The organism is Bacillus sp. G16, from assembly GCF_021282335.1.
Lineage (GTDB): Bacteria > Bacillota > Bacilli > Bacillales > Bacillaceae > Bacillus > Bacillus inaquosorum.
This window is the reverse complement of record NZ_JAJSOZ010000011.1, coordinates 57,672-114,847: the sequence shown is the minus strand read 5'-3', so window position 1 is coordinate 114,847 and position 57,176 is coordinate 57,672. Positions and strand designations below refer to the sequence as shown.

Genomic DNA, 57,176 nt, shown 5'->3' with positions numbered 1-57,176 from the left:
GGCGTTCCGCCGGCAGTCAGCAAGTCATTTGTCGCGTTAATCCCCGGCTTTGCCGTCATCTTCCTGATTTGGGCAGCCCGTCTGATTGTTGAAGCGACACCGTTTGAAAGCCTTCATAATATTGTAAGCGTTTTACTGGGAACGCCGCTTTCCATTCTTGGCGGAAGCCTCGGAGGCAGCCTTGTCGCAGAAGCCGTCAAAATGCTTTTATGGGCCTGCGGCCTTCACGGCGCCAACATTGTCGGCGGCGTCATGGCACCGATTTGGTACGGCGCCATGGATGCCAATAGGATCGCGTTCCAAGCGGGTGAGGAGCTGCCTAAGATTTTCACCCAGCAGTTTTTTGATATCTGGATTAATATCGGCGGAAGCGGAGCCACTTTGGCACTGGTTGTCACGATGTTCCTGCGCGCCCGAAGCAAACAAATGAAGCAGCTCGGAAAGCTTGCGATCGGGCCGGCCATCTTCAATATTAACGAACCGATTATTTTCGGAATGCCGATCGTCATGAACCCGATGCTCTTACTTCCGTTTATCATCACGCCGCTAGTCACAGTGACACTCACATACATCGGAATGAGCACCGGACTTGTTGCCAAACCGGCGGGTATCGCAGTTCCATGGACCATGCCGCCGATCTTTTCAGGCTATCTGGCGACAGGGGGAAAAGTCTCAGGTGCGGTCATGCAAGCCATTAATATCGCCGTATCCTTTGTTGTCTACTACCCGTTCTTTAGAATGTGGGATAAACAGAAGCTGAAAGAAGAAAACGATCTGGAGCTCGTCCAAACGCCTGCAGCATCAGATGACAAAGAAGCGGCTCTGTAGAGAAAGGAAGTGAATCGCGTGAATGAGAATATGGAGCAAATCATTTTTCAAATTATCCTTCACGGAGGAAACGGAAGGAGCTCGGCAATGGAGGCCATTGCCGCTGCGAAAAGCGGTGACGCAGAAGAAGCGCGGAAAAAGCTTCAAGAGTCGGCAGAAGAATTAACAAAAGCCCATCATTATCAGACAGAGCTGATCCAAAATGAAGCGGGCGGAGAAAAAACGGAAATGACGCTTCTGATGGTGCATGCACAGGATCATTTAATGAATGCGATGACAGTGAAGGATCTGGCGGCGGAGTTCATTGAGTTATATGAAAAAATCACTGAGCAAAGGGGAGCAAGCATATGACAAAAGGATTGAAGATTGTAACGATTGGCGGAGGTTCAAGCTACACGCCAGAGCTCGTGGAAGGGTTCATTAAACGGTATGATGAGCTGCCTGTCCGTGAATTATGGCTCGTCGATATCCCTGAGGGCGAAGAAAAGCTGAATATTGTCGGCACGCTCGCCAAACGGATGGTTGAAAAAGCCGGCGTCCCGATCGACATTCACCTTACGCTCGACCGGAGAAAAGCGCTGAAAGACGCAGACTTTGTCACGACTCAATTCCGTGTCGGGCTTCTGCAGGCAAGAGCTAAGGATGAACGCATCCCATTAAAATATGACGTCATCGGCCAGGAAACGAACGGCCCGGGAGGCCTGTTTAAAGGGTTGCGAACGATTCCGGTCATCCTTGAGATCGCAAAGGATATCGAAGAGCTCTGCCCGAACGCATGGCTCGTCAATTTCACAAACCCTGCCGGCATGGTGACAGAGGCCTTGCTTCGCTACTCTAACCTGAAGAAAGTCGTCGGTCTCTGTAACGTTCCGATCGGCATCAAAATGGGTGTGGCCAAAGCGCTTGACGTAGATGTGAACCGCGTAGAAGTCCAATTCGCCGGATTAAATCACATGGTGTTCGGACTGGATGTTTTCTTGGACGGCGTAAGTGTGAAGGATCAAGTAATCGAAGCGATGGGTGATCCGAAAAACGCAATGACGATGAAAAACATCTCAGGAGCAGAGTGGGAGCCGGACTTTTTAAAAGCGCTCGATATCATCCCTTGCGGCTACCACCGTTACTATTTCAAAACAAAAGAGATGCTGGAGCATGAACTGGAAGCATCACAAACGGAAGGCACCCGCGCTGAAGTTGTGCAGAAGGTCGAAAAAGAGCTGTTCGAACTTTACAAAAATCCGAACCTTGCGATCAAACCGCCGCAGCTGGAAAAACGGGGCGGTGCTTACTACAGCGATGCAGCGTGTAACTTGATCAGCTCCATTTACAATGATAAACACGACATTCAGCCGGTGAACACGGTCAATAACGGCGCAATCGCCAGCATCCCAGACGATTCCGCGGTTGAAGTGAACTGCGTGATGACGAAAAACGGCCCTAAGCCAATAGCTGTCGGCGACTTGCCAGTGTCTGTCCGGGGCCTCGTTCAGCAAATCAAATCCTTTGAGCGTGTCGCGGCAGAAGCGGCGGTCACAGGCGACTATCAAACAGCACTCCTCGCCATGACGATTAACCCGCTCGTTCCATCCGATACTGTGGCTAAACAGATTTTAGACGAAATGCTGGAGGCGCACAAAGCGTACCTGCCGCAGTTCTTTAACAAAATTGAAGCGTAAAAAAGCCGGTCCTCAGTGGCCGGTTTTTTTCTTATTTGCTTTCAGTCAGCGCTGCAACTTCAGTCGTCCATCCGAATTCATCCGCGACAGTGCCTTTTTGAATGCCTGTAATCGTGTCATATAGTTTTTTTGCGATTTCTCCTGTTTCACCGTTGTTAATCGATAGTGTTTCATCCTGCCAGATCAGCTCACCGACCGGGGAAATAACAGCAGCTGTACCGGTTCCGAAGGCTTCTTCAAGGATGCCGTCTTTATGGGCTTGGATGACCTCATCGATCGCAATTTTCCGTTCTGAAACGGAAAGGCCCCAATGCTTAAGCAAGGCGATGACGGAATTGCGCGTAATGCCTTCCAGGATGCTTCCGTTCAACATTGGCGTTACAATTTCACCGTTGATTTTGAAGAAGATGTTCATGCTTCCGACTTCTTCGATGTATTTCTTTTCAATCCCGTCCAGCCAGAGTACTTGAGAAAATCCTTTCTCTTCGGCTACCTGCTGCGCTTTTAAGCTTGAAGCGTAGTTCCCTGCGGTTTTGGCATTTCCCGTTCCGCCTTTTACCGCACGGACAAATTCACTTTCAACAGCGATTTTGACCGGCTTGATGCCTTCTTTGTAATATGAGCCGACCGGAGAAAGAATGATAAAGAGCTTATACGTATGAGATGCCGCAACACCAAGGAAAGGCTCGGTGGCGATGATGAACGGACGGATATAAAGGGACGTGCCCTCCGTATTCGGAATCCAGTCTTTATCGATCGCAACAAGCTGTTTTAAGCCTTCGAGAACCTGTTCTTCATCGATTTGCGGGATGCAGAGGCGGTCGTTTGATTGATTCAGGCGCTCCATATTTTTTTCCGGTCTGAAAAGCAGGACATGGTCATCCTCTGATACGTAAGCCTTTAACCCTTCAAACACGGTTTGGCCGTAGTGATATACCATTGCCGCTGGGTCCATTGAAATAGATTGATAAGGAATGATTCTTGGGTCGTACCATCCTTTATCCGCCGCGTAGTCCATTACAAACATGTGGTCTGTAAACACTCTTCCGAACGAAAGCTGATTTGGATCTGGTTTCGGTTTTTTGGTTGATGTCAATTCAACACGAATCGTTTGTTTAGTCATGGTCAATCTCCCTGCTGTTAAATTGTTTATATTATCAAACTTATTTGAAAATAATTTATATTCTATTGTATACCTTCAACAAATATTCGCAATAGGTTTGCTCAAATTTGTAAGAAATTCATAAGAAAAAAGCAGGAGAAATTAATTCTCCTGCGTGTTCATTTGTTCGAACACCCTGTCATAATCGGCGCGAGTGGCATTCCGAAGACCTTCAACACGTTCATTTGTAATCTCTTGTTTGCCTTCTTTCAAGCCGTCCAAGAAATATTGAACATATTCTTCAGCTGAAATGCCGCGGTATGTCAGGCCTTGTTTATCGCGTGATTTTTGGTTTAATCCCGTGTCCACCATAGGAGGCGCCATTTCAATCACTTCCACGCTCGTATCGCGAAGCTGGTGTCTGAGCGTAAGCGAGAACGAGTGAAGCGCCGCTTTTGTTGCACAGTACACCGGATAAACAGCTAACGGGTTAAACGCAAGCCCCGACGTGACCTGAACAATTGCCGCGTCGGGCTGCTTCATCAAATGAGGTGTGAAAAGAGCTGATAAATGGACAGGCGCTTGGAAATTAAGTTCAATTTCATCTCCGTCCTCAAAAAGCTCCTCTGTGATGCCGGCGTTATTGACGAGAACATTCAGGTTCGGAAATTTCTTTAGAGCCCATTCAAACAATGCTTCCCGCTGCGAACGGTCTGCAACATCACATTGCTTTGTATGGATGTTTGGGAGCTGCTGCTTTGCTTCTGTAAGACGCGCTTCGCTGCGTCCGCAAATCACGACTTCATTACCGAGCTCCAGCAGCCGCTTGGCCAGTTCAAGCCCAATGCCTGCGGAACCCCCTGTAATTAAAACCGTATTGCCTGTCATCTTCATTGATGTACACCTCTTACTAGTTGGCTGTGATTCCTTTACTATTTCAAATCTTAGCGGGAAATATGCAGCAGCGTCCTACGAGATGCTCAGGATGAAGTGACTTTTCCGGTTTTATAAAATTCGTCAATTGCTTTATCGACGTAAACCCAGCCTTTCCAGCCGATGTGGATGGTATCTTTCATGAAATACGGGTCATATTCATGTCCTGAAAAATCAGCAACCTGGAAGCCCTTCGCTCTAATCTGTTTATTCACTTTTTTGTAATAGTCGGTGCGGCCTTTTTTCGGGAAGCCTGTGTAGTCGTACCATTTTCCGTTAACAGGGATGGTGACAAACATAGGCTCTGCACCCGCATCCTTCAGGATATCAAGCATCATTTCAAAGTCGCCGTATTCCGGTGACACCGCATACGATCTTCCTTTGTTTTTCCCTTTCAGCTTTGGCACTTTCGGCTTCAGCTTTTTATAAACTGGATTGTCGATATGAAAATCGTTAGATCCGGAGTGGCGTTTGCCTGATTGATCTGCGAGTTTATTTAATTCAGACCATGACTTATCCTTTACTGACTGCGAGATATAACGCTTTGGCCCGGATGATTCCGTCGCTGAATAATACATGTCTTTCTTTTCCAGCATGCTGTAATAGACTTTTGCCGCCGGCTTCAGCGCGTTTGCTTTCCATGTCTGGCCGTTTACCATTGCTTTGTACAGCTCGGAAAGAATCGCGTCGTTTTGCACGGCCTTAAAGCGCAGCATGCGTTTCATCATTTTCTTTTTCACATCAGGGTCGATCTGCTCGTTAAATGCCAAATCTAGCCCTTGCAGCGCAGAATAGTTCGGGGCGAAATGCTGTTCATCAGACCCGCGCTTAATAAACCATTGCGGAGACACGATGAATACGATTTTTTTGCCTTTCAGCTGATCCATATGGGCAGCGAAGTTTAAAGAATGAATCAATGACTGGGACCCGCCTTTGCCGACAAGGTATGGCGTGAACCCCTCATTGTTTACTTGAAAATAATTAGATGGGTGGAACTCGTCCAGCCGGGAAAGCTCAGAAGACCCGTAAATCGGAAGATATGTCGGATCTTTGAGCATTTGATCTTGTAAATAAAGCCCTTGAAACATACTTGGGTTCAAGGCTGTTGCTGACTCTTTCACCCGTTTATCGGTGATGAAGCCTGTCAGCCATGAAGATGGAATTGCGATGGCGCCTGCGAATAGAATAAACGCCAAAATAATTGGACCGAAAAAACGCTTTTTCATTATTTCAACTCAGACAGCTGATTTACAATGTTGTTAGGCGTATTCCAAACATCCCGGTCAAATTCAGTGATCGGCACTAAAATATCAAAACGGTTTTCAATCGCAAGCAACAATTCTACTGTTCCAAAAGAATCAAGCAAACCTTCTTCAAAAATTTCAATATCAGGATTTTCCTTTACGATGTCATCCTGGCAAACCTCTGCTAAAACGTCTAATACCTCTTGTTTAAAATCCATAGCTTTCTAATCTCCTTTAATGGTGGTGATGAAATAATTTTCCTGAGAAAATATAAAACCCGAAGCAAACGAAGTGGAACGTAATCACAATAGCGAGAACGGTTGTCCAGCGGTTGGACGGCAGCCATTTATATTTCTTATTCCACTTCTCGAAAAAGTTGTAACACGTCATCAGCACGGCGTGATAGAGGCCGTAGATGATATATTGCGGCGCAAGCCCGTGCCAAACCCCCATCAGCATAAACAGCAGGAAATACCCGATGTTTGAGACAGCCATACGGTTTTTGATCCACTTTTTCTTTGTCATCCAAAATACGAATCTCATAAACACATAATCTCTAAACCAAAATGACAGAGACATATGCCAGCGATTCCAGAAATCTTTAATATTTTTACTGATAAACGGTTTATTAAAGTTTTCCGGTGATTTAATGCCCATGATATAGCTGACCCCGACGGCAAACATCGTGTAGCCGGCGAAATCAAAGAATAAATACATGCTGTAGCCGTACATGTACAGCAGGTTCCCAAGAATCTTATTGTGCGTGATCGCGGGAAGATTCATGATGAAGTACGTATTGATTGCATAGCCGATAATAAACTTGTACAGGAAACCGATAAAGATCTTATGAATCCCTGTATACAATAGGTCGGCGTATTCTTCTTTCGTCCAAGCCTTCTGTTCATCCTTGACGAACCGGCGGTATCTGTCGATCGGACCGGAGGAAATCGTCGGGAAAAACAGGATGAAATACAGCAGGCGGTGCAGCGGCAGCTGTTCCTTCAGCAGACCGTCTCTTGCTTCCATAATCAGCTGAACGCCTTTAAAGGTTAAATACGAAATCCCTAAAAAGCTGATCAGGTTATGTGGCGGGTGATGCGGCTGCGGGTGTGAAAGAAACGGCCATATTTTTGACAAGAATAAAGGCAGAATCGCCGCGATAACAGCTCCGCAAAAGACAAAGCCGCTGTTCGCTTTCTGCCGGTACGCCAGATAGCCGCTGATCAGGAGCACCTGCCATATCGTAAACAGACACAGTGCGATGACCCCGTGTAAGTCGTGCGAAAAAATTAAAGCCAATATAATGATAGATATGAACATGTTGTATGCTTGAAATCTTTTTCCGTTCAGGCCGAGAATGATCGTCGGCAGAAGAAGAATGCCAAGCAGTATAAAGAATAAAAACGAGCTGTAAGGCGTCATACAAGAACCTCTTCGCCGATGCGCTTCCGGTCAATTTTGCCGTTGGCCGTCATTTGAATGTGATCCTGATAGATGAATTTTCTCGGGATCATATACGCCGGAAGGGAAGCGGCAAGCTCTTTTTTAATGGCGCTTGTCAGCTGGAATTCCTTCTGGAACTCATGCTCCTCAGGCACAACAGCAGCGATCAGGTACTCGACTGTTCCGTTTGGCTGATACGGAATCACAACAGCAGAACGAACGTACTGAGACTGTCTGACATGGAACTCGATTTCCTCAAGCTCCATTCGGTAGCCGTGAAGTTTAATTTGGAAATCCAAACGTCCTTGGCAGAAAATCTGACCATCTTGGATATAGCCAGCATCGCCAGTACGGTATGCCCACTGTCCTTCATAAGAGAAAAAAGCTTTTTCCGTCAGCTCTGGCTCACCAAGGTAGCCTCGGCTTACGCTCGGCCCTGCAATGACGATTTCTCCTTTTTCTCCTTCAGGAAGCGGCTGTCCCTGTTCATCCATAATGAAAATGTTCATATCTGGCTTGGCGAAGCCGACTGGAAGCGATTCGTTGCGGCTGATGACGTCACTTGTAATTTCAACGGATGTGACAGCCACTGTTGCTTCAGTCGGACCGTACGTATTAAAGATTTTCGCTTTCGGAAAACGCTCAAGCAGCGCATTTGCCACAGAAACCGGAAGAACCTCTCCGCAAAACATAAATGTGTCTGCATCTGGCAGCAGGTCTTGTGAAAAACCCGGGTCCATCAGGCACATCTGCACAAAGGAAGGCGTTGATGTCCACACATTCAGCCCGGACTTCTTCAGCTCTTCGAATAAGATTTTCGGCTTATTTACAGCATCCTTTGTCACGCAGTGTAAAGTCCCGCCTGATTGAAGGCATGGATAAAGATCCATGACAGATAAATCAAATGAAAACGGCGCTTGGTTTAAAAATGTTTTTCCTCCGTTGACTGGAAAGTCTGCACAAATCCAGTCTGTGAAGCTTTGAAGATTCGCCGCGGAAATCTGCACGCCTTTTGGATTTCCCGTGCTTCCGGAAGTGTAAATGATGTAAAATGTCTCATGTTCCTTGACCCATTGATCTTGGCTGACAGAGCCGCCTTCGTTTTCCAGCAGTTCTTCTGCTGAAACCGTCTGAATCTGCTGGCTGTCTGTATCAATTGAAAGTCCGGCTGCATGGATCAGCAATTCTGCTCCAGAGCTTTCGATAATTTTCGCAATCCGCTCGGACGGAATGGACAGATCAACCGGAATATAAGGGTGTCCCGCTTTGACGCTTCCTAAGAAGGAAACGATCATGCAGGGCTCCATATGGCCGTACACAAGGATAGGAGATTTCTTTTCCCCAGAAATGCGTTTTTGAATCGCGGCAGCCGCTCGGTCAGACTGCTCCCATAATTCCTGATACGTGAGCGACTGGCCTTGAGAGCGGAAGGCATCGGTTTGCGGATAAGATTCCGCATGTGTTTGAATAGCATGTAAAAGTTTCATAGTTATTCTCTCTCCAATTAGAAATCGTTATAAATATATGAACCGGTATTCGCGGTGTGAAAACCATACATAAAAAACAAAACAAGCAGTATCATCAAATAAAATCCTGTATGACATGTCCACTTGACAGCGGGCTTTTCATACAGCTGTTTCATCAATTGCAGCATATCAAAAATTCCCTTCCCGTTTTTTCGACAATCACATGAGTATTTGACGATTAGATGCTCAAAAAGTTTCATTTTTTCCCTAATCTCCCTCAAAATAATATATCGGCGTCTGCTTTTGAAAATGAAACTTTATACCTGCAAGGGCAAGAATGGAAAGTCTCGAGCTGATTTATAATAAAGGAAAACCTACATGGAGTCAAAAGATCTTTTTAACTTTTAAAAAGCGTAATGTACTTAAAAAAATTTTTCTGTACCTATTCGTTCGGGTAAAAGCAGAAACCTAATGAAATCGGGGCGGAAAGCGTATAATAAGAAAGAAAACGCCTTCTTGTGGTATCTTGTGAAATGAAGGAGAAGTCATTATGATAGATAAGGAAGCAAAAGGAGTTTTTATCAAGCTGCCGGCTGAAAAAAGTAAGCCTTTTAATAGAAAGGAAGAGGAAGATGAACCAAACAAATAAGGGTGAGGGTCAGACAGCGCCGGAAAAAGAAAGCATGGGGCAGATCCTTTGGCAGTTAACCCGTCCTCATACGTTAACCGCATCGTTTGTGCCTGTGCTGCTCGGAACGGTTTTGGCGATGTTTTATGTGAAGGTTGATCTGCTGCTGTTTCTGGCTATGCTGTTTTCTTGCTTATGGATTCAAATTGCGACGAACTTATTTAATGAATACTATGATTTTAAACGCGGGCTAGATACAGCAGAATCTGTCGGAATCGGAGGTGCGATTGTACGCCACGGAATGAAGCCTAAGACGATTTTGCAATTAGCCCTCGCATCATACGGGATTGCCATTCTGCTTGGTGTCTATATTTGCGCAAGCAGCAGCTGGTGGCTCGCTCTGATCGGCCTTGTCGGCATGGCCATCGGCTACCTGTATACTGGCGGGCCGCTGCCGATTGCATATACGCCGTTCGGTGAGTTATTCTCAGGCATTTGCATGGGTTCAGTGTTTGTGCTGATTTCGTTTTTCATTCAGACAGATATGATCAACACACAAAGCATTTTGATTTCGATCCCGATTGCGATTCTTGTCGGCGCGATTAACCTGTCGAACAACATCCGCGATATTGAAGAGGACAAAAAAGGCGGACGCAAAACATTGGCGATTTTGATGGGGCATAAGGGAGCTGTCACTCTCTTAGCTGCGTCGTTTGCTGTCGCTTATATTTGGGTTGTCGGCTTGGTCATTACCGGTGCCGCAAGCCCGTGGCTGTTTGTCGTCTTTTTGAGCGTGCCTAAGCCGGTTCAGGCAGTAAAGGGCTTCGTCCAAAAAGAATTGCCGATGAATATGATTGTCGCAATGAAATCAACAGCCCAAACGAATACATTTTTCGGATTCCTGCTATCGATCGGATTATTGATCAGCTACTTCCGATAAAACCGAAAGACCGCCCGTTTCGTGCGGTCTTTTTTTGTTACATTCGACAGTATTTTGTAAAAAAATTCATAGAACCTTGCAGCAGGCAGGCACGTCTAGTACATGGACAGCGGATAAAGATCCGTTAAAGGAGATGACGAAAATGGATTTATCTGTAACACATATGGACGATTTAAAAACGGTAATGGAAGATTGGAAAAATGAATTATTAGTTTATAAATTTGCGCTTGATGCGCTGGATACAAAGTTCTCAATTATCAGCCAGGAATATAATCTCATTCACGGACACAACCCGATTGAACATACGAAATCCCGTGTCAAAAGCTTTGAAAGCATCGTGAATAAATTAATGAGAAAGGGCTGTGAGATTACGACAAAGGAAATGAAGGAGCACATCAACGACATTGCCGGTGTGCGCATCATTTGTTCCTTTATTTCTGATATTTATAATGTCGTTAACGTCTTAAAGCAGCATGAAGATTTGAGAATCGTAAAGGTGAAGGATTATATTCAGACGCCAAAACCGAACGGCTACCGAAGCCTGCATTTAATTATTGAGATGCCTGTGAATTTAACGAACCGTGTGGAATACGTCAAAGCAGAAATTCAAATCAGGACGATCGCGATGGATTTCTGGGCGAGCCTTGAACATAAAATTTACTATAAATTGAACAATGACGTTCCTAAGCAATTAACAGATGAGCTGAAGGAAGCCGCGGAGATCGCCCATTATTTAGATGAGAAAATGCTTGGGATTAAGAAAGAAGTGGATTGATGAACGTTATATTTTACAAAAGCGAAGCCTGACAAGGTTTCGCTTTTTTGCTTTGCTAGTACTTTCTATACCAGTATAAACTCACTTCTGTTTCTATGATTGCACCTGCTTTATCATGCATGAAGAAAGGAGGCAAACATGAAACATTCCATTTCATTATCGAGAGGTTTGATCTTTCTGATGGCGGTGACTAGCGGGTTTACTGTCGCTAATGTCTATATCAATCAAACATTGCTTGTCAGCATGGCAGGCACGTTTCATGTGACCGCGGCACAAGCTGGGATGATTGCTACATTAGCGCAGATCGGCTATGCGGCGGGGAATCTGCTGCTTGTTCCATTAGGAGATCTATTTGAACGCCGCCGCTTCATTGTGAGCCTGCTGTTCTTAGTGGGGGTTTGCTCAGCCGCTTCAGCGTTAGCTGTAAGCTTTTCATGGCTGGCCGTCACAAATTTATTGCTGGGGTTCTTCACGATTATTCCTCAAATCCTTGTGCCGTTTGCGGCAGGTTTAGCAAATGACAAGAACAGAGGAAAAGTACTCGGAAACGTAGCTATCGGCTTGGTTTGCGGAATATTAGGTGCGAGAGTGGTCAGCGGGGCGATAGATGCCCAATATGGCTGGCGTGTGATGTATTGGATTGCCTGTGCAGCAGCCGTCATCATTATGCTGATCATTCGCTTCTGCTTTCCGAAAAGCAAAGGGACACATGCCGTTGGTTATGGAAAACTCATTTCTTCATTATTTCCGCTTTTGATCAAGGAGAAAGCATTAAGAAAAGCATGTGTAAACCAAGGCTTCATGTTCGGCGCCTTCAGTTTATTTTGGACGACGTTAGTGTTTATGGTGAGTGAACCGCCATTCTCGTTTGGCAGCCAGACTGCCGGAACAATCGGTTTGGTGGGGATTGGCGGGGCTTTTGCGACTCCTCTGATCGGCCGGATTATTGATCAAAAAGGAGCGGCTTTTGCCAACAAGCTTTGTATGTCTTTTACCTTATTGTCATTTGTATTGTTAATGGCGGGCCGGACCTCAATGCTTGTGATTGTGCTGGGCGCTTTATTCATCACTATGGGCATTCAGGCGAACCAGGTGGCATGTCAGGCGGAGATTTTCCAGTTGTCCGCTGATATGAGAAGCAGATTGAATGGCATCTTTATGGTCAGCACGTTTTTAGGCGGCGCCTTGGGGTCGTATGCAGGCGGTGCAGTCTGGATGCTGTTTCATTGGAACGGCGTTTGTATTCTGGGGATGATCATGATTGGTATTGCCTTCAGTTCAAGGATTACCATAAATCGAGCTGCTAAACAAAGCGATATCAGAAGGGAGATAGAAGCTGGTGCAAACAAGTGAACATTATAAAAAAGGGTTAGATATTCTAAAACAAATTGATGAGGAGAACTATGAAGCGATCGTAGACAGTTTTAAACAATCCATCGCTCTGGACCTTGGTGTGCTTGCTGTGGAGTTTAATTACGGACAGATTTTTTCAAGACCGGGCCTTGATCTGAAATCCAGATTATTAGCAACAGTTGCCGGATTGACTGCATTGGGCAATACGCAACAGTTAAAATTCTATATTAACGGAGCCCTGAATGTCGGATGGACACAAGAAGAACTCATAGAAGTGATGATGCAGATGATTATTTACTCAGGATTCCCGAATGCGCTGAATACCATTTTGCCTGTGGCTGCGGAAGTATTTGCAGAACGAAACAAATAATATAAAAACCTTCTCCTTTTTTATGTAGAATACAAATAGGAAATTCTATGCAGGAGGAGAGTGTGTATGTGGACGGTATGGCAGAAAAACGGAAAGAACTTGGTGAGTTTTTAAAATTAAAAAGGGCGCAGCTTTCTCCGCAAGAATTTGGATTGCCTTTAGGCACCAGAAGGAAAACGACAGGCTTGAGAAGAGAGGAAATGGCCCAGCTGTCCGGTATCGGTGTCACATGGTACACATGGCTGGAGCAGGGAAGGGATATTCGGGTATCGACACAGGTACTGGAAAGCATATCAAGAGTGCTCAAATTGAATTACGAGGAAAAACGCCATGTCTTTCTGTTGGCAGGACATCATGTTCTTTTAGATGATCAGGATGAGGAAAACAAGAGCCTTCCTCTGGCTGTGCGGCACTTTATTGATCATTTAACCAATTGCCCTGTTTATGTGACTGACGAAAAGTGGGACGTTATTGCTTGGAACACGGCGGCTTGTGCGGTGTTCGGCGATTTTGGCCAAATGGGCAGAAAGGAAAGGAACGCCATATGGCGATGTTTCACGTCGAAAGAGTACCGGAATCTGCTGGACGACTGGGAAAGCCACGCCAAAAAACTCATCGCACAATTTCGATCGACAGCCAGCCGGTTTCTCGGGGAAGCATGGATAAAAGAGCTGATTGATGAGTTAACTGAAGTAAGCCCAGAATTTAAAAAATGGTGGAACCACCACGAAGTGTTAGGCACACATGCAGGAGAAAAAGTGCTTCATCACCCGTCAGCGGGCACAATGGTGATGGAGCATATGACATTGCAAATTTATGACTCACCGGATTTGAAACTGACCATTTATCGGCCGTTAGAGAAAGAAAATACGGCAGATAAACTGAAAGCTTTACTTATAGACAGTTAAATAGCTCATTACCTTAAAAAGACGGCAGCAAGTGCCGTCTTTCTTATTTAATATCTTCATAAATGTCAGAGGCTTTGGCCTTCATTTGTGTCTTATTGGTTTTCGGTTTCTTCTCTTTTTTCACAGCTTGATAGACAGCGGCTGTCACAAGGTCGCCGGCCTGCTGGAGGCGTTCTTTGCTGATATGCTCGATCGAGTCTTCAGGGGTATGATACCACGGCTCAACTTCTTCAGTTTCAGGGTCTCCCCAAATAAAGTTGGCGGAATCAATGCCGGCTTCGTGGAACGGCACATGATCAGATGATCCTCCCTGTGTCAGAGACAGGCTGTCAAACCCAATTTTATCAGCGGCCGTATGGCTGGATTCCCAAACAGCGTTAGATTGGCCGTCCAATGTGTTGACATACAGCTCAGACGCATTCTCCCAGCTTGTGCCTACCATGTCTAAGTTAAAGTTCACTTCACTTCGTTTCAGCTCTTTTTCTGATAGATGATCTACATAATGAGAGGAGCCGAGCAGGCCGAGCTCTTCAGCGCCGAAAGCGATAAAGCGGATTTCTTTGTCAGAAGGAATGCTTTTTAAGACGCGCGCCATCTCCAGCATGACAGAGGTTCCTGAGCCGTTGTCATTTGCTCCGGGCGAAAAAGGCACACTGTCGTAATGGGCCGTCACGTACACAATGTCTGGATGTTTGATGTTCTTTGGTTTTTTGATACCAATGATGTTCTGGGAGGTTTGGTTTGCGAATGCGTTTAGTTTTAAGGTGGCTTCTTTTTGCTGGGCAAGGGCTTCACCATCTTCTTTCTTAATTCCAACGACAGGAATGCCGGTTTTATTTCCCGACAGGTTTGGCGTCACAGGCACGAGGCTTTCTTTGTTGTTATAAATGATGACAGCCTTCGCTCCGGCGTCTTCGGCGTTCTTGGCTTTCTCGTAAAATGTCAGATCTCCTCTGGAAATCAAGGCGATTTTGCCCTTGGCGTCAGCGGTGAAGTCCTTTGGATAGCCTAAGCCGGCATTGTAAAGCGGAGCCGTCAGCCCTTTTTCCTCAGTCGGGGCTGAGCCGGATGCCGCCCGGAGAAGAATGTCGCGTCCTTCTGAAGACAGCGTTCCCTCAAGCCGGTCAGGGATACCGAATCGTTGAACCTTCACATCAAGCTTTAATTTTCTCAAGGTTGAGGCGATCAATAAGGCACTCTTTTTTTCAGCGGCAGTTCCGGCTATTCTGGGGCCGATTGCTTCACTGAGCTGAGAAATGGTGGAATACGCACGCTTTCCTTTGAATGGGAGCTCTCGCTCGCTATCTGATATTTGAACAGCGCGGGCGGCAGGGGTGACACTCTGTGCCGGCAAGAGAACCGTTCCGGCAGTTAAAACAGCCATCGTCATTACAGTCAAAAGCTTTTTCATCGAAAATAAACCTCCCCTAATGTATGGATGAGGATTATTTCGGGATGCTAAAGGTATTTCCTGCAAAATGGAGAGCGTTTTTGAAAAGACAGTGCTTTATACCTGCAAAAAAACGCTTATGAATGAAGGGTCATAAGCGTTTCTGGATATTAGATTATTGAAGTTTAAAAAACTTGCGTTTGCCGACTTGGATGATCATATTTTCCTTTATCTCTGCATCAGCGTGGATATCTGTTATTTTCTCTCCGTTAATTCGGACACCGCCGTTTTGAATCATGCGGCGCGCTTCGCTCTTCGAAGAGAGAAGCTTCAATGTGACGAGCAGATCGACAACCGCTAGCGCTTTCTCGCCTTCCCATTTCACAGCCGGAATATCCTCAGGCAGGCTGTTTTCCTGAAAGACTGTTTTAAACGAGTGTTCGGCAGCTTCAGCGGCTTCTGCTCCGTGATACATTCGGACTATCGTTTTGGCTAAAAGCATTTTGGCATCCCTTGGATGAACGGCGCCGGTTTCTAAGTCTTTCACGAGCTGTTTTTTCTCTTCAAGCTCTAAGTCCGTTGCCAAATGAATGTATTTTTTCATGAGGCTGTCGGGCAGTGACATTGTTTTTCCGTACATGTCGTTTGGATGTTCGTCAATGCCGATGTAGTTGTGTTTTGACTTCGACATTTTTTCAACGCCGTCCAAGCCTTCCAAGAGCGGCATAAGGATGACAACTTGTTTTTCTTTGTCGTATCGTTCTTGGAAATGCCGTCCCATCAGCACATTGAAATGCTGATCTGTTCCGCCTAATTCAATATCGCTTTCGAGAACAACGGAATCGTATCCCTGCATCAGCGGGTAAAAGAATTCATGGAGTGAGATCGGTTTTTGCATGGCGATGCGTTCTTCAAAGTCGTCGCGCTCCATCAGGCGGGCTACCGTTATTTTGCCTGCCAATTCAATGACATCCTCCAGATTCAATGTTTTCAGCCATTTCGAGTTGTAGTGAAGCTCGACTTTTTCTTGATCAAGCACTTTTCCGAATTGCTGAAAGTATGTTTTGGCGTTTTGCTGAACTTCTTCATCAGTCAGCTGCTTTCTGGCTGCTGATTTTCCGGTCGGATCCCCGATTTTTCCTGTGAAATCCCCAATTAACAGCTGAACAATGTGGCCGTTTTCTTGAAATTGGCGAAGCTTGTTTAACACAACTGTATGGCCCAAATGCACATCTGGTGCAGACGGATCTAATCCGAGCTTAATTTTAAGCGGTGTGCCTGTGGAAACGGATTTGACTAGCTTGGCCTTTAATTCCTCCGGTGGTATGACCTCATGGGCGCCTGTCATGTATAGCTGAAGCTGTCTTTCGACTTCTTTTTGCTGTGCAGCTGTAAGCTGATCAAATGTTTTCATCGTTCATCCTCCTTTTTTAGAAACACAAAAAAGAGCCCATCCCAATAAGGGACGTGGCTCAATGCACGCGGTACCACCCTGGTTGAAGACATCGTCTTCCGCTCATTCGAATAACGGTTTCCCGTTCTTTGCTACTAAGGTTCACAAAGAAAGCTCGGGGAGGTAATTCACGTTTGCCTGTGTGCCGGCTCGCACCTTCCGCCGGCTCTCTGAAACAGGGAGACAAACCGCTACTGGATTCCCGTCAAAGCTTATGTGGTATGAAGATTGTCAGCTACCTTTCTAAGCAGCTCTGTCAGTGTTTTCTGTTCGTCCTTCGTCATTCCCGCAATGAGCTCTGCTTCCCCTTTGTGAAACTCCGGGTAGAGTTCTTCGATCGCTTGTTTGCCGGAATCGGTGATGGAGACAAACACGAGTCGTCGATCTCTTGTGTCGATGCTTTTACGGCAAAAACTCTTTTTTTCGAGCGTTTTGATCACGTTGCTTGCTGTAGCTGTTGAAATGCCTGACAGTTCAGCAATTTTTCTCGTTTCGAGCTTCCCCCATACCCATAGATCATAAAGAATGGAGAAAGCGGTCCAAGAAAGTTTATAAGAAGAAAGAACCTCATTCTCCATTTTGACACGGAGCTTTTGCGCAGACCGATACAGATTCGTCGCAATCGATATGGCTTCCAGGTTCAGTGACTCAACGGGCATTTGTTTAAGCTTAGAAAGTGTGTCGTGTTCTTCTTTCTGAAGCTGCTGATGTTGATAGGAACGTTCCATTTTTTAGGCCTGCCTTAAATTATCAGAATCATTAGCTATGAAATGAATTGTAACAGAGTTTGATTTGAACTTCAAGCCAATATATCGGTTGAATAAAAAATGCCGCAAGAACCCCAAAATAAAGAAAAGACCACAAACGGGGGTGCAATCTTGCAAAAATATGTTCAATCCGTCTATAAACATGATCCGTTTCACCTTTTTTCAGCAGAGCATGTGGTGACGTTAGCGATTATCGCTCTTTTGGCCATTCTGTTGTTTCTGTTCCGCAAGGCGGTCAAGCGGCCTAATGTCAGCCGGTTTCTGCGCTATTTGTTTGTATTTCTGTTGCTTGGTTCGCAAATCGGCTATCAAATATGGATGATTGCCACGGGCAGGTGGTCGGTGCGCACTTCATTGCCTCTCCAGCTTAGTGACCTGTCGGTGTATTTGTCAGCCATCATGCTGGTGACCAAAAGCAGGAGGCTGTTTGTATTTTTATATTTTGTCGGCATCGGCAGCTCGATTCAGGCTCTTTTGACACCTGACCTGGGTATGTTTTCATTTCCGCATGTGCGATATATCCTCTTTTTTATTTCGCATGGGTCTGTGTTTTTATCCTGCCTGCTGATGGCGGTGGTCGGCACTTACAGAATGGGCCAGCGCTCTTTATGGGTGACCGTCCTGATTGTCAATGTGTACGGAGTCTGCATTTATCTGCTTGACCGCTGGATTGGCGCGAATTACATGTATTTGACGAAAAAACCGGGCGGTTCTTCTCTCCTGGATGTTCTCGGGCCGTGGCCGTGGTATATCGCTTCGGCTGAAGCCATTACGATCGCAAGCTTTTTTGTCCTTTATTGGCTATATCGCATGTTCAAAAAGTGACACCTTTTTTGTTGTATAGCACATTCTGTCTAAAAAAATATTGAAGAATAGTGTTTAATTTTCTGAAATCGGGAATGTAACTTGTACAACACAAAGGGAGATGAATACCATTGAAGAAAGATGAAATTATGCATATCGTGTCATGCGCAGATGATAATTATGCTCGTCATTTAGGTGGGATGTTCGTTTCTTTATTGACAAATATGGATCGGGAGAGAGAGATAAAATTATACGTCATTGATGGTGGAATTAAGCCTGATAACAAAAGAAGACTGGAAGAAACCACATTGAAATTCGGCGTCCCGATTGAATTTTTAGAAGTGGATACCAATATGTATGAACATGCGGTAGAGAGCAGCCATATTACAAAAGCGGCGTATTACCGCATTTCGATTCCTGACTTAATTAAGGACGAAAGCATCAAACGAATGATTTATATCGACTGTGATGCGATTATCCTTGAGGATATTTCGAAACTGTGGGACTTAGATATTGCGCCATATACGGTTGCTGCTGTTGAGGATGCGGGGCAGCATGAACGCCTGAAAGAAATGAATGTCAGTGATACAGGGAAGTATTTTAACTCAGGTATCATGATTATTGATTTTGAACCTTGGAGAAAGCAAAACATCACAGAAAAAGTCATCAACTTTATCAATGAAAACCCGTCTGAAGACTTTCTTATGCTGCACGATCAAGATGCACTGAATGCGATCTTGTATGATCAGTGGTATGAACTTCATCCGCGCTGGAACGCTCAAACCTATATCATATTAAAACAAAAAACGCCTGCGACGCTGTTAGGCCAGAAACTTTATAGAGAAACGAGAGAAAACCCGGCCATTGTCCACTTCTGCGGCGGAGAAAAGCCTTGGAATTCCAATACGAAACACCCGTATCGCGATCAGTATTTCCATTACATGTCGTATACGAAGTGGAATACAATCAGCAATCCGGCGATCAACCAATAAATCGGATATAAAAAACGCTTTTGATCAGCTCAAAAGCGTTTTTTTGTTTGCCTCAGCGTGCGACTGACCGTTGGTAAAACCGCTGAATATGCATGGCGATATAGCACAATTCTTTCTCAGGAAACTCAAAGCCGTATTCCTTCTTCACAAATGTGCCGATGCTTAGGGCACACAGGAAGGCATCCTTAAACTTCTCTTTAATAATGTCGATCATTTCTGCATCCAGCTCGTAAATGGATTCACCCGCTTTGATATGCTGAATGGCGAAACGGAGATGGGTCACAAGCCGTTCATAAGAAATGGTATCTTCAACAATATTGATTGACAGCTGAATTTCAATAATCTCGATAATATCACGGATCATTGTTGTAATATCAAGCGTCTGTGTCATATCACCGGCATTGTTTCTTGCTGTGTGGATATGCATGGCAATATTGCCGATTTCATCATCAGGAATGTGAATCCCCAGTTTATCTTTAATTAGCGTTCTGGCCCACAAGCCGATCTGGAATTCCTTCGGATAAAGAACTTTGATCTCATTCAGCAGCGGATTTTTGATGACCATTCCATTGCTCAGGCGTTCGATTGCAAAGGAAAGATGGTCTGAAAAAGCGACGTGAATTCGCTCGTTGATTTTGATGTTCAGCTCTTTTTCGGCATGGGAGATAATTTGCTCGGAAATCTGAATATGGTCTTCCGGCAATGTTTCTAAAATCTCTTCGAACTGCTTATAGTCAGGTGTATCTTTTCTGACAAAGGTTTTTTCTATTTTTGACGGATCGACAATATCATTCTTCTTTTTATCGAACGCAATTCCTGCACCTAAGAGAATCTTCTCTTCATTTTGATCCTTTACGACGATAGCATTATGATTTAAGATTCTTTTAATTTTCATAGCTTTTTTTGTCCTTTCATCCCCCGTTTTATGAATGAAAACGAATAAATCCAGTTATTCTGTCTCTTCTTTAAACCCGAGAAACAATGTAGCTATAAAAGCAGAGACGGCCGCGATCAAAAAACCGATCATATAATGAACAAAATTAGCGGCGCCGAACGGCAGCACGATTGAAATCATCGGAATGCCTGTGAGCCCGTAGGAATTCGACACGACATGTACCGCAACCACGTATGCTCCGCCAATAGCACCGCCGATGGCAGCTCCGATAAAGGGGCGGATCAGTTTGACATTTACTCCGAATACAATCGGCTCCACAATGCCTAAAAACGCGGTCAGGGAAGCAGGGAGGGCAATTTTCTTCAGGCTTGATTGTTTCGTTTTGAAGAAAACCGCAAGCCCCGCTCCGCCTTGGGCCACATTCGCCATCGACCATATCGGCACTAAAAAGTTCACTCCGACATGCGGATCAGCAAGCAGCGTTGCCTCTATCGCATAAAAGCTATGATGCAAGCCAGATAGAACGATGGTGGAGTAGATGCCGCCGAACAGGGCTCCGGCGGCAATGCCGGCGTGATCATAAATATAGACAATCGACTGTGTCATGATTTGGCCGATGATAGACGCGGCGGGATTCATCACAATCAGCGCGAGGCACCCTGTCATCAGGACCGTAATAAAAGGAATGATGACGACATCGAGCGACTTCGGCACAATCGATTTTAACAGCTTCTCGATTTGGCTCATGACATAAACGGAGAGAAGAATCGGGATAATGGAGCCCTGATAGCCCATCATTGGTATATGCAGCCCCCAGATATCTAAGGAAGCGGGGGTTTTGCTGCCGAGCATAGACGGGTCCAGCAGATCAGGATGCGTCAGGAGCCCTGCTATCACTGCCCCTAAATATGGGTTGCTTCCAAATTGCCGTGCGGCACTGAAGCCGACCAAAATCGGCAGCAAAATAAAGGCTGTACTGGACACGAGATCGAGCACTTTGATCCACGGGCTGTCAGCTGCGAACCAGTGAAACACCTTAATCATTCCGATCAGCCCCATGAGCAGGCCGCTTGCTGTTATTGCCGGGATAATCGGCACAAAAATATCGGACAGTGTTTTTGCAAATGCTGCGACAGGGTTCAGCTTCCGGCTGGCCTTTTTCTGTTGAACAGGCTCTTCAGAAGGCGCGGCCTCCCACACGTGAACAACTTCTTTATATATTTTGTTGACGATGCCTGCTCCGAAGATAATCTGGAATAGCCCATATCGGAAAAAGGTGCCCTGTACACCTTGCAGATTTTCTATGGCATGTATATCGATTTTCGTCTCGTCTTTTACCTCAAAACGAAGACGGGTCGTACAATGGCTGATGCTGATAATATTGCTTTTTCCTCCTGCGAGGAGCAATAATTCTTTTGCAATCTCTTTTTGCAAGCAATCAAAACCTCCTTTGCTGAAGAAAAGTCGGCTTGTTCATCGTATCAAATGAAAAGTTGACAATCAAAATGAAAAAAGTGAGAAATACCGGCTGATAATGACAAAACGTGCAGGGACAACAAAAAATGCCCGCGTCGGTGACGGAGCATGAGAATAGGGATTGTCCATGGCGCCGTAATAAGCCCAACACGAAAAGAAGAGTTAAAATGTCCTGATTTTTTTGGACACTAATACTCCCTTTGCATCATTGGGTCTTGCCTGCCTGACCAGTCACAATCCCGCCATATGTGGTGATAACTGTAATAACGTTCATTTTATGCTGTTCATGGCTGGATAGCAATAGTATGAAAAGCCTGTGCGATGAATGGGAAAAAGGTTGTGCGTGGTGTTTTTAGGGATGTAAAAAAGCCTGTAAGACTTAGAATACAAGTTTTACAGGCTTTTTGGTTACTTTTTCGGTTTGACGGCATTCAGCCGTTTTTGCAGCTTTGTTTTTTCATTGGATGCTTGTAATTGATTCACTGCAGACTGAGCGGATGCCTTTGATTGTTTTGTTTTGTCTTTTTCCGCTTTCTTCACTTTGGCTTTGGCAGTTTCGACTTTTTTTGCTTCGGCGGCCGCTGCTTTTTTCTTCACTTTGTCTAACCGTTTTTGCAAGGACGTTTTGTCTTTGCCTGATTGAAGCTGATTGACTGCTGATTGTGCTTTTGTCGCATTTGCATTAGTTGATTTCTTTTCTGCTGCTGCGACTGATTGCTGCGCCGTTTTCAAATTGGTGCTTTTCACTTTAGTAAGGCGCTTCTGCAGGGACGTTTTTTCTGAACCTGCCGGCAGCTTGCTGACTGCTGATTGTGCACTGTCTACATCTGATTTCTTTTTGCTTTTTTCCGCTTTCGCCACTTTCTCTTTCGCTTGCTTTGATGCGATATAGCGTTTTACTTGGTCTAAGCGTTTTTGCAGGTTCTTTTTGTCTGTCCCGTTCGGCAGCTTGTTAATGGCAGTTTGGGCTGTATCGACGGTTTGCTGTGTTTTATACTTTTCTGCCTTTACGACTTTGTCTTTCGCATCTTTTACATTTCTGTATGACTGTATTTTATCCAGTCTTTTTTGCAGGGCTGTTTTGGCGTCAGAATTCGGCAGCTGGCTGACGAGTTCTCTCGCTTTGTTGATATCGGTTTGCGTTTTTGTCTGTTCCGCTTTTTTCACCGCTTGCTCTGCCGCCGCGTACGCTGAATCTGTTGCTTGCGCTTTATACTGGATGAAGCCGTAGCCAAATTGCTGATCGCGGCCTGTTGTTCCAAGATCAACGATATTTTTCTGCATATCTGCACGAAGCTGCACGTTTGTCTCGGCAGGATCACGCTGTTTTAACAAAGCAAACATGGCAGCGGCGTGCGGTGTCGCTTGGGATGTTCCGCTTCCTGTCGCATAAAATTGGTTTAAGTAAGTGCTCGTGATGTTTGTTCCCGGCGCTGAAAATTCAACTTCATCTCCAGTTGTTGAGAAGGAGGCAAGCTGATTATTTTCGTTTGTTGCTGAAACCGCAATGACGCTGCTGTATGCCGCCGGATAGTTCACTGGCTTGCCGTTCCCGTCGTTCCCGCTGGCGGCAACAAGCAGAACGCCTTGTTCATAAGCTTTGTCCACGGCGTCATGAAGGATTTGGCTGTCTGACGTCGTGCCAAGGCTCATATTGACGATGTCCATCCCGTTTGCGATCGACCAGTCAATTCCTTGGAGAAGGCCTTGAAGATCCCCCGAGCCGTTCTGATCAAGCGCTTTAACCGCGTATATTTGTGCTTCCGGTGCGATGCCGTCAATTCCGTAGCCGTTATGCTTGGCTCCGATAATCCCTGCGACATGTGTTCCGTGGCCGTTATCATCTTTGTAAGAAGAGGTGTAACTGACAGCTGAAAACCCGCCGGCAATCGACAGGTCATCGTGGGGGGAGATCCCGCTGTCAATGACTGCAATTTTGACATCTTTGCCTGTCAGTCCTGCCTTCCAAGCCTGTTTCACCTGAATGGGCTCAAGGTTCCACTGCTCGAAGTTGTCAGAGGTGTCAGTGCCGTCTGACAGGACTTTGAAATCCGTGCTGCCTGCTGCGGTGAAGGAGACATTGTTTTCGACATACAAAATATCAGGATCCTGTTTTAATTCTTTCACTGTCTCCTGATCTGCTGTGACCGCTACCGCCGGCAGATGCTTATACTGTTGTTCAACCTCAGCATCGCTGTCCAGAACGGTTTCCTTGCCGGCTTTGTTTTTATAAACCACAATAACCTCTTTCTCGCTGCTGTTTTGCGCATGAGCGAGAGGGCCTATGGCGAGAAAACTGAAAAACAGAGTGGCTGATACAATGAGTTTGCAAGACATGTTTTTCATGGTTCATCTCCTTTTTTCTATGATGTTTGATATATATATCGGAGAAAAAAGAGAGTTTGATAGTAAGGAGAAAAAAATATTTTCATGGACAGATTATTTAGCAGAATGCAGATTTTTTCCGCAGGAAGAGGAAATTTTCCAAATGAATTTGTAAGCGTTTTCAAAATAAGATAAAGAAAACATTGCGAAGGTTGTTCACAAAGCAATGAGAAAAGGGGGCTTTTCAGATGAGCGCATTCACTCGGGTGATGGAAGAAAAAATAATGCCTGTCGCTGGGAAAATTGCCGGGCAACGGCATCTCAGCGCTTTGCGTGACGGAATTATCCTGACCATGCCGCTGATTATTATTGGGTCTGTCTTTTTGATTTTAACGAGCCTGCCGATTCCCGGTTATGCTGATTTCATGACGAGTGTGTTTGGGAAAGAGTGGGCGGATAAGCTCGGATATCCGGTTAATGCTTCGTTTGATATTATGGCGATGATTGCCGCGTTTGGAATCGCCTATCGGCTGGCAGAAAGCTATGGTGTCGATGCCCTATCAGCCGGTGCGATATCAATTGCCGCATTTCTGTTGGCAACGCCGTTTGAAGTGCCGTTTACGCCGGATGGCTCAACGGAATCCATCATGGTCGGGGGCGGAATTCCGATCACACTGCTTGGCAGCAAGGGTTTATTTGTCGCCATGCTGATCGCTTTGTTTTCAACTGAAATTTATCGGTACATTATTCAAAAAAATATCGTCTTCAAAATGCCAGACGGCGTGCCGCCGGCGGTAAGCAAATCATTTGTCGCGCTGATTCCCGGCTTTATCATTGTTTTTCTAGTGTGGCTGGCGCGTCTTCTGATTGAAATGACGCCTTTTCAGAGCCTGCACAATGTCGTAGGAGACCTGCTTGGCACACCGCTTTCCATTCTTGGCGGCAGTCTGGGCGGGAGCCTGATCGCTGAGTTTGTGCAGATGCTGCTTTGGTCGTGCGGGATTCACGGAGCTTCAATCATTGGCGGAATCATGGCGCCGATTTGGTACGGCGCGATGGATGCCAACCGTCTCGCGTTTCAGGCTGGCGAGGCGCTGCCAAGTATTTTTACGACTCAGTTCTTTCAAATTTGGATCAATGTCGGCGGGAGCGGAGCGACGCTGGCGCTTGTCCTGACGATGCTTGTGCGCTCCCGGAGCAAACAAATGAAGCAGCTTGGCCGACTAGGGATTGGCCCTGCGCTATTTAATATCAACGAGCCGATCATTTTCGGTATGCCGATTGTCATGAACCCGCTCCTCATTGTTCCTTTTATCATCGCACCACTCCTCACGATAACAGCAACTTATATCGGCATGAGCACCGGACTGGTGGCAAGGCCGGCCGGAATCGCCGTGCCATGGACGATGCCGCCGCTCATATCAGGCTACCTGGCGACAGGCGGAAAGGTATCGGGTGCTGTTATGCAGCTGGTGAATCTACTGATCACCTGCGCCATCTACTATCCGTTTTTCAGAATATGGGATCATCAAAAATGGAAGGAAGAGAGTGCGGTTGAATCCGGGGGTAAGAATGTTTCGTGATGTAACGTAAAAGGGCTGATGGTCTTCTAACAACTATAAGTAAATGTTAGAATATGTAAAGGGGGTGCGCATGCTAGATTACATATGGTTAGAAGACGAATCACCAATCTTAAAACAAATACCAGTCGAATATACATCAGCTGCTATTTTATTTTCTCCTTTTATTCAAATGCCTGTAGGATGGGAAAAAGCAAAGAGAAAAAATGATTATGAGCATATCTATCCAAATGATGAGGAAATAAGGGATAAAGGCAAAGCTGTTTCATGGAAGAAGGTTATGTCCTCTTGCGGCTTTCAAACACATGCTGAGCTGGCGCTTGCTTTAATGACATCGATAGGTGCCTTAAGGGATGAGTGCTCGAGACAAGATTTGGCTAAACTTTTACATGCAAACATAAAAGAAGGTCTCTTTTATCCTAGTGAGGACCATATTTCAAATTTTCATATCCCTGGTTTGGTAAAAGTGCTTGGTTCGAACGGATCCAAGCGGTTTTATTACTCAGAACCAATTGTGGAAAACAGCGGCTTTTTGGATACAACTGAGGCTAACTTGCAGACGATACTTGATGAAGCCGCCGCAGAGCTCATTTTGACTGATAAGAAAATGGACTTTGTGTTTATGAGTGTATATGACTCATTCATTAATGTTTTTTTAGCGAAAGATGAAAACATCAATGACTTGGTTCAGCGTATGGGCTGGGAAGCCATGATTTGCGATGAGTCAACGTATATCAGTTGGTATAGATAAAAAAAGAACGTACAAAATGTACGTTCTTTATTTTTAACGCTGAAAGAACTCAATCCACTCGCCATCAGGACCTTCAATATAGAAGTAACGGTACCCGTTTGGAAGAGTTGTGATCTCTTCGTCGATAAATTTCGCGTTCATTCTTTCCGCTTTTGTATATTCAGCCGCGATGTCATCAGTCAGCAGGGCAATGTGGTGCACTTTTCCTTCGACGGGAAGCTCACTGCTGTAGCCTTGAATCAGTTCGATTTCTGTTTCCGGACCGTCTTCAAAGCCAAGAAAAGCAAGCTCGATTACGCCGTTCGTATGTGTGATGCGATCCTTCAATTTCATGCCGAGAACCTCTTCATAAAATGTGATGGACGCGTTGATATCCCTTACCATAATGCCTGTATGGTCAATTCGTTTTGCCATGCTGCTCCTCCTCGTAACTCTTTTTGTCTATCGTAGAAAAACCTTTCCTTTCTGTCAATGCAGACATCTTGGCGTTTTGTGGTACGATAAGAGAAAGCAAACAGAAAGAGGACGAAATATATGAAGTTACTCACCCTAAAGAAAGCACATGCTGCAAAAATCAAAAAAGGCTATCCGCTCATCGAAAAGGAAGCTCTCGCAGGGAGTGCGGGGCACGTGAAAGAAGGAGACCTCGTTGATATCGTGTCTGAGAGCGGCGAGTTTCTTGCGCGGGGGTATTATGGCCTGCAAAACAAAGGGGTCGGCTGGACGCTTACCCGCAATAAGAATGAACAGATTGACCAAGCATTTTTTCTCAGCAAATTAACAAAAGCGGTTCAAGCGCGCGCCAAACTTTTCGCGGCCCAAGATACTACCGCTTTCCGCATGTTCAATGGTGAGGGGGACGGCGTTGGCGGCGTCACGATCGACTATTATGACGGCTACCTGCTGGTTCAATGGTACAGCAAAGGCATTTACGCCTTTAAAGACATGCTGGTTTCCGCTTTGGATGAGCTGGATCTGAACTATAAAGCCATTTACGAGAAAAAACGCTTCGACACGGCGGGACAATATGTTGAAGATGATGATTTCGTGAAGGGGAAAAGAGGCGAGTTCCCAATCATCATTCTGGAAAATGGCATTCAATACGCGGTGGATCTGAATGAAGGCGCCATGACGGGCATCTTTTTGGATCAGAGACATGTGCGCAAGGTGATCAGAGACCGCTATGCAAAAGGAAAAACAGTGTTAAATACGTTTTCTTATACGGGGGCATTCTCCGTGGCAGCGGCGCTTGGCGGAGCGGAGAAAACAACAAGCGTAGACGTGGCAAACCGGAGCCTTGCCAAAACGATTGAGCAATTCAGCGTGAACAAGCTGGATTACGAGGCACACGACATTAAAGTGATGGACGTGTTTAACTATTTTTCGTATGCCGCGAAAAAGGATCTGCGCTTTGATCTGATTATTCTCGACCCGCCTTCCTTTGCGCGTACAAAAAAACGCACCTTCAGCGCGGCCAAGGATTATAAAAACCTGCTGAAGGAAACGATCGCCATCACAGCTGACAAGGGCATCATCGTTGCTTCCACAAACAGCAGCGCCTTCGGCATGAAGAAATTCAAAGGCTTTATTGATGCCGCCTTTAAAGAAACAAATGAACGCTACACCATCATTGAGGAATTTACACTGCCGGAGGATTTTAAAACGATTTCGGCGTTCCCGGAAGGCAACTATCTAAAAGTGGTTTTTCTGCAGAAAAAATAAAGAAAAAAGCTGCCCTGTTCAGGAGCAGCTTTTGTTATGTAGAAATGATCTGCTGGACGCGGCCGATGCGGCCATCTTCAAGCCGGACTTTAATGCCGTGCGGATGAAAGCTTGATTTCGTTAAAATATCCTTTACTGTCCCTCTCGTCAGTTTTCCTGTTTTTTGATCTGCTTTCAATACAATATCAACCTGTAATCCTTTCGAAATGCTGCTTCGCTCTTGCCCGTTCATAGCGTACATCCCCTTTCCTTTTGTTCATTATAGTCATTATGGTTTAAAAGTAACAGCCGGCTGATGAAGTGTATTTTTGTTTTTTTCAGCCTTCATTAAATATAATGTCAGCCCAAAGCCTGCTATGCTCAGAATGCCAAAAAGCAAGTAGACTGCGAAGATTGACACGTAGTCAAAAATGTATCCGCCTGTAAATGTACAGAACCAGTTGCCGAATCCATTGCCGATGGCGGCGTACATGGTCAGCGCCGTCGCTTCAACGTGGCTTGGCGTAATCTTTTTTACATATTGAAGCGCCGCCGGGATAAATAAACCGATCGCAACTCCCTGAAGAAAGACCGTCGCATAAATAATCCATAATGAAGGCGCTGTGAAATAGAGCGCCCACCTGAATAATGAGACCCCGCCTGACAGCATAATGACGTTGAGCAGCCCCATTTTATCTATAAATGTTTGGGCAAATCGCATAAATGGAATTTCCGAAATGACGCCGATGAAAAATAAAATGCCGATAGCGGAAAGTGACGCGCCGCTTTTGTCCAGAAAAAGACTGAAATACGTATTGTTCGCTAAGTTTGGAGCAAATGTCGTAAAGGTGATGATCATAAAGATGAGGAAGGTTTTGTTGCTGATAAGCTCCCGGAATCCTTTTCGGATATTGACCTTTGTTTTTGTTTTCTGCTGGCCCGGCATTTGTGAGGCCAGTATGGCGGCGATGCACAGAAAGGCACAGCCAAAGATAAAGATCACGTGAATGGGGTACAGCTGATTCGTTACCTGTCCCATAGCAAACACTGCGATGCCGAAGCCGAGAGAACCAAACAGGCGGATTCCGCCATAGTTGCCGTTTGTTTCTTGAGTGTACCTTAGTGAAATGCTGTCCGATAATGGAATAATCGTGCTTTGAAAGGCTGCAAAACAGGCCGCAATCAAAATAAACAGAGGAAAGCCGTCAAATGCAATATAGCCTAATCCAATGATGCCTGTGATTGATGTGCAAACCGCCAGCAGGCTTTTCGTTTTTTGCGTATAGTCGCTCAGCATGCCCCAAAACGGCTGAAAGAAAATCATCACAATCGGACCGAGTGACATGATCAAGCCGACCTGTGATCCGCTTACATGCTGTTCTTTCGTTAAATACATACTGAGTAAGGGGATAATGCTGCCCGTGCCGAGAAAAGCAAACAAATAAAATCCTTTTAACGCGGCGTAATGCCGTCTCACCTGCAAGTTGTGCATGGGGTGCCTCCTTTGGTATCCACAAATTACATTATATTGGAATTCGCCAGCTTTTCAATAAGGGGAAGCACATAAAAAAACTGCCCTTGAGAGGACAGTTTTTTCTTACATAAATGAAAGTAAAAACGGCGCCGCGCAAAGCGTCATAATCGCAGCTAAGATCATCGACACACTGGAAATCGTGCCGGACACAGAGCTAAGCTCAAATGCTTTTGACGTTCCCGCTCCGTGTGCGCTTGTGCCAAGCAGCACGCCCCGCGCGATTTCATTATCAATGCGGAAATAGCGGATGACCATCGGGCCGATCACTGTGCCTAACAAAGCGGTCAAAATCACAAACACGGCTGTGACGGCAGGCATTCCGCCAATCATTTCCGATACGTTCATTGCGATCGGTGTTGTCACTGATCTCGGGACGAGGCTGTCAATTAAGCCGGTGCCGAGGTGAAGCCATTTCGCAATAAGAGCGGTTGAAATAATCGCGATGCATGAACCGACGGCCACGTTCAAAATAATTTCCACTGCGTATTTCTTTAAAACAGGGAAATATTTATATAGCGGGATCGCGAATGCCACGGTAGCCGGCTGAAGCATATCGGTCAGCAATTCGCCGCCGAGATTATATGACTCGTACGGGACATTCACCAGCAGCAGCAGACCGACTAACACAGCGGGCGTCACCAATAGCGGCGACGTATAGACACGCGGAAAGCGTTGATATACTTTTTTTGCTCCTAAATACACCAAAACCGTTAAAAACAAACTTACAATTCCGATGAACACGTATGCTTTTTCTCCTTTCTTTTTGCAATGATTTGTGTAAGCGTTCCTGTAGACACCATCACGACAAACGTGCTGATGATGACAACAAGCAGAATGCTGACACCAAATTTCGACATAATGTCTCCGTATTCAATCACTCCGACGGCAGACGGGATAAAAAATAAAAGCAGCTCCCCGAGAAGCCACGCAGCGCCAAGCTCTATCCATTCAAGCTTGATGATCTTAAAGTGTAATAATGTGAAAAGAATCACAATCCCAATTATACTGCCGGGAATATTTATATGAAGAAGGGCTGTCACCCAATTAATCAGCCGAGCAAATATAAATAACAGAGCGATTTGAATAACGGTTAGCAACAGTTTTTTCATATTGATGCCTCCCTTATATTCATATTGTACATAAGGTCTCGCTATAGGTAAAATATATATAAAGAATAATAAGTATTCCTTTTGTCTATAGAAAGGGTGAAGCACATGGATATCCGCCATTTAACATATTTCTTAGAAGTCGCCCGTTTAAAAAGCTTTACAAAGGCTTCCCAATCCCTATATGTTTCTCAGCCGACGATATCAAAAATGATCAAAAATTTAGAAGAAGAGCTCGGGATTGAACTGTTTTACCGAAACGGCAGGCAGGTGGAACTGACTGACGCCGGCCAGAGCATGTATGTGCAGGCGCAGGAAATTATAAAATCATTTCAAAACCTGACGTCAGAATTAAATGATATTATGGAGGTCAAGAAAGGACACGTGCGGATCGGACTGCCGCCGATGATCGGATCAGGATTTTTCCCAAGAGTGCTCGGGGATTTTCGTGAAAACTATCCGAATATCACCTTTCAGCTAGTCGAAGACGGTTCTATAAAAGTCCAAGATGGCGTTGGGGACGGCTCTCTTGATATCGGCGTTGTGGTTCTTCCTGCAAATGAAGATATTTTTCATTCGTTTACAATCGTAAAAGAAACCCTGATGCTTGTCGTTCACCCTTCCCACAGGCTGGCAGACGAAAAAGAGTGCAGGCTGCGTGAGTTGAAGGACGAGCCTTTTATTTTCTTCAGGGAGGACTTTGTCCTGCACAATCGAATTATGACGGAATGTATCAAGGCTGGATTCAGGCCTCATATCATTTATGAAACCTCGCAATGGGATTTTATCAGTGAGATGGTGTCAGCCAACCTTGGAATCGGGCTTTTGCCGGAACGAATCTGCCGCGGACTTGACCCGGAAAAAGTAAAAGTCATTCCGCTTGTCGATCCGGTCATCCCTTGGCACCTCGCCATTATTTGGAGAAAGGACCGTTACTTGCCCTTTGCGGCCAGAGCTTGGCTCGAACATACGAAATCGTATTTATGGGACCCGAAAAAAGATAGTAAAGGATGATGCAAACATGGATGCACAATCAGCAGCAAAATGTCTTACTGCTGTCCGCCAGCATAGCCCTCTGGTGCACAGCATAACCAATAATGTCGTAACGAATTTTACAGCAAACGGCCTGCTCGCCCTCGGCGCATCACCGGTTATGGCGTACGCGAAAGAAGAGGTCGCTGACATGGCGAAGATTGCGGGGGCGCTCGTTTTAAATATCGGGACGCTGAGCAAGGAATCAGTCGAAGCGATGATCATCGCGGGTAAATCAGCCAATGAACATGGCGTCCCTGTCATTCTTGATCCTGTCGGGGCCGGAGCAACACCGTTCCGTACTGAATCGGCACGAGGCATCATTCGTGAGGTGCGCCTCTCTGCGATCAGAGGAAACGCGGCGGAAATTGCCCATACCGTCGGCGTGACCGATTGGCTGATCAAAGGCGTTGATGCGGGAGAAGGCGGAGGCGACATAATCCGGCTGGCCCAGCAGACGGCACAAAAACTCAACACGGTCATTGCGATTACTGGCGAAGTCGATGTCATAGCCGACACGTCAAACGTATATACCCTTCATAACGGCCACAAGCTGCTGACGAAAGTGACAGGTGCCGGATGCCTGCTGACGTCTGTTGTCGGTGCGTTTTGTGCTGTGGAAGAAAATCCATTGTTTGCTGCTATTGCTGCCATTTCTTCGTATGGGGTCGCAGCTCAGCTTGCCGCACAGCAGACAGCTGACAAAGGCCCGGGAAGCTTTCAGATTGAATTGCTGAACAAGCTTTCATCTGTTACTGAACAAGATGTCCAAGAACTGGCGACAATAGAAAGGGTGACTGTCTCATGACACGTATTTCTCGGGAAATGATGAAAGAGTTATTATCTGTTTACTTCATTATGGGGTCGAACAATACGAAAGCCGATCCTGTCACTGTCGTACAAAAAGCGTTAAAAGGCGGCGCCACTCTTTACCAATTTCGTGAAAAGGGCGGGGACGCGCTGGCAGGGGAGGCGCGGATTGAATTCGCTAAAAACGTGCAGGAAGCCTGCCGTGAAGCCGGTGTTCCATTCATTGTCAATGATGATGTGGAGCTGGCCCTGACGCTGAAGGCTGACGGTATCCACATCGGCCAGGAAGACGCCAGCGCAAAAGAAGTAAGAGACGCTATAGGCGATATGATTCTTGGCGTTTCCGCCCATACAATGTCTGAGGTGAAGCAAGCTGAAGAAGATGGCGCGGATTATGTCGGACTCGGGCCAATCTATCCGACAGAAACGAAAAAGGATACGAGAGCCGTACAGGGTGTATCTCTTATCGAAGCGGTTCGCCGCCAAGGCATCGGCATACCAATTGTGGGCATCGGCGGCATCACAATCGAAAATGCCGCTCCTGTTATCCAAGCGGGGGCCGACGGTGTCAGTATGATCAGCGCCATCAGTCAGGCGGAGGATCCAGAAGGTGCCGCACGCAAGTTTCATGAAGAAATTCAAACGTATAAAGCGGGAAGATAAACGTTGTTTTCCATTCAAAAGGCTGTCCTGTAAAGGACAGCCTTTTTGCTGTGGCATCAAGGTTTTCAGACCTTCAAATTTTAATTGACAAAGAACAGGAACTGGCTATGATTATGATATACAATGATAATCATTTTCAGTTATAGGAGGAACATGATGGCTCGGGGGCTGGCACTTATTTTATTCAGCTTGTTGATGGTTTTCGGTTCTGCGGCACATGCGGAAGACGATCCGATCGCTGCACTGATTCAATTAAACAAGCAAATGATCGAATCTGTAAAAGACGGAGATATAGACTCGGCACAACAAACATTTGAAACATTCAAGGCGAAGTGGAAAAAAGAAGAACCTTCTATTAAAAAGGAAAATCTTTCTTCCCACAGCAAAATGGACTCGAATATCGCGATGATTTCTCTTTCTTTCATCAATCAAGATGCAGACAAGCTCAAAACGCAGCTTGAAGAGCTTTCTTCTCATTTAGAAACCTATCAGCAGGCTGTCGTGCTGAAAAAGACATCCTCGGGTCAATCAAGGGCGTCCTTAACAGCCTATATACAAAGCTTAAAAGACACAAAACAGCTAATACAAAAAAACCAATTGGATCAAGCATCATCCGCAATCGACAATTTAATTACATCCTGGCTCGCTGTTGAGGGGGACGTCGTTTCCCAATCGAAGGAAGCCTATACGACATCAGAGGAAAACCTGGCGCTGATGAAGGCTGAAATCGACAGTCATCCCGAAAAGGTATCAAAGCAAATTGACGAAATGATTCAATTGCTCGAGCCAATCGCTTCAAGCAGCTATAGCTGGTGGGATGCGGCACTCATTCCGATTCGTGAAGGGATGGAGGCCCTGCTTGTGATCGGGGCGCTTTTAACCATGACAAAAAAAGCCCGTGTCACGCGTTCCTCTACATGGATCTGGGGCGGAGCATCCGCTGGCTTGGTTGTTTCCTTGGCAGCCGGCATCGGTGTCACGCTTCTGTTCTCCTCCAACATATTCGGGGAAAACAATTTCTTGCTTGGCGGGGTTACCGGCGTGCTGTCCGCTGTCATGCTTTTGTATGTAGGAGTATGGCTGCACAGAAATGCCTCAATGGACAAATGGAGAGAAAAAATCAATACTCAGAAGTCGCAGGCCCTGAAAAAACGAAGTCTGCTTTCCTTCGGCCTGATCGCATTTCTGGCAGTGGTGAGAGAAGGGCTTGAAACGGTCATCTTTTTCATCGGGCTTGTCGGGAAGCTACCGCTCACTGAACTGATTGGTGGAAGTGCCGCGGGGCTTATCGGTCTCGTTATCGTCGGTGTTCTCATGATTAAGCTCGGAATGCGTATCCCATTGAAGCCGTTTTTCCTGCTGTCCATGGCGGTCGTCCTGTATATGTGCGTGAAATTTCTCGGAACAGGCGTTCACAGCCTGCAGCTGGCAGGCATTCTCCCGTCTGATGCAGAGAGTTGGCTGCCGTCTGTATCGGTGCTTGGAATTTATCCGTCCGTGTACAGCACGGTCCCGCAATTGCTGATTTTACTCTTTTTACTGATTGCGCTTGTCTCAGAAGCGGCAAAACATTTTACAAACGGAAAGGAACTGACAAAATGAATTTCACAAAAATCGCTGTATCAGCCGGCTGCATCCTTGCGCTGTGCGCAGGCTGCGGAGCCAATGACACATCCTCAACCAAAGAAAAAGCTTCATCCGAAAAAAGCGGGGTCAGCAAAGAGATCGCCGCATCCGTAGATAAAATGGAAACCATCATTTCCAAGCTGAATGATTCAGCGGAAAAAGGAGACCAAAAGGAAATTGAAAAGAAGGGGAAAGAGCTAAACAGCTACTGGCTTTCCTTTGAAAATGATATCCGCGGCGACTATCCATTCGAATATACAGAAATCGAAAAGCACCTTCAGCCCATCTATACAGAAGCACAGAAAGACAAACCGGATACAGACAAAATCAAGACAGAATCCGAGTCACTGAAAGCGTCCTTAGAAGACCTGACAGAAGCGAAGAAGAGCAGCAAAAAGGCAAGTGATCAGCTGGCAAAAGCAGCGGATGAATATAAAGACTATGTCAAAGAGCAGAGCGATCAGCTTGTAAAAGCGACTGAAGCATTTACAAGCGCTGTGAAATCCGGCGATATCGAAAAGTCTAAAACGTTATATGCGAAAGCGCGTGTTTATTACGAGCGAATCGAACCGATCGCTGAAAGCCTTGGTGACCTTGATCCGAAAATTGACGCCCGTGAAAACGATATAGAAGAAGGAGACAAATGGACAGGTTTCCACAAGCTTGAGAAAGCCATTTGGAAGGATCAAGATATTTCCGGGGAAAAGGCAACGGCTGACCAGCTTCTCAAGGATGTAAAAGAGCTTGACGGTTCAATTGAAGCACTGAAATTAACACCTGAACAAATTGTAGCAGGCGCGATGGAGCTTCTGAACGAAGCCGGCATTTCAAAAATCACGGGAGAAGAGGAGCGCTACTCACGAATCGATTTAGTCGACCTCATGGCGAATGTGGAAGGCTCCGAAGCTGTTTATCAAACAGTAAAAAGCGCGCTTGTAAAAGATCACTCTGATCTGACGGAAAAACTGGATACGGAGTTCAGCGAATTTGAAGTTTTAATGGCAAAATACAAAACAAATGATCAGTCCTATACGTCTTATGATAAATTAAGTGAAGATCAAATCAGAGAGCTGAGCACAAAGCTGACGACTCTTTCTGAAACCATGTCGAAGATTGCGAATGTGCTATAAAAGGAGTTTTGTAACAGCATGAGCGATGAACAAAAAAAGCCAGAACAAATTCATAGACGGGACATCCTAAAATGGGGAGCGATGGCAGGCGCGGCCGTTGCGATCGGTGCCAGCGGACTCGGCGGTCTCGCTCCGCTTGTTCAGACCGCGGCTAAGTCGTCGAAAAAGGATGAAAAAGAGGATGAGCAGGTCGTTCCGTTTTACGGAAAGCATCAAGCCGGAATCACAACTGCCCATCAGACGTATGCCTATTTTGCGGCGCTGGATGTAACTGCAAAAGAGAAGAGCGACATCATTACATTATTCAGAAACTGGACAAGTCTGACACAGATGCTGACGTCTGGAAAGAAAATGTCAGCTGAGCAGAAAAATCAATATCTGCCGCCGCAGGATACAGGTGAATCGGTTGATTTATCCCCTTCCAATTTAACGGTCACATTCGGATTCGGGCCTGGCTTTTTTGAAAAAGACGGAAAGGACCGCTTTGGGCTGAAAAACAAAAAACCGAAGCATCTTGCCGCTCTTCCAGCGATGCCGAATGACAATCTGGATGAGAAGCAGGGAGGCGGAGACATCTGCATTCAAGTATGCGCAGACGATGAACAAGTGGCGTTTCACGCACTGCGGAACCTGCTGAATCAAGCGGTCGGAACCTGTGAGGTCCGCTTTGTGAACAAAGGCTTTTTAAGCGGAGGAAAAAATGGTGAAACGCCGCGCAACCTCTTCGGGTTTAAAGATGGAACAGGCAACCAGAGCACGAAGGATGACACCTTGATGAACTCGATCGGGTGGATTCAGTCCGGTGAACCCGACTGGATGACGGGCGGTACCTATATGGCCTTTCGGAAAATCAAAATGTTCCTTGAGATATGGGACCGCTCTTCCCTCAAGGATCAAGAGGATACCTTCGGCCGCAGAAAAAGCTCGGGAGCGCCTTTTGGCCAGAAAAAAGAAACAGACCCCGTGAAGCTGAATCAAATCCCGGCAAATTCACACGTTAACCTTGCGAAATCTACGGGAAAACAAATTTTGCGAAGAGCTTTCTCTTACACAGAAGGACTTGATCCGAAAACCGGCTATATGGATGCGGGTCTCCTGTTTATCAGCTTTCAAAAAAATCCCGACAATCAGTTCATCCCCATGCTGAAGGCTCTTTCAGCAAAGGATGCGTTAAACGAATACACGCAAACAATCGGTTCTGCTTTATATGCATGCCCAGGCGGCTGCAAAAAAGGAGAATATATTGCCCAGCGTTTGCTGGAATCATAAAAGAAGCCTTTACAGGCTTCTTTCAGCGAGTCGACAAACTCTCGCATTCGTTGTCAAGCCTGTGCGTTGGTGCTCACGAATTAGAGCATTCGCTCCGCTCCAATGCTCGGCTTTCCTAGACTTCAAGGGTTTTCAATCACGCTGAAAGGATGACAAAATCCTAAATCGTTTTAGGATTTTGTCAACAATCTGAAAGAAGCCTTATCGGCTTCTTTTTAAAAAAACAGTTGTAACTTTTATTGTTACAGTTTAAAATCAACCTATACGAAAGGAGATTATCATGACAGTACATATCAAAGTTTATTCAGATTACGTTTGCCCATTTTGCTTCATTGGAAAAGCCGCTTTTGAAGAAGCGATAAAAGGAAAGGATGTTGACGTCGAGTGGATGCCGTTTGAACTGCGCCCAAGCCCATCTCCACAGCTTGACCCGGTCAATGATCCTTCCAAACAGTACATGTGGCAGACATCCATTCAGCCAATGGCGGACAAACTAGGAGTCGAGATCAATTTTCCAAACGTCTCGCCTCATCCATATACAGATCTGGCGTTTGAAGGCTTCCACTTTGCAAAGGAATACAATAAAGGACATGAATACAACACCCGTGTCTTTCAAGCGTTTTTCCAAGAGGGCCAAAATATCGGCGACATTGACATCTTGACGAAGCTTGCTGAGGAAGTGGGACTAGACGGAGCCTCATTCAAATCCGCACTGGAATCAAGAACATATCGGGACGTACAGCGCCAAGCCTTAAAGCACGCCTATGAAGAGGCTGACATCACAGCCGTTCCAACTTTTATCATTGGCGACACCGTGATTCCGGGAGCAGCCGGCAAGGACGTATTTGAAAAAGCAATTTCTGACGAACTGCAGAAAAAGTAAGAAAAAGCTCTCTATACAAGAGAGCTTTTTTACTCCTCTTCCATATGAATGCCGGTATGCGCCTTCACCTGTATTTCTGCAAACGTATCTTCATCAACCGTTTTATCTGACGACAGCACCGTTCCGAGCCACGCGCCGAGGAAGCCGAGCGGGATAGAAATAATGCCCGGATTAGAAAGCGGAATGAGCGGATCGCCGGTAAATATAGCACCTCCGGACGGGTCCCACACACTAGGGCTCATCGATACAAGCACAAGCGCGCTGATCAGGCCTGTCAGGCTGCCCCACAAAGCGCCTGTAGCATTAAATCTCTTCCAGAAGACCGTAAACACAATCAGCGGGAGGTTTGCGCTGGCCGCTACTGCAAATGCAAGTGCGACAAGGAACGCCACATTTAAGGACTGTGCGAAAATCGCAAGGAGAATCGAGAGCACCGACACGGCGACAGAAGCCCATCTGGCCGCTTTCATCTGTTCTTTTTCAGTTGCTTCTCCCTTTCTGATAATCTGGCTGTAGATGTCATGGGCAAATGCTGAGGCGGCAGACAGCACCAATCCTGTCACGACAGCTAAAATGGTGGCAAAGGCGATGGCTGACACAAACGCGAACAGAAAATCTCCTCCGAGCGCTTTTGCCAAAAGCGGCGCCGCCATATTTCCCGCTTGATCAGCCGCCGTTATCGCATCAAAACCGACAAATGCAGCGGCGCCAAAGCCGAGAAACACCGTCATAATGTAAAATACACCGATAATCCATGTCGCTGAAACAACGGATGTCCGGGCCGTCTTGGCATCCTTAACGGTATAAAACCGGATCAAAATATGCGGAAGCCCGGCGGTTCCCAGTACGAGTGCCAAGTTTAACGACAAGGTCTCAAGCGGCACCTTGTATTTATTTCCGGGGTTTAAGAAATCAGCGCCAAGCGGAGTGGCTGTTTTCATCTGCTCAAACATGGCATTAAGGTTAAAGCCGAATTTCGAAAACACGATGATCGAAATCACGAGTGTGCCGGCCATCAGTAAAACAGCTTTAATAATTTGAACCCAGCTTGTCGCGATCATACCGCCAAACACGACATAAATGGTCATCAGCACCCCGACGATGAGAACCGCCGCGGTATAATCCAGCCCAAGCAGCAGTTTGATCAGCGCGCCCGCCCCCACGAGCTGGGCGATCATATAAAAAGTAGAGATGGCAATGGTATTGAGAGCCGCGACGCCGCGGATTTTCTTTTCTTTAAAACGGGCAGCAATCATGTCCGCCATCGTATACTTCCCAAGATTCCGAAGCGGTTCCGCCACGATGTACAAGACAACGAGATAAGCAACTAGAAAACCGATGCTGTAAAAGAATCCATCAAATCCATATAACGCAATCATTCCGGCAATCCCAAGAAACGAGGCTGCAGACATGTAGTCACCGGCAATTGCCAGTCCATTCTGAACACCGGTGAGCCCGCCGCCGGCCGTATAAAACTCACTCGTTGTTTTCGTTTTCTTTGCGGCAAAATACGTGATGATAAGCGTCAGGCCGACAATCGCTAAAAATAATAGAAAGGCAGTCATATTCATGTCTGTTCACCCTTCAGATCCGCCTTTAGAGCGCTTACATATCGGTCGAAATGAGCCGCCTTTCGGGAATACACCGTACTCAGTATCCAGGTCATGGCGAATTGGGCGATGGCAAAAAGCCAAGCCCATGAAACAGCCCCAATTGCCGGCTTATTCAAAAAGGTGAAATAAGACGTCAAAACAGGAAGTGAAAAATAAAAGACAAAAAAGAAAATCGCAGAAGGAACAATAAAAGCGCGTTTCTGCTTTAAAAAAGCTTGAAAAGACGGAGTTGCAGCAATCTGTTTATAATCAGCTTTGTACATGGCTATCCTCCTTTTATTCGCTAAACGTAAGCAAAAAGGTACACCAATAGGTATGTACTGAAAGTCTGATTTATGCGTTGGAGAACATCTGGAGAATGAAAAAAGAAGGAAGTCGTGAAGATAGGAACGCGAGTGGCATAAAGACAGGCGAAGGTTTTCCAGCTCGGCCGCGTATACACGAGTTTGCTTTCAAAACCTCACCGAATGCAGCTTGTTCTCAGCAAAGCTGCTGTTTACCAGAGCCCGGTTATCATGTTCGCATCACCTCTTTATGACAATGGATGTGCCAAGAGGTGATCGCATCACCGGCTGTCTGTCGTATGTTAGCTGACACACCGTTTGTCCTCAAGCTCGGCGCAGCAATTGCTTTCGAATAGAGGATATGGTGAAAACTCAGATCAGATGATAGAAAAGCCAGAGGTAATAGATCCGCCTGTTCGGATTAGTCTTGGCGGACGGTTTTTTTGTGATTATTCTTTCTCAATGCTGTCTCAGATTCTAAAAACTGTCTCACATCACGAATGCCTAACCCAATAGATCTAGCTTCTTGTATTAACATATGCCAATCTTTGTCCAAATCTTTTTTAACATGAGTTTTCATAGTAACCTCCAATTGTATAAAATGTTTTCCTGCAACATGCGGGCAATAAAGACAAGCCGGCGCGATGATGAGGCGAGTACAACAAATTTCACACATAGTTGCTCGGCGTTCACAAACTGAAGGAAAAACCACCTACCTATTCCCTAAAAAAATGACTAATATAACCAATGAACCTCATTTATAATAATAAACAATTAAATACTGACTGGATAGTATGTAATTGAAAATAAATCCTTCAGCCTATTAAATATGACCCCGGAGAAACCGAATAGCATAAGCATTCAAAGAAATAAATACCGCTAAAGATTGATCCGTTGTAAGATAAGGATAATCATACCGCCTGGAGAAAAATATGAAAAAAAACAAATTTCAAATGAAAAGAGAAGCAACCTTTGAAAGTTTTATAGACGCTGGCTTGAATTTGTTGATTGACCGAGCGTATGATCCGGTTTCTGTTGAGGATATCAGCAGAGCGGCCGGGTACAGTAAAGGAGCATTTTATGTTCATTTTGTCAGCAAGGAGGATTTTCTGCAGCATCTTCTCGAAAAACGCCAGATGAAAAAAGCGATCATCGTAGGGTATCTTGATCAAATGGAACGAACATCGGTGAAACCGCTGACATTGGACGAGGCTGCAAAACATGCCGCAGAGCTGCTTTATTCCTATTACATAAATAAGCCGTCGTGGGACATTACCTCGTTTGCCATGAATATGCCGACGTATAAAGTCCTTCAGAAATGCAAGGCCTATGTCCGTCTGTACGAATTGTGGGTGGAAGAAAATGCGTTATATATTAAGTGGCTGAAGGAGAGAAAGCTGATTGACGCCTGTATTGATCCGGAATATACGGCTAAAATAATATGTGCAGTGCTCGACGGAATCATCAAACAATCGTATGTATTGGGCCAGCCCGCCACATTCCGCAGCTTTTTAGACGCACTCTCGGTTTTCTTTGCTCCAGACAGAGAGCACGTGAGGCCAAGAATTTTGAAAAGTTTTTCAGAAAGCGAGGAACATCAGTGAAGTATAGAGAAATGATTATGTATATCATTATGGGGGTGTTCACAACCATTGTGAACATCGCCAGCTTTTATATATTGGTAGAGATCATGAATATGGATTACAAAGCCGCCACTGTCGCCGCTTGGATTTTGTCCGTGCTGTTTGCATACATAACAAATAAATTATATGTGTTTCAGCAAAAAACACATGACCTGCAGAGCCTGCTGAAAGAGATCACTGCCTTTTTCAGCGTTCGGGTCCTGTCTCTCGGCATAGATTTAGGCATGATGATTATTCTTGTCGGCCAGTTCAATACAAATGAAACCTTGGCCAAAATACTCGACAACGCGGTCATCGTTGTCGTCAACTATGCTGCAAGCAAATGGCTCGTCTTTAAAAAGACAAAAGAAGAAGGGGTATGACAGGGGACAGCAGCATATGATCTATCGTTTTCGCTGAAGACATAAGGGGAAATAAAAAAATAAAAACCATGAAAGGTGATTGCACATGCGGGAAGAGCTAAAGGGGATATTTGCAAGTGTATTCGGAGAAAAAGAGGGGTTACGGTTTTTTTTCGCACCTGGAAGAGTGAATCTGATTGGAGAACATACAGACTATAACGGCGGGCATGTGTTTCCGTGCGCGCTGACAATGGGTACATATGCTGCTGTTGCAGAAAGAAACGATGGGGTTGTCCGGATGTATTCAGACAACTTTAAAAACGCAGGCATTAAAGAATGCAGCCTTGACGACATCCGCTATCAAAAAGAAGACGACTGGGCGAACTATCCGAAAGGCGTCATTTATGAATTTCAGAAAAGGGGCTATTCAGTTCCCCATGGCTTTGACATTGTATTTTCAGGGAATATTCCAAACGGGGCGGGCCTCTCGTCCTCCGCTTCTATTGAATTGCTGATGGGAGTCGTGCTCCAAAGCTATTTCCATCCTGAAGTGGATGCGCTTGAGCTTGTAAAAATGGCGCAGCATGCGGAAAACACTTTTATCGGTGTCAATTGCGGAATTATGGATCAATTTGCAATCGGAATGGGGAAAAAACATCATGCGATGCTGCTGAACTGCGACACGCTGGACTATGAATATAGCAAACTCGATGTCTCAGGCCTCGCACTGGTCATCGCGAACACGAACAAAAAAAGGACATTGGCAGACTCGAGCTATAATACAAGACGCCAAGAGTGCAATGACGCATTGCTTGATCTGCAAAAAGCACTCGATATTGTCTCGCTGGGCGACATCAAGCCCTCTGATTTCGATGCTAATTCCGGCCTGATCCAAAATGAAACGAACAGACGCCGGGCAAAGCACGCCGTATACGAAAATCACCGCGCCATCAAGACGGCCCATATGTTCAAAGAAAACAATATAGATGAAATCGGGCTGTTAATGAAGGAATCCCATCTTTCACTGAAGGATGATTATGAAGTGACCTGCCCTGAACTTGACGAGCTTGTGTTTGCGGCGTGGGAGCACGAAGGCGTGATTGGATCAAGAATGACGGGAGCTGGCTTCGGCGGCTGCACCATCAGCATTGTCAAAGATGCGTTTGTTGATGATTTTATCCAAAAGGTTGGAGACAGGTATCAAGAAAAAACAGGGCTCAAAGCGGATTTTTATGTCGCTGATATCGGAGAAGGAGCGAGAGAACTAAAGGGGGAGTGACACATGAGTATTGTTGAACATCTGGAACAGCTGCTGGAGTATGGCCTGGAACGAAAACTGATTTCGATCTGGGATCGGGAATATACGAGAAACCGTCTTTATGAAGCGTTAGACATCAAGCACCCCGAGCCGGTCTCCCACACATGCATCAAGCAGGCACAAAGCCTGCCGGACTTACTTGCTCCTATTTACAAATGGGCTGCGGAAACCGGCCGTATGGAAGCGGATACAGACACATACCGTGACTTGCTCAGCGCAAAGCTGATGGGATGTTTCGTACCTGCTCCGTCTGAGGTCATTCGCAAATTTGAAGAGACAAAAGCTTTATATGGCCCAAAACAGGCGACAAAGGAATTCTATCAATATGCAGAGGATGTCTACTATATTCGGTCTGACAGAATCGCCAAAAATGTTCATTGGACGGTGCCGACTGAATATGGCGAGCTGGAAATGACTATTAATCTATCAAAGCCCGAAAAGGACCCAAAAGCGATTGCGGCTGCAAAAGAGCAGGTGCAGACAAATTATCCGAAGTGTTTGCTGTGTAAAGAAAATGTCGGGTTTGAGGGAAGCGTGAATCATCCAGCCCGCCAAAATCACAGAATCATTCCGGTTATTCTTAAAGAAGAAGAATGGTATTTGCAGTTCTCGCCATACGTCTATTATCCAGAGCATTGCATCGTCTTAAAAGGTGAACATGAACCGATGGAGATCAGCAGAAAAACATTTGAAAGGCTGCTGTCATTTCTCGGGCAATATCCGCATTATTTTATCGGTTCAAATGCGGATCTGCCAATTGTCGGCGGCAGCATCCTAAGCCATGACCATTTCCAAGGCGGGGCGCACGATTTTCCGATGGCGCGTGCAGAAGCGGAAGACGTATACGAATTAAATGATCATCCCGGCGTGTCGCTGGGCTTAGTGAAGTGGCCGATGTCCGTGCTCAGGCTCCAAGGAGACAAACCGGATCAAGTCGCCGAAGCTGCTGATCATATATTCCGCACGTGGCAAGCGTATTCCGATGAAAAGGCCGACATAGCCGCCTATACAGGTGATACGCCCCATAATACGGTTACGCCGATTGCGCGGCGCAGGGGAGACTTGTATGAACTCGATATCGTGCTGAGAAACAATCGGACGGATGGGGAGCATCCATTAGGAATATTTCATCCTCATCAGGAAGTTCACCATATTAAAAAAGAAAATATCGGCCTGATTGAGGTCATGGGATTGGCGATATTGCCGGGCCGTTTACAGGAAGAAATGAAAGAAACGGCAGCGGCGCTTTGCTCTGCTAATCCGAAATCAGCTTTAGAACAAAATCCGCTCACAGCAAAACATAAGGAGTGGGCTCTTCGGATTACGGAAAAAAGAACGATAACAAAAGAAAATGCCGATCTAGTCATAAAAGAAGAGCTTGGACATGTATTCGCGCGCATTCTTGAACACGCCGGTGTATTTAAACAGACAATGGAAGGAAAACAGGCCTTCAGCAGGTTTATCGACCATTTAGGAGTCAAACCAGTCAAAAGCCTCAACCGCTAGGGTTGAGGCTTTTTCGATTTTCAGGCAAAGCAAACGCCCAAAGCACTGACGCTTCGGGCGCTGTCACTCTTATCCTCTTTTTCTGGCTAACAGGCTTACTAGAAATACAACAATGGCTGCGCCGATCACCGCAGGAATAATAGCAAATCCGGCTAGGTTCGGCCCCCATGTTCCAAGCAGCCCGTGTCCGATCCAGGCGCCGATAAGGCCTGCGATCATTGACCCGATAATTCCTCCAGGCATATCTCCTTTTACAAACAGGCTGCCAAGCCATCCGATAATAATAGCGACGATAAGTGAAATAATAAAACTCATCATGCAACACATCCTATTTTATATTTATTTGCTTATATCATTCCTCTATTTTGTATAAGATAAACAATTGGATGCGCTAATAAAAAGTTGGAACAGTTCAGAGCATATCGCCGCTCTAATGAGCCTTTTCTTTCAATATTGGTTGCGTTAAAATGGTAATCGTGTGAAAAGATGCTAGGCAAGGAAAAATTAATTCCTTTCTAGAAAGTTTAACAAAATGAAATTTTTGATTGACCTAGGTTTTTTAATGTGGTAAACCTTTATTTGTCAGAATTAGTTCTTCATCATCTTTCTTTACTTATATGCGGAAATAACTAGAAACTTTTCATCTTAAGCGATAGATGTGAATAAAGTTGGAGCAATTTTTGTCGATTTTATGACATTTAAGCGAAATTGGGATGAAGTTTATAAAAAAATAAAGCTAATAAGTGAACTTTTTGATAGCATAACAAAGTAGAGAAAAGATTTTGAGGAAGTATGCACTTCAGATTTATTACATCAATAGGAAGGATGGTGATCTTCTTGTTCAGAGCATTAAAACCGTTACTTGTATTTGCGCTGTTAACTGTGGTTTTCGTCCTTGGGGGATGCAGCAATGCCTCAGTACTAGATCCGAAAGGGCCTGTGGCTGATCAGCAAAGTGATTTAATCCTGTTATCTATCGGATTTATGCTGTTTATCGTCGGGGTCGTCTTTGTTCTATTTACCATTATTTTAGTAAAATACCGCGACCGTAAAGGCAAAGATAATGGATCTTATAACCCAGAAATTCACGGTAACACGTTCTTAGAAGTAGTCTGGACAGTGATCCCAATTTTAATCGTCATTGCACTTTCTGTGCCAACCGTACAGACGATATATTCGTTAGAAAAAGCTCCTGAAGCAACAAAGGATAAAGAGCCTCTTGTTGTTTACGCTACTTCGGTAGACTGGAAATGGGTATTCAGCTACCCTGAACAGGATATTGAAACGGTTAACTACTTAAACATTCCTGTCGACCGCCCAATCTTGTTTAAAATCTCATCTGCAGATTCAATGGCTTCGCTATGGATTCCTCAGCTTGGAGGACAAAAGTACGCGATGGCAGGAATGCTGATGGATCAATACTTACAGGCTGATGAAGTGGGAACTTATGAAGGCCGCAACGCGAACTTCACAGGCGAACATTTTGCCGACCAAGAGTTTGATGTGAATGCTGTAACAGAAAAAGACTTTAACAGCTGGGTGAAAAAGACTCAAAACGAGGCTCCTAAGCTGACGAAAGAGAAGTATGATCAATTAATGCTTCCTGAAAATGTGGACGAATTAACGTTCTCTTCTACTCACTTAAAATACGTTGACCACGGACAAGACGCAGAGTACGCGATGGAGGCCCGCAAACGCCTTGGCTACCAAGCTGTTTCACCGCACTCTAAAACAGATCCGTTTGAAAACGTAAAGGAAAATGAATTTAAGAAGTCTGATGATACAGAAGAATGATATTGATCAGGAAAGGAGGAAGCCCGCATGAAATTCAAATGGGATGAATTTTTCGTAACAGGTGACCCATTAATTCTGGGCGCACAAGTTTCCATCGCACTATCTACCATTGCCATCATTTTTGTACTGACCTACTTCAAGAAATGGAAATGGCTCTGGTCTGAATGGATAACAACTGTTGACCATAAAAAACTCGGAATCATGTATATTATATCTGCTGTAATTATGTTATTCCGCGGCGGTGTCGACGGTCTGATGATGCGTGCCCAGCTAGCGCTTCCGAATAACAGTTTTTTAGACTCAAACCACTATAATGAAATTTTTACAACTCACGGTACAATCATGATCATCTTCATGGCGATGCCGTTCCTAATCGGTCTTATCAACGTTGTTGTACCTCTTCAAATCGGTGCTCGCGACGTTGCGTTCCCTTACTTGAACAACCTGAGCTTCTGGACGTTCTTCGTAGGGGCGATGCTTTTCAATATTTCTTTCGTTATCGGAGGTTCTCCGAACGCAGGCTGGACAAGTTACATGCCGCTTGCAAGTAACGATATGAGCCCTGGACCGGGTGAGAACTACTACCTCCTCGGACTTCAGATTGCCGGTATCGGTACCCTGATGACAGGGATCAACTTTATGGTAACAATCTTAAAAATGAGAACAAAAGGCATGACATTAATGCGTATGCCAATGTTCACATGGACAACACTGATCACAATGGTTATTATCGTGTTTGCGTTCCCTGTACTTACAGTAGCTTTAGCACTTTTATCATTTGATCGTTTGTTCGGTGCTCACTTTTTCACATTGGAAGCAGGCGGTATGCCGATGCTTTGGGCGAACCTGTTCTGGATTTGGGGACATCCTGAAGTATATATCGTTATTCTTCCGGCATTCGGTATTTTCTCTGAGATTATCTCAAGCTTTGCGAGAAAACAATTGTTTGGTTACACAGCGATGGTTGGTTCTATTATCGCCATCTCCGTATTGAGTTTCCTAGTTTGGACTCACCACTTCTTCACAATGGGGAACAGTGCGTCCGTTAACTCTTTCTTCTCAATTACGACAATGGCCATCTCGATTCCGACCGGGGTTAAAATCTTTAACTGGCTCTTTACCATGTATAAAGGCCGAATCAGCTTTACAACGCCTATGCTGTGGGCGCTTGCTTTCATTCCTAACTTCGTTATCGGCGGGGTTACAGGGGTTATGCTTGCGATGGCAGCAGCGGATTATCAATACCATAATACGTACTTCCTTGTATCTCACTTCCACTATGTGCTGATCGCAGGTACTGTATTTGCTTGTTTCGCCGGATTTATTTTCTGGTATCCAAAAATGTTCGGCCACAAGCTGAACGAAAGAATCGGAAAATGGTTCTTCTGGATCTTTATGATCGGGTTCAATATTTGTTTCTTCCCGCAATATTTCTTGGGGCTTCAAGGCATGCCTCGCCGTATTTACACATACGGACCGAATGACGGCTGGACAACATTGAACTTTATTTCAACTGTCGGAGCTTTCATGATGGGTGTAGGATTCTTAATCCTTTGCTATAACATCTACTACAGCTTCCGCTACTCTACTCGTGAAATCAGCGGAGATTCATGGGGTGTGGGACGCAGTCTTGATTGGGCGACTTCTTCTGCGATTCCGCCGCATTACAACTTTGCGGTGCTTCCTGAAGTCAAATCTAAAGATGCATTCCATCATATGAAAGAAGAAAAAACTGAGTTATACCCTGAAAGCAAATTCAAGAAAATCCATATGCCAAGCAACTCAGGCAGACCGTTCTTTATGTCTGTTGCCTTCGGTATCGCCGGCTTTGGACTTGTCTTTGAATGGTACTGGATGGGCGTAGTCGGATTGATCGGAGTCCTGCTCTGCATGGTTCTGCGTTCATTCGAATACGACAACGGCTACTACATTAGTGTTGATGAAATAAAAGAGACGGAAAGAAAGATTTCCGAATAAGGAGGCGTGAGTTATGGAACATGCAGAACACGGCAATTCTAACGCGCCTATGGAATATCAATCTGAAACCGGCAGACTTAATATTCTCGGGTTTTGGATCTTTTTAGGGGCAGAAATTGTGTTGTTCTCAACACTATTTGCAACCTTCTTCGTTCTTCAAAACAGAACAGCAGGAGGTGTCTTACCGGACGAACTGTTTGAAGTGAATCTGGTAATGATTATGACGTTCTTGCTGCTTATCAGCAGCTTTACCTGCGGGATCGCTGTTCATGAAATGCGCCGCGGAAGTTTAAAAGGCGTAGTCATTTGGACAATTATCACTCTTCTTCTTGGCGCCGGCTTCGTCGGTTGTGAGATCAACGAGTTTGTCCACTATGTACATGAAGGAGCATCTCTCGGTACAAGTGCGTTCTGGTCTGGATTCTTTGTTTTACTTGGAACTCACGGAACTCACGTAACAATCGGTATTTTCTGGATCATAGGAATTCTGATTCAGTTGAAGAAACGCGGCTTAACTCCGCAAACTTCATCTAAAATCTTTATCTCAAGCTTGTACTGGCACTTCTTAGATGTTGTATGGATTTTCATCTTTACAGGTGTCTATCTCATGGGATTGGGGGGTCTGTAAAATGGCAAACAAATCTGCTGAACACAGTCACTTTCCATGGAAGCACATTGTAGGTTTTGCACTGTCTATCGTTTTGACCCTGCTGGCTCTATGGGTTGCAGTGTATACTGACCTAAGCTCATCAGCAAAACTTTGGATCATTTTCGGCTTCGCCTTCATTCAGGCGGCACTGCAGCTTCTCATGTTCATGCACATGACAGAGAGCGAAAACGGCAGTATCCAAGTCGGTAACACGCTGTTCGGATTCTTCGGCGCGATCGTTATCGTGCTTGGATCCATCTGGATTTTTGCGGCTCACTATCACCATGGTGACCATATGGACGGAAATCCTCCTGGAGGCGCTAAGCACTCAGAGCATTCAGGCCACAACGAATAACACAAAAACCCTCTTCGTTAGAAGAGGGTTTTTTGCTGTCTTCAGCTGCTTCGCTTTCTGCGAAGATACGGAAGACCGTAAATGATAAATGCGGCGATATGAGCGACAATGACGTTGACGGCAAACAAGATAATCATGAGAGTGTGTCCTAGTGGAGAAAGGCTTTCTGTTGCGTAAAAGAAGAAGAATACCCACATTAAGATGATTGGCGGAATAGCTGAGAGTGCGACTTTTTTGTTATCGAGCCAAATAAAGAGAGGCGTTGCGCTGGCAACCAATAAATAAGCAAAAAACATGTCCATCATACCCGTCTCCTTTCATTTTGTGATAGCGTTTACAAAAATGAAATAGAGGAACTGAGTTGTGTCTGTTTTGTGGTTGTTTTGTGAACATTCTGTTACAATTATTATACCATGTTTTCCAGAAATTGATACACGTTTTCGTAAAAATGAGTTAGACCTATTGTCTTATTTTTAAGCTTTATAAGATAGGAGAATGTACGGAGCTTTCTTTTAAAACAGGGGGGATGTAGATGTATCAGGTAATAAAGCTTGAAAAAGAAGACTGGCGAGAAGTGATCAGTATGTCTGAATATGCTTTTCAGAAAGAACTCAGTGATGAGGAACGAGAAGAGAAAGTAAAAGCTTTAGAGAACCATTACATCATCGGAATCAAAGAACAAGAGAAACTCCTTTCTAAGCTTCACATCATTCCCTTTTCTGTCATGCTGGAAGAGCAGGAGATAAAGATGGGAGGTATAGCCGGGGTGGCAACCTGGCCTGAATACAGAAGAAAAGGAACAGTAAAGGAACTTATTCTAGACGCTCTAACGGTTATGAAGAAAAAAAACCAAACCATCAGCTTTTTGCATCCGTTCCTGATCTCCTTTTACCGCAAATTTGGCTGGGAACTCTGTTTCTATCAAAAACGCCTGACTTACCTTAAAGAACAGTTTCAAAAACTAGGCGATGCCCCTGGGGACGTGAGGAGACTTCAAAAGGATGAAACAGATGCAGTGAATGCCATCTATAATCAGTACAGAACGAAGCATAATGGGCTGATGAAGCGTTCAAAGGAGCATTGGACAGAGAAGATCCATGGAATGATAGCTATGTATATCTCTGAAGATGGGGTGCCCTGTGGATATCTTGTGTATGACATCAAAAATAAAACCATGCGAGTTAAGGAATTTGTTTATTTGAACAGGGAGGCACAGAGAGGCTTGTGGAATTTTATTTGCCAGCATGATTCGATGCTAAATGAAGCGGAACTGACTGTACGGATGGAGGAAGATCTTGATTTTTTAACTGCCGAACCCCGGGTCAAACAAGAGATATATCCTTATAGTATGGCGCGCATCGTTGATGTTAAAGGTTTTTTACGGGAATATCCAAAATCTCGGCTGACAGCTCCCTTTGACTTTAAGGTAACGGATCAATGGGCACCGTGGAATCAACAGATTTTCCGCGTCGATTCGCAGCAGGTGCAGATCATTCCAGAAGAGTCATCTGACCATCTAATAGAATGCAGCATATCTTCTTTAACCGCTTTCTTCCTAGGCGCCAGAAGTGCTCGTTTCCTTTTTGAAGCAGGCATGATAAAAGGACCGGTATCGGAAATCAAACGGCTTGATGACGACTTTCAGCTAAAACCTCCATTTCTTATGGATTTCTTTTAACCCCTTTTATAATGGGGTTTTTTTCATTTGAAAAGTTTTGTGCCAATCGAAACGTTTTGGTTTATGATACGTCATATTTCGTGTAGCTGAAAAAGCGTTGCAAATGCGCAAAAAACATAAAAGGAAGCGAGCTTCACGTGTCATCTTGATCGAGGTTCATGTATAATAAACATTAGTGATTTTCCGATGAAAATGTAAGGCGGGATAGAATGGGTCGATATAAGAAACAGCAAAGCCCCTTTTACCAGGGGGATTTGATTTTTATATTTGGTGTGTTTTTTATCATTAGCGTTGTTGCGATTTATGCTGCCGGGCAGTTTGGGCAGTATGGGGGCAATGCCTGGACGAAACAAATTGCTTATTATGTTTTGGGGGCTATCGCGATTTCGGTGCTGCTGTATTTCGATTTAGAGCAGCTTGAAAAACTTAGTTTATATGTATTTTTATTCGGGATTCTGCTTCTCTTGATATTGAGAGTCAGTCCTGAGTCTATTGCACCAGTGAAAAACGGTGCGAAAAGCTGGTTTCAGTTTGGTTCTGTAACGTTACAGCCCTCTGAATTTATGAAAATCGGACTTATGATGATGGTAGCCTCAGTGATTTCAAAGGCCAGTCCTAAAAAAATCCGATCGCTCAGAGACGATGTTCATCTTTTACTGAAGATTGCAGGTGTATCGGTAGTGCCAATCGGACTTATCCTTCTTCAGGATGCTGGTACAGCTGGGATATGTATGTTTATTGTGATTGTCATGATCTTTATGTCAGGAGTAAACTGGAAGCTGATCGCAATCATTGGCGGTTCAGGTATCTTAGTTATTTCTCTTATCTTGTTAGTCATGATTAATTTTCCTGACGCTGCTAAATCAGTGGGGATTCAAGAGTATCAAATTAAGAGGGTTACATCTTGGGTTTCTGATTCAAATGGAACAACTCAGGAAGATGCAAATAGCGGCTGGCAGGTTGATCAGGCTGTCATGGCTATCGGTTCAGGCGGCATTCTCGGAAATGGCGTTCACAATTTGAAGGTGTATGTACCAGAAGGACAGACCGATTTTATCTTTGCCATTTTGGGTGAGAGCTTCGGATTTATAGGGTGTGCGATTGTTGTCATTATGTTCTTCTTCTTAATCTACAGGCTTGTCGTTCTGATTGACAAGATACATCCGTATAACCGTTTCGCATCTTTCTTTTGCGTTGGCTATACGGCGTTAATAGTGATCCACACATTCCAGAATATCGGAATGAACATTGGCATTATGCCTGTTACCGGGATTCCGCTGCTGTTTGTCAGCTACGGAGGAAGCTCGACGCTTGCCACATTAATCGGTTTCGGCATTGTGTATAATGCGAGTGTCCAGTTGACGAGATATAGAAGTTATTTGTTTAATTCATAAAATGCAGACAGCCTTTACAGAGGCTGTCTTTTTTTTGTGCAGAGCATTTCGCTTTTGAGTTCACATTTTTTCGGATATGATAAAAACAGACAAGGAGGTTCTTGTGATGAATAACACAATCGAAACCATTTTGAATCATCGGTCAATCCGGTCTTTTACTGATCAGCTTTTGACAGCTGAAGAAATTGATACATTAGTGAAAAGTGCGCAGGCTGCATCAACGTCCAGCTATGTGCAGGCATATTCGATAATCGGTGTTTCCGATCCTGAGAAAAAACGGGAGCTGTCTGTGCTTGCCGGAAATCAGCCTTACGTTCAGAACAACGGACACTTTTTTGTATTTTGCGCGGACTTGTACCGCCACCAAAAACTAGCTGAGGAAAAAGGCGAAAATATTTCTGAGCTACTCGAGAATACGGAAATGTTTATGGTCAGCTTGATTGATGCGTCGCTGGCAGCGCAAAATATGAGCATTGCTGCTGAATCAATGGGGCTTGGCATTTGCTATATCGGCGGCATTCGGAATGAACTGGACAAGGTGACAGAGGTGCTGCAAACGCCTGACCATGTGCTTCCGCTTTTCGGTCTGGCAGTAGGCCATCCTGCCAACCTATCCGGCAAAAAACCGAGATTGCCAAAGCAGGCTGTCTATCATGAGAATACGTATAATGTGAATGCAGACGATTTCCGGGAAACCATGAATGCGTATGATCAAACCATTTCTGATTATTATAGAGAAAGAACAAACGGACAGAGGGAAGAAACGTGGTCTGATCAAATTCTGAACTTTATGAAGCAGAAGCCGCGTACGTATTTAAATGACTATGTGAAAGAAAAAGGCTTTAATAAAAGCTAAAGCAAACCTCTCCGCTTCGGAGAGGTTTCAGCGTGTCGACAAACCCTCGCATTCGTTGTCAGGACTGCGCTTCGGTGCTCACGAATTTCAACATTCGCTGTGCTCCGATGCTCGTCCTTCCTAGACTTCAAGGGTTTTCAATCACGCTGAAGATGACAAAATCCAAAAACTATAAATCGTTTTAGGATTTTGTCAATAATCTGAAACCTCTCCGTTCGGAGGGGTTTTTATGTTTCACGTGTAACATATTCCGACAAATAGAGACATGCTGTCACAAATAAATGACGAATGATCGGGAGACACTGATAAGCAGTATGAGCGGCTTTGGCGAAAAAATAAGGGATCAGTGATACGATGAGGATGAGGTGGTAGGGATGATTTCATTAAGTATATTAGATCAATCTCCAGTATCAGAGGGCAGCAGTGCAGAAACAGCATTACAGCAAACGGTTGCGCTTGCACAGGCTGCTGAGGATTTTGGATATAAGAGATTTTGGGTTTCTGAGCATCACTTTTCAAAGCGGCTGGCAGGGTCAAGCCCAGAGGTGCTGATCAGTCATATAGCGGCAAAAACAAAGCGAATCCGTGTTGGATCAGGGGGAGTCATGCTGCCGCATTACAGTGCTTATAAAGTAGCTGAGAATTTCCGTGTGCTGGAGGGGCTGACACCGGGAAGAATTGATCTTGGGCTTGGCAGAGCACCGGGGGGAATGCCGATTGCATCCTGGGCGCTGAATGACGGCGGGAAGCGCAATGCTGATCAGTATCCGCAGCAAATCAAGGAGCTGACCATGTATCTGCATGATTTGGCGGATGACAAACACCGTTTTCCGAATCTGACGGCTGCGCCGCATATTTCAACCGCGCCGGATGTGTGGCTGCTTGGCTCATCTGGAGAAAGCGCGCTGCTCGCCGCTGAGTCAGGCGCTGGCTATATGTTTGCCCACTTTATCAATGGAGAGGGCGGAGAGGATACTGTCAGACAGTATAAGAGACGATTTAAGCCGTCTGTGTTAGGAGAAACGCCCCGAGCGGCAGTCGCTGTTTTTGTTCTTTGTGCTGACACGGAGGAGAAGGCAGAGGAGCTTGCGGCAGTGCTTGATTTTACGCTATTGGCAGGGGAACAGGGCATTCCTTTAGAAGGAGTTCCTTCGTTTGAAGCTGTTCGAGAAAATACATACTCCCCGTATGAACAAAGACGAATTGCTGATAATCGAAATCGAATGATTGTCGGCACGAAAGAACAGGTGAAGGAGCAGTTGCTGGCTTTGAGTAAAGCGTATGGAGCAGAAGAAATCATGGCGGTGACAATCACACATCATTTTGAAGATAAACTCCATTCATACCGCTTGTTGAAGGAGGCATTTGCGAATTAATCTGAAAAAGCCCTGCCGAATCGGCAGGGCTTCTTCTTATTCAACGGTAAACGGCTCTTCAGTCAGAGCCTGGCTTGATTTGCCTTTATTCGCGGCATAGGCGAGCAAGTAATATTCTCCGGCCGGAAGCTTGGTTCCGCCATTGATTGTGCCGTCCCAGTCAAAGTACTGATAGCCTTTATCTTGATTTTTATAAATGCCGGCTTGGCCTGCAAAATCAAGGTTGCTGTCATAGACGAGGAACGCCAGCTCTTCTGCTCCCGCAGGAAGGTAGGTTTCAATTTGATAGGTGCCTTGTACAGACCCTTCGCTGACGGAGACAGATGTTACTCTCGGATAATCCGGCTCTTTGACGATCAGCAATGTAGGTACCTTGGCGACGGTTTTTCCGCCTTCTCTGACGATGACCGTTCCTTCATAGGTGCCTGCTTTTGCTTTGTTTGTATTAACCTTTACTTTTGCAGTGGCTTTTCCGGTTTTATGTGCCGGAATCACAACATGGCTAGTGCCGGATGTGGAGATGCCGCTGCCGTTAAATGAGTATTCAAGTGTGTATGACTTTCTAATGGAAGATTGGTTTTCAATCGTAAACATTTCTTTTTTCGTTTCGTTTCCGTTTTCCTTCAAGAATGTGCCGTATGAATAGCTTCCGGGTGAGACGAGCGAGTCGGCTTTTATCGCGTTCATGATTCTCGCGCTGCCTGCGCCTTGGGCGTTATGCGGATACACTTCTCCGTCGCCATCTTTTAAGGTGACAGCGGTGTTCATGATGGCGGCTTTGATCTGTTCAACGCTCCACTTTGGTTTGGCTTGTTTGATAACGGCAACCGCTCCGGCAATATGAGGAGATGCCATGCTTGTTCCTTGTTTTGATCCGTAGCCATATGGGTTTTGAGGATCGTGTGTCGGAATGGTGCTGACGATATTGACGCCTGGTGCGGAAATATCAGGCTTAATCATCCACGTATCCATTACAGGGCCGCGGGAAGAGAAATCAGCCACTTGTTCACCGAGCGCTTTTGAGACCGTCAACTTGAATGTTGTTTTTGTCTCGCCTGCTTTCATGGCGCTGATGAGTTTTTCGCCGTCTTCTAATGAAAGCTTAATCGTCGGCACAGACATGCCCGGCACATTGGCTTCAATTTCTCCGGAGAGGTTGTTATACACAACCATGCCGATGGCGCCGGCTTTTTTAGCATTGTCGGCTTTATCCACAAACGCAATGCTGCCCCGTTTGACAACGGCGACTTTGCCTGTCAGATCTTTTCCTTCAAAGTCCTTTGCTTCGCCAAGTCCGGCTTCAACTAGCTCAACTTCTTTGTTATTGAGCGCTTTGACGTCGTCCTCTTTGTTATAGCCCATCACTTTTGCTGAAGAGTAGGAGCCGAATGTGACGGCGTATTCATTGAGCGGCAGCTGAGTTGCGCCGACAGAAATCGCTTCTCTTGATGTGCCTGGCGATCCGACTGTCCAGCCGTTCGGTCCGCTGTTGCCGTTTGACGTTACCGCAACGACGCCTTCTGACATGGCCCAGTCAAGCGCTGTGCTCGTCGCCCAGTCTGGGTTGTTTAAAGAGTTTCCGAGAGACAGGTTCATCACATCTGCTCCGTCCTGCACAGCGCGTTCCACGCCGGCAATGACATTTTCTGTTGTGCCGCTTCCGCCAGGGCCCAGCACGCGGTAAGCAAGAAGTGTGGCATCAGGCGCAACGCCTTTAATTGTTCCGTTTGCGGCGACAGTTCCGGCCACGTGCGTTCCGTGGTCAGTGGCTTCACCTCTCGGATCGCCGGTCGGTGTTTCTTTCGGGTCGTAATCATTGTCTACAAAATCATATCCTTTATATTGTCCGAAGTTTTTCTTCAAATCAGGGTGATTGTATTCAACACCAGTATCAATAACCGCTACCTTCACGCCTTTTCCTGTGTAGCCTAAATCCCATGCGTCGTTTGCTCCGATATACGGCGCGCTGTCATCCATTTGCGGAGATACGGCGTCCTCGGAGACCGTGACGTCTTTATCCTTCATATTGTCTGTTTTATAGGTGACGTTCGGGTATACTGCCTTTACGTCTTTTACTGCAAGAAGTTTTGGAATCTCATTAGCTGGGAGCTTCATAGAAAAGCCTGAAAACACCTGCTCATATTCCCGGTTTACTTTTCCGTTTTTCACCGCTTTGACAGCACTGTTTTTGGCTTTTGTTCGAGCGGTTTTCAGCTTGCTTTTCGTTTGGCTTTCTCCCGCTTCCTTCGCCTCTGCCAAGGATTTTTCTTTTAATTCCACGATAACGGTTGTTTTTTTGCTTGTTGTCATGTCGATATCACCGAATACCTCGGCTTTTTCCAGGTCAGCCGACGTTTTTGAAGAAACCGGCGCCGCCTGTACTCCTGTCATACCTGTGGATAACGTAAAAAATAAAACAAAACTTAGGAGCAGAAAGCGAATGATTCCATTTTTCAATGTATTTCCCCCTTTGTGTTTAGAAAAAATGTTAAAGATCTAGTATATATTTCTTGAAAATTCAAAAAAATCCTTGTGTCAT

General features: G+C 45.3%; 57 protein-coding genes and 1 other annotated feature (1 of these 58 only partly in view). Of the genes, 33 read left to right on the top strand and 24 right to left on the bottom strand.

Features of this window, described 5'->3' with window-relative positions; all coding sequences use genetic code 11:
- The 3 genes in view from licC to licH are tightly spaced (at most 18 nt apart) and all read left to right on the top strand, a layout consistent with a single transcriptional unit that may run on beyond the window.
- Positions 1-828, top strand: the 3' portion of a protein-coding gene (gene licC, locus LWH95_RS15215) for a PTS lichenan transporter subunit IIC (RefSeq protein ID WP_060399799.1). It extends 531 nt beyond the left edge of the window; the window shows 828 of its 1,359 coding nt (coding positions 532-1,359); its start codon lies beyond the left edge, outside the window; the stop codon is at positions 826-828.
- An 18-nt stretch (positions 829-846) separates the two neighbouring features.
- Positions 847-1,179, top strand: coding sequence for a PTS lichenan transporter subunit IIA (gene licA, locus LWH95_RS15210; protein ID WP_003236116.1), 333 nt, complete (start codon positions 847-849; stop codon positions 1,177-1,179).
- Positions 1,176-2,504 carry a 6-phospho-beta-glucosidase LicH gene (licH, locus tag LWH95_RS15205; RefSeq protein ID WP_232919910.1) on the top strand — a complete coding sequence of 443 codons (1,329 nt, stop codon included), beginning with the start codon at positions 1,176-1,178 and terminating at the stop codon, positions 2,502-2,504. The genes licA and licH overlap by 4 nt, the downstream gene beginning before the upstream one ends.
- 31 nt (positions 2,505-2,535) lie before the next feature.
- Here the strand turns inward: licH and LWH95_RS15200 are convergent, their stop codons facing one another.
- The 7 genes from LWH95_RS15200 to LWH95_RS15170 form a co-directional block, all read right to left on the bottom strand.
- Positions 2,536-3,627 carry a branched-chain amino acid aminotransferase gene (locus LWH95_RS15200; RefSeq protein WP_232919909.1) on the bottom strand — a complete coding sequence of 364 codons (1,092 nt, stop codon included), beginning with the start codon at positions 3,625-3,627 and terminating at the stop codon, positions 2,536-2,538.
- A gap of 141 nt (positions 3,628-3,768) precedes the next feature.
- Positions 3,769-4,500, bottom strand: a complete 732-nt coding sequence (locus LWH95_RS15195; protein ID WP_232919908.1) for an SDR family oxidoreductase — start codon at positions 4,498-4,500, stop codon at positions 3,769-3,771.
- Positions 4,501-4,586: 86 nt separating this feature from the next.
- Positions 4,587-5,765 (bottom strand): D-alanyl-lipoteichoic acid biosynthesis protein DltD, encoded by a 1,179-nt coding sequence (gene dltD / locus LWH95_RS15190; RefSeq protein ID WP_084994023.1) that lies wholly within the window; start codon positions 5,763-5,765, stop codon positions 4,587-4,589.
- Positions 5,765-6,001 (bottom strand): D-alanine--poly(phosphoribitol) ligase subunit DltC, encoded by a 237-nt coding sequence (gene dltC, locus LWH95_RS15185; RefSeq protein ID WP_003227325.1) that lies wholly within the window; start codon positions 5,999-6,001, stop codon positions 5,765-5,767. Before dltC ends, dltD begins: the two co-directional genes overlap by 1 nt.
- A gap of 16 nt (positions 6,002-6,017) precedes the next feature.
- Positions 6,018-7,205, bottom strand: coding sequence for a D-alanyl-lipoteichoic acid biosynthesis protein DltB (gene dltB, locus LWH95_RS15180; protein ID WP_003236105.1), 1,188 nt, complete (start codon positions 7,203-7,205; stop codon positions 6,018-6,020).
- Complete coding sequence (dltA, locus tag LWH95_RS15175) at positions 7,202-8,713, bottom strand: D-alanine--poly(phosphoribitol) ligase subunit DltA (RefSeq protein WP_133485506.1); 1,512 nt, start codon at positions 8,711-8,713, stop codon at positions 7,202-7,204. The genes dltB and dltA overlap by 4 nt, the downstream gene beginning before the upstream one ends.
- 17 nt (positions 8,714-8,730) lie before the next feature.
- Entirely contained in the window at positions 8,731-8,880 is a 150-nt protein-coding gene (locus LWH95_RS15170) for a teichoic acid D-Ala incorporation-associated protein DltX (protein WP_003227330.1), read from the bottom strand.
- Positions 8,881-9,029: 149 nt separating this feature from the next.
- On the opposite strand from LWH95_RS15170, the gene LWH95_RS15165 reads away from it, so the two are divergent.
- The 6 genes from LWH95_RS15165 (at position 9,030) to LWH95_RS15140 (ending at position 13,666) form a co-directional block, all read left to right on the top strand.
- On the top strand, positions 9,030-9,164 hold the full coding sequence (locus LWH95_RS15165; RefSeq protein WP_032731716.1) for a hypothetical protein: 135 nt from the start codon (positions 9,030-9,032) through the stop codon (positions 9,162-9,164).
- A gap of 160 nt (positions 9,165-9,324) precedes the next feature.
- Positions 9,325-10,260, top strand: a complete 936-nt coding sequence (locus LWH95_RS15160) for a 1,4-dihydroxy-2-naphthoate polyprenyltransferase (protein ID WP_133485508.1) — start codon at positions 9,325-9,327, stop codon at positions 10,258-10,260.
- Positions 10,261-10,402: 142 nt separating this feature from the next.
- Complete coding sequence (gene ywaC, locus LWH95_RS15155; RefSeq protein WP_003222250.1) at positions 10,403-11,035, top strand: GTP pyrophosphokinase YwaC; 633 nt, start codon at positions 10,403-10,405, stop codon at positions 11,033-11,035.
- A gap of 138 nt (positions 11,036-11,173) precedes the next feature.
- Positions 11,174-12,388, top strand: coding sequence for an MFS transporter (locus tag LWH95_RS15150; protein WP_232919907.1), 1,215 nt, complete (start codon positions 11,174-11,176; stop codon positions 12,386-12,388).
- Positions 12,375-12,758 carry a carboxymuconolactone decarboxylase family protein gene (locus tag LWH95_RS15145; RefSeq protein WP_442860845.1) on the top strand — a complete coding sequence of 128 codons (384 nt, stop codon included), beginning with the start codon at positions 12,375-12,377 and terminating at the stop codon, positions 12,756-12,758. The genes LWH95_RS15150 and LWH95_RS15145 overlap by 14 nt, the downstream gene beginning before the upstream one ends.
- A 68-nt stretch (positions 12,759-12,826) precedes the next feature.
- Positions 12,827-13,666, top strand: a complete 840-nt coding sequence (locus LWH95_RS15140; protein WP_133485512.1) for a helix-turn-helix transcriptional regulator — start codon at positions 12,827-12,829, stop codon at positions 13,664-13,666.
- A 43-nt stretch (positions 13,667-13,709) separates the two neighbouring features.
- Here the strand turns inward: LWH95_RS15140 and LWH95_RS15135 are convergent, their stop codons facing one another.
- The 3 genes from LWH95_RS15135 to ywaE all read right to left on the bottom strand — a co-directional run bounded on the left by LWH95_RS15135 (position 13,710) and on the right by ywaE (position 17,237).
- Entirely contained in the window at positions 13,710-15,077 is a 1,368-nt protein-coding gene (locus LWH95_RS15135; RefSeq protein ID WP_133485514.1) for a M28 family metallopeptidase, read from the bottom strand.
- Positions 15,078-15,231: 154 nt separating this feature from the next.
- Positions 15,232-16,470: a tyrosine--tRNA ligase gene (gene tyrS, locus LWH95_RS15130; protein ID WP_133485516.1), complete on the bottom strand. Its 1,239-nt coding sequence runs from the start codon at positions 16,468-16,470 to the stop codon at positions 15,232-15,234.
- 44 nt (positions 16,471-16,514) lie between these two features.
- Positions 16,515-16,727: a binding site (T-box leader), on the bottom strand.
- Positions 16,722-17,237, bottom strand: a complete 516-nt coding sequence (gene ywaE / locus LWH95_RS15125; RefSeq protein WP_232919906.1) for a tyrZ transcriptional regulator YwaE — start codon at positions 17,235-17,237, stop codon at positions 16,722-16,724. Its footprint overlaps the feature before it by 6 nt.
- Before the next feature lie 150 nt (positions 17,238-17,387).
- Here ywaE and LWH95_RS15120 point away from each other — a divergent pair, with 150 nt between their 5' ends.
- Together LWH95_RS15120 and LWH95_RS15115 are read left to right on the top strand one after the other, a co-directional pair.
- Positions 17,388-18,101: a YwaF family protein gene (locus LWH95_RS15120; RefSeq protein ID WP_003236090.1), complete on the top strand. Its 714-nt coding sequence runs from the start codon at positions 17,388-17,390 to the stop codon at positions 18,099-18,101.
- Positions 18,102-18,211: 110 nt separating this feature from the next.
- Positions 18,212-19,072 carry a glycosyltransferase family 8 protein gene (locus LWH95_RS15115; protein WP_232919905.1) on the top strand — a complete coding sequence of 287 codons (861 nt, stop codon included), beginning with the start codon at positions 18,212-18,214 and terminating at the stop codon, positions 19,070-19,072.
- A gap of 52 nt (positions 19,073-19,124) precedes the next feature.
- On the opposite strand, the gene sacY is transcribed toward LWH95_RS15115, so the two are convergent.
- The 3 genes from sacY to LWH95_RS15100 all read right to left on the bottom strand — a co-directional run bounded on the left by sacY (position 19,125) and on the right by LWH95_RS15100 (position 23,789).
- Positions 19,125-19,967: a transcription antiterminator SacY gene (sacY, locus tag LWH95_RS15110; RefSeq protein ID WP_019259836.1), complete on the bottom strand. Its 843-nt coding sequence runs from the start codon at positions 19,965-19,967 to the stop codon at positions 19,125-19,127.
- Positions 19,968-20,021: 54 nt separating this feature from the next.
- Positions 20,022-21,401, bottom strand: a complete 1,380-nt coding sequence (gene sacX, locus LWH95_RS15105; RefSeq protein ID WP_232919904.1) for a SacY negative regulator SacX — start codon at positions 21,399-21,401, stop codon at positions 20,022-20,024.
- Positions 21,402-21,851: 450 nt separating this feature from the next.
- The gene (locus tag LWH95_RS15100; RefSeq protein WP_232919903.1) at positions 21,852-23,789 is read right to left on the bottom strand and encodes a S8 family peptidase; all 1,938 of its coding nucleotides are present in this window, start codon (positions 23,787-23,789) and stop codon (positions 21,852-21,854) included.
- Positions 23,790-24,016: 227 nt separating this feature from the next.
- Between LWH95_RS15100 and celB the strand changes: the two genes are divergently transcribed.
- Both celB and LWH95_RS15090 read left to right on the top strand, forming a co-directional pair.
- Entirely contained in the window at positions 24,017-25,351 is a 1,335-nt protein-coding gene (celB, locus tag LWH95_RS15095) for a PTS cellobiose transporter subunit IIC (RefSeq protein WP_088111834.1), read from the top strand.
- Positions 25,352-25,421: 70 nt separating this feature from the next.
- Positions 25,422-26,099 carry a DUF2711 domain-containing protein gene (locus LWH95_RS15090; RefSeq protein WP_232919920.1) on the top strand — a complete coding sequence of 226 codons (678 nt, stop codon included), beginning with the start codon at positions 25,422-25,424 and terminating at the stop codon, positions 26,097-26,099.
- Positions 26,100-26,132: 33 nt separating this feature from the next.
- Here the strand turns inward: LWH95_RS15090 and glxA are convergent, their stop codons facing one another.
- Positions 26,133-26,513, bottom strand: a complete 381-nt coding sequence (glxA, locus tag LWH95_RS15085; protein WP_003236077.1) for a glyoxalase GlxA — start codon at positions 26,511-26,513, stop codon at positions 26,133-26,135.
- A 120-nt stretch (positions 26,514-26,633) separates the two neighbouring features.
- Here glxA and LWH95_RS15080 point away from each other — a divergent pair, with 120 nt between their 5' ends.
- Entirely contained in the window at positions 26,634-27,821 is a 1,188-nt protein-coding gene (locus LWH95_RS15080; RefSeq protein ID WP_232919902.1) for a class I SAM-dependent rRNA methyltransferase, read from the top strand.
- Positions 27,822-27,855: 34 nt separating this feature from the next.
- Here the strand turns inward: LWH95_RS15080 and LWH95_RS15075 are convergent, their stop codons facing one another.
- The 4 genes from LWH95_RS15075 to LWH95_RS15060 all read right to left on the bottom strand — a co-directional run bounded on the left by LWH95_RS15075 (position 27,856) and on the right by LWH95_RS15060 (position 30,443).
- Entirely contained in the window at positions 27,856-28,053 is a 198-nt protein-coding gene (locus LWH95_RS15075; RefSeq protein WP_003236073.1) for a YwbE family protein, read from the bottom strand.
- A gap of 36 nt (positions 28,054-28,089) precedes the next feature.
- Entirely contained in the window at positions 28,090-29,292 is a 1,203-nt protein-coding gene (locus tag LWH95_RS15070) for an MFS transporter (RefSeq protein WP_019259829.1), read from the bottom strand.
- A gap of 105 nt (positions 29,293-29,397) precedes the next feature.
- Positions 29,398-30,075: a CidB/LrgB family autolysis modulator gene (locus tag LWH95_RS15065; RefSeq protein WP_019259828.1), complete on the bottom strand. Its 678-nt coding sequence runs from the start codon at positions 30,073-30,075 to the stop codon at positions 29,398-29,400.
- Positions 30,057-30,443, bottom strand: coding sequence for a CidA/LrgA family holin-like protein (locus LWH95_RS15060; protein ID WP_003222205.1), 387 nt, complete (start codon positions 30,441-30,443; stop codon positions 30,057-30,059). Before LWH95_RS15060 ends, LWH95_RS15065 begins: the two co-directional genes overlap by 19 nt.
- 105 nt (positions 30,444-30,548) lie before the next feature.
- Between LWH95_RS15060 and cidR the strand changes: the two genes are divergently transcribed.
- From cidR to LWH95_RS15025, 7 genes are all read left to right on the top strand, one after another.
- Entirely contained in the window at positions 30,549-31,454 is a 906-nt protein-coding gene (gene cidR / locus LWH95_RS15055; RefSeq protein ID WP_003236063.1) for a cidABC operon transcriptional activator CidR, read from the top strand.
- Between the two features lie 7 nt (positions 31,455-31,461).
- The gene (gene thiM, locus LWH95_RS15050; RefSeq protein WP_232919901.1) at positions 31,462-32,280 is read left to right on the top strand and encodes a hydroxyethylthiazole kinase; all 819 of its coding nucleotides are present in this window, start codon (positions 31,462-31,464) and stop codon (positions 32,278-32,280) included.
- Positions 32,277-32,945 (top strand): thiamine phosphate synthase, encoded by a 669-nt coding sequence (thiE, locus tag LWH95_RS15045; protein ID WP_019259827.1) that lies wholly within the window; start codon positions 32,277-32,279, stop codon positions 32,943-32,945. Before thiM ends, thiE begins: the two co-directional genes overlap by 4 nt.
- Positions 32,946-33,101: 156 nt before the next feature.
- A complete protein-coding gene (efeU, locus tag LWH95_RS15040) occupies positions 33,102-34,547 on the top strand; it encodes a ferrous ion permease EfeU (RefSeq protein WP_232919919.1) in 1,446 nt (481 codons plus the stop codon).
- Complete coding sequence (efeM, locus tag LWH95_RS15035) at positions 34,544-35,701, top strand: iron uptake system protein EfeO (RefSeq protein ID WP_232919900.1); 1,158 nt, start codon at positions 34,544-34,546, stop codon at positions 35,699-35,701. The genes efeU and efeM overlap by 4 nt, the downstream gene beginning before the upstream one ends.
- An 18-nt stretch (positions 35,702-35,719) precedes the next feature.
- Positions 35,720-36,970 (top strand): iron uptake transporter deferrochelatase/peroxidase subunit, encoded by a 1,251-nt coding sequence (gene efeB, locus LWH95_RS15030; protein ID WP_232919899.1) that lies wholly within the window; start codon positions 35,720-35,722, stop codon positions 36,968-36,970.
- 280 nt (positions 36,971-37,250) lie between these two features.
- Positions 37,251-37,853: a DsbA family oxidoreductase gene (locus LWH95_RS15025; RefSeq protein WP_232919898.1), complete on the top strand. Its 603-nt coding sequence runs from the start codon at positions 37,251-37,253 to the stop codon at positions 37,851-37,853.
- Between the two features lie 29 nt (positions 37,854-37,882).
- On the opposite strand, the gene LWH95_RS15020 is transcribed toward LWH95_RS15025, so the two are convergent.
- From LWH95_RS15020 to slrA, 3 genes are all read right to left on the bottom strand, one after another.
- On the bottom strand, positions 37,883-39,424 hold the full coding sequence (locus LWH95_RS15020; RefSeq protein ID WP_232919897.1) for a solute symporter family protein: 1,542 nt from the start codon (positions 39,422-39,424) through the stop codon (positions 37,883-37,885).
- Complete coding sequence (locus LWH95_RS15015; protein ID WP_003236047.1) at positions 39,421-39,729, bottom strand: DUF485 domain-containing protein; 309 nt, start codon at positions 39,727-39,729, stop codon at positions 39,421-39,423. Before LWH95_RS15015 ends, LWH95_RS15020 begins: the two co-directional genes overlap by 4 nt.
- Before the next feature lie 442 nt (positions 39,730-40,171).
- Entirely contained in the window at positions 40,172-40,330 is a 159-nt protein-coding gene (gene slrA, locus LWH95_RS15010) for a transcriptional regulator SlrA (protein ID WP_003236045.1), read from the bottom strand.
- 352 nt (positions 40,331-40,682) lie between these two features.
- On the opposite strand from slrA, the gene LWH95_RS15005 reads away from it, so the two are divergent.
- The 4 genes from LWH95_RS15005 to galT all read left to right on the top strand — a co-directional run bounded on the left by LWH95_RS15005 (position 40,683) and on the right by galT (position 44,558).
- Entirely contained in the window at positions 40,683-41,354 is a 672-nt protein-coding gene (locus tag LWH95_RS15005) for a TetR/AcrR family transcriptional regulator (RefSeq protein WP_019259822.1), read from the top strand.
- Positions 41,355-41,371: 17 nt separating this feature from the next.
- Complete coding sequence (locus LWH95_RS15000) at positions 41,372-41,755, top strand: GtrA family protein (RefSeq protein WP_003236040.1); 384 nt, start codon at positions 41,372-41,374, stop codon at positions 41,753-41,755.
- Between the two features lie 85 nt (positions 41,756-41,840).
- Positions 41,841-43,013, top strand: coding sequence for a galactokinase (locus LWH95_RS14995; protein ID WP_133485552.1), 1,173 nt, complete (start codon positions 41,841-41,843; stop codon positions 43,011-43,013).
- A gap of 3 nt (positions 43,014-43,016) precedes the next feature.
- On the top strand, positions 43,017-44,558 hold the full coding sequence (gene galT / locus LWH95_RS14990) for a UDP-glucose--hexose-1-phosphate uridylyltransferase (protein ID WP_232919896.1): 1,542 nt from the start codon (positions 43,017-43,019) through the stop codon (positions 44,556-44,558).
- Positions 44,559-44,627: 69 nt separating this feature from the next.
- Here the strand turns inward: galT and LWH95_RS14985 are convergent, their stop codons facing one another.
- On the bottom strand, positions 44,628-44,873 hold the full coding sequence (locus LWH95_RS14985) for a GlsB/YeaQ/YmgE family stress response membrane protein (RefSeq protein ID WP_003222176.1): 246 nt from the start codon (positions 44,871-44,873) through the stop codon (positions 44,628-44,630).
- A gap of 513 nt (positions 44,874-45,386) precedes the next feature.
- Between LWH95_RS14985 and qoxA the strand changes: the two genes are divergently transcribed.
- From qoxA to qoxD, 4 genes are read left to right on the top strand one after another with little or no spacing between them, the layout of a single operon-like run.
- The gene (gene qoxA, locus LWH95_RS14980; RefSeq protein WP_080010897.1) at positions 45,387-46,352 is read left to right on the top strand and encodes a cytochrome aa3 quinol oxidase subunit II; all 966 of its coding nucleotides are present in this window, start codon (positions 45,387-45,389) and stop codon (positions 46,350-46,352) included.
- Between the two features lie 27 nt (positions 46,353-46,379).
- Positions 46,380-48,329: a cytochrome aa3 quinol oxidase subunit I gene (gene qoxB, locus LWH95_RS14975; protein WP_003222173.1), complete on the top strand. Its 1,950-nt coding sequence runs from the start codon at positions 46,380-46,382 to the stop codon at positions 48,327-48,329.
- 13 nt (positions 48,330-48,342) lie between these two features.
- Entirely contained in the window at positions 48,343-48,957 is a 615-nt protein-coding gene (qoxC, locus tag LWH95_RS14970) for a cytochrome aa3 quinol oxidase subunit III (RefSeq protein WP_003222171.1), read from the top strand.
- A gap of 1 nt (position 48,958) precedes the next feature.
- Positions 48,959-49,333, top strand: coding sequence for a cytochrome aa3 quinol oxidase subunit IV (qoxD, locus tag LWH95_RS14965; RefSeq protein ID WP_003236029.1), 375 nt, complete (start codon positions 48,959-48,961; stop codon positions 49,331-49,333).
- Between the two features lie 41 nt (positions 49,334-49,374).
- On the opposite strand, the gene ywcE is transcribed toward qoxD, so the two are convergent.
- The gene (gene ywcE, locus LWH95_RS14960; RefSeq protein ID WP_003227411.1) at positions 49,375-49,638 is read right to left on the bottom strand and encodes a spore morphogenesis/germination protein YwcE; all 264 of its coding nucleotides are present in this window, start codon (positions 49,636-49,638) and stop codon (positions 49,375-49,377) included.
- Positions 49,639-49,865: 227 nt separating this feature from the next.
- On the opposite strand from ywcE, the gene LWH95_RS14955 reads away from it, so the two are divergent.
- The 4 genes from LWH95_RS14955 (at position 49,866) to LWH95_RS14940 (ending at position 54,637) form a co-directional block, all read left to right on the top strand.
- Positions 49,866-51,011 carry a GNAT family N-acetyltransferase gene (locus LWH95_RS14955; RefSeq protein ID WP_232919895.1) on the top strand — a complete coding sequence of 382 codons (1,146 nt, stop codon included), beginning with the start codon at positions 49,866-49,868 and terminating at the stop codon, positions 51,009-51,011.
- A gap of 209 nt (positions 51,012-51,220) precedes the next feature.
- Positions 51,221-52,405, top strand: a complete 1,185-nt coding sequence (locus tag LWH95_RS14950) for an FtsW/RodA/SpoVE family cell cycle protein (protein WP_019259818.1) — start codon at positions 51,221-51,223, stop codon at positions 52,403-52,405.
- Between the two features lie 106 nt (positions 52,406-52,511).
- Positions 52,512-53,261, top strand: coding sequence for an oxygen-insensitive NADPH nitroreductase (gene nfsA / locus LWH95_RS14945; protein WP_232919894.1), 750 nt, complete (start codon positions 52,512-52,514; stop codon positions 53,259-53,261).
- Between the two features lie 374 nt (positions 53,262-53,635).
- Positions 53,636-54,637, top strand: a complete 1,002-nt coding sequence (locus LWH95_RS14940) for an LLM class flavin-dependent oxidoreductase (RefSeq protein WP_232919893.1) — start codon at positions 53,636-53,638, stop codon at positions 54,635-54,637.
- Positions 54,638-54,673: 36 nt separating this feature from the next.
- On the opposite strand, the gene vpr is transcribed toward LWH95_RS14940, so the two are convergent.
- Positions 54,674-57,094 carry a serine protease Vpr gene (gene vpr / locus LWH95_RS14935; protein ID WP_232919892.1) on the bottom strand — a complete coding sequence of 807 codons (2,421 nt, stop codon included), beginning with the start codon at positions 57,092-57,094 and terminating at the stop codon, positions 54,674-54,676.
- Positions 57,095-57,176 lie beyond the last annotated feature (82 nt).

Excerpts from the sequence above, each read along its gene's own strand:
- efeM (WP_232919900.1), top strand. The coding sequence starts at position 34,544 with ATGAATTTCACAAAAATCGCTGTATCAGCCGGCTGCATCCTTGCGCTG.
- cidR (WP_003236063.1), top strand. The coding sequence starts at position 30,549 with ATGGATATCCGCCATTTAACATATTTCTTAGAAGTCGCCCGTTTAAAA.
- LWH95_RS15000 (WP_003236040.1), top strand. The coding sequence starts at position 41,372 with ATGTATATCATTATGGGGGTGTTCACAACCATTGTGAACATCGCCAGC.
- LWH95_RS15150 (WP_232919907.1), top strand. The coding sequence starts at position 11,174 with ATGAAACATTCCATTTCATTATCGAGAGGTTTGATCTTTCTGATGGCG.
- LWH95_RS15005 (WP_019259822.1), top strand. The coding sequence starts at position 40,683 with ATGAAAAAAAACAAATTTCAAATGAAAAGAGAAGCAACCTTTGAAAGT.
- thiE (WP_019259827.1), top strand. The coding sequence starts at position 32,277 with ATGACACGTATTTCTCGGGAAATGATGAAAGAGTTATTATCTGTTTAC.
- slrA (WP_003236045.1), bottom strand. The coding sequence starts at position 40,330 with ATGAAAACTCATGTTAAAAAAGATTTGGACAAAGATTGGCATATGTTA.
- dltA (WP_133485506.1), bottom strand. The coding sequence starts at position 8,713 with ATGAAACTTTTACATGCTATTCAAACACATGCGGAATCTTATCCGCAA.
- LWH95_RS14985 (WP_003222176.1), bottom strand. The coding sequence starts at position 44,873 with ATGAGTTTTATTATTTCACTTATCGTCGCTATTATTATCGGATGGCTT.
- LWH95_RS15135 (WP_133485514.1), bottom strand. The coding sequence starts at position 15,077 with ATGAAAAAGCTTTTGACTGTAATGACGATGGCTGTTTTAACTGCCGGA.
- thiM (WP_232919901.1), top strand. The coding sequence starts at position 31,462 with ATGGATGCACAATCAGCAGCAAAATGTCTTACTGCTGTCCGCCAGCAT.
- efeB (WP_232919899.1), top strand. The coding sequence starts at position 35,720 with ATGAGCGATGAACAAAAAAAGCCAGAACAAATTCATAGACGGGACATC.
- LWH95_RS15015 (WP_003236047.1), bottom strand. The coding sequence starts at position 39,729 with ATGTACAAAGCTGATTATAAACAGATTGCTGCAACTCCGTCTTTTCAA.
- sacY (WP_019259836.1), bottom strand. The coding sequence starts at position 19,967 with ATGAAAATTAAAAGAATCTTAAATCATAATGCTATCGTCGTAAAGGAT.
- dltD (WP_084994023.1), bottom strand. The coding sequence starts at position 5,765 with ATGAAAAAGCGTTTTTTCGGTCCAATTATTTTGGCGTTTATTCTATTC.
- nfsA (WP_232919894.1), top strand. The coding sequence starts at position 52,512 with ATGAATAACACAATCGAAACCATTTTGAATCATCGGTCAATCCGGTCT.
- galT (WP_232919896.1), top strand. The coding sequence starts at position 43,017 with ATGAGTATTGTTGAACATCTGGAACAGCTGCTGGAGTATGGCCTGGAA.
- LWH95_RS15170 (WP_003227330.1), bottom strand. The coding sequence starts at position 8,880 with ATGCTGCAATTGATGAAACAGCTGTATGAAAAGCCCGCTGTCAAGTGG.
- LWH95_RS15100 (WP_232919903.1), bottom strand. The coding sequence starts at position 23,789 with ATGAAAAACATGTCTTGCAAACTCATTGTATCAGCCACTCTGTTTTTC.
- LWH95_RS15075 (WP_003236073.1), bottom strand. The coding sequence starts at position 28,053 with ATGAACGGGCAAGAGCGAAGCAGCATTTCGAAAGGATTACAGGTTGAT.
- LWH95_RS15160 (WP_133485508.1), top strand. The coding sequence starts at position 9,325 with ATGAACCAAACAAATAAGGGTGAGGGTCAGACAGCGCCGGAAAAAGAA.
- LWH95_RS15200 (WP_232919909.1), bottom strand. The coding sequence starts at position 3,627 with ATGACTAAACAAACGATTCGTGTTGAATTGACATCAACCAAAAAACCG.
- ywaE (WP_232919906.1), bottom strand. The coding sequence starts at position 17,237 with ATGGAACGTTCCTATCAACATCAGCAGCTTCAGAAAGAAGAACACGAC.
- LWH95_RS14950 (WP_019259818.1), top strand. The coding sequence starts at position 51,221 with ATGGGTCGATATAAGAAACAGCAAAGCCCCTTTTACCAGGGGGATTTG.
- efeU (WP_232919919.1), top strand. The coding sequence starts at position 33,102 with ATGGCTCGGGGGCTGGCACTTATTTTATTCAGCTTGTTGATGGTTTTC.
- LWH95_RS14995 (WP_133485552.1), top strand. The coding sequence starts at position 41,841 with ATGCGGGAAGAGCTAAAGGGGATATTTGCAAGTGTATTCGGAGAAAAA.
- LWH95_RS15080 (WP_232919902.1), top strand. The coding sequence starts at position 26,634 with ATGAAGTTACTCACCCTAAAGAAAGCACATGCTGCAAAAATCAAAAAA.
- LWH95_RS14955 (WP_232919895.1), top strand. The coding sequence starts at position 49,866 with ATGTATCAGGTAATAAAGCTTGAAAAAGAAGACTGGCGAGAAGTGATC.
- LWH95_RS15195 (WP_232919908.1), bottom strand. The coding sequence starts at position 4,500 with ATGAAGATGACAGGCAATACGGTTTTAATTACAGGGGGTTCCGCAGGC.
- LWH95_RS15060 (WP_003222205.1), bottom strand. The coding sequence starts at position 30,443 with ATGAAAAAACTGTTGCTAACCGTTATTCAAATCGCTCTGTTATTTATA.
- celB (WP_088111834.1), top strand. The coding sequence starts at position 24,017 with ATGAGCGCATTCACTCGGGTGATGGAAGAAAAAATAATGCCTGTCGCT.
- LWH95_RS15025 (WP_232919898.1), top strand. The coding sequence starts at position 37,251 with ATGACAGTACATATCAAAGTTTATTCAGATTACGTTTGCCCATTTTGC.
- LWH95_RS15070 (WP_019259829.1), bottom strand. The coding sequence starts at position 29,292 with ATGCACAACTTGCAGGTGAGACGGCATTACGCCGCGTTAAAAGGATTT.
- glxA (WP_003236077.1), bottom strand. The coding sequence starts at position 26,513 with ATGGCAAAACGAATTGACCATACAGGCATTATGGTAAGGGATATCAAC.
- LWH95_RS15020 (WP_232919897.1), bottom strand. The coding sequence starts at position 39,424 with ATGAATATGACTGCCTTTCTATTATTTTTAGCGATTGTCGGCCTGACG.
- licH (WP_232919910.1), top strand. The coding sequence starts at position 1,176 with ATGACAAAAGGATTGAAGATTGTAACGATTGGCGGAGGTTCAAGCTAC.
- LWH95_RS15165 (WP_032731716.1), top strand. The coding sequence starts at position 9,030 with ATGGAAAGTCTCGAGCTGATTTATAATAAAGGAAAACCTACATGGAGT.
- ywcE (WP_003227411.1), bottom strand. The coding sequence starts at position 49,638 with ATGATGGACATGTTTTTTGCTTATTTATTGGTTGCCAGCGCAACGCCT.
- dltC (WP_003227325.1), bottom strand. The coding sequence starts at position 6,001 with ATGGATTTTAAACAAGAGGTATTAGACGTTTTAGCAGAGGTTTGCCAG.
- LWH95_RS14940 (WP_232919893.1), top strand. The coding sequence starts at position 53,636 with ATGATTTCATTAAGTATATTAGATCAATCTCCAGTATCAGAGGGCAGC.
- qoxB (WP_003222173.1), top strand. The coding sequence starts at position 46,380 with ATGAAATTCAAATGGGATGAATTTTTCGTAACAGGTGACCCATTAATT.
- dltB (WP_003236105.1), bottom strand. The coding sequence starts at position 7,205 with ATGACGCCTTACAGCTCGTTTTTATTCTTTATACTGCTTGGCATTCTT.
- tyrS (WP_133485516.1), bottom strand. The coding sequence starts at position 16,470 with ATGAAAACATTTGATCAGCTTACAGCTGCACAGCAAAAAGAAGTCGAA.
- ywaC (WP_003222250.1), top strand. The coding sequence starts at position 10,403 with ATGGATTTATCTGTAACACATATGGACGATTTAAAAACGGTAATGGAA.
- qoxC (WP_003222171.1), top strand. The coding sequence starts at position 48,343 with ATGGAACATGCAGAACACGGCAATTCTAACGCGCCTATGGAATATCAA.
- LWH95_RS15090 (WP_232919920.1), top strand. The coding sequence starts at position 25,422 with ATGCTAGATTACATATGGTTAGAAGACGAATCACCAATCTTAAAACAA.
- qoxD (WP_003236029.1), top strand. The coding sequence starts at position 48,959 with ATGGCAAACAAATCTGCTGAACACAGTCACTTTCCATGGAAGCACATT.